Source organism: Paraburkholderia kururiensis JCM 10599 = LMG 19447 (assembly GCF_003986935.1).
Classification (GTDB): Bacteria; Pseudomonadota; Gammaproteobacteria; order Burkholderiales; family Burkholderiaceae; genus Paraburkholderia; species Paraburkholderia kururiensis.
In genome coordinates, this window is record NZ_RJZE01000011.1 from 1 (window position 1) to 57,671 (window position 57,671).

The window sequence follows — 57,671 nt, forward strand, 5'->3', positions numbered from 1 at the left end:
TCGAAGTGACGGCGCACCTGGTGAGTGCATCGCTCGTCGCCCGGTTATCTGATATACCCATCCTGCAATTCGACCCACGCAACACCTCCCCGATTAAAGGCGTTGCGACGACCGGTTGAATCCGCCCAGTATGCAAGTCGGAAATTCCGTCAGCGCCTGTGGCGCTATCGGATTCAGCAGAGCATGAGCCGTCGTGGAAATTGCTGGGACAACTGCCCGGTGGAAAGGCTGTTCCGCAGCGTCAAGACGGAATGGCCGCCTATCTTGCCAGCGATGATCCCGGCTTTGTGACGGCCGCGACATTCCTGATCGATGGCGGCATTCGCTGCGCAGTCACTGTGCCCGATACACCTGGTCGAATGTAGCCCCGTCCAAGGAGGCTGCGATGGCATGTATTGGCTGCGCCCAGGTGAAGATGCATGCGGTACGTGTTAGCGAAGCGTTGGGATATTGAAACGATTCGTAGATGCAGACCTAAACATTGAGGGAAACCTCCGGCCGCCGCTGTCCAAGGTCTGCGGCCACCATCGGGCCGCGCATGTTGTCCCCGTCAAGACATGGCATGTCGCGACGCTGTCTGACACAGCCACCGCCGGCCTATGCAAACGACGCCAGATCGGCGTTGCCGCCGCAAACCACCACGGCGATCTTCTCACCGGGCGAACGCACATAGGCGCCCGAGGTCAGTGCCGCAAAGGCAGTTGCACCTCCAGGCTCCGCAACGATCCTGAACTTCTGCCATAGCGCCAATTGCGCTTCGCGAATCTGCTCGTCCGACACCAGTACGGAATCCTGAACGTTCGGCAGAAGAACGGAAAAAGGCACGTCGCCGACACGCCTGCACCCGAGCGAGTCTGCGGCGATGCCGCCCGTGTCGACGTCGACGGGCATATGGGCCTGCAACGCGCGATTAAGTGTCGGGCATTGCTTCGGTTCGACGGCCACTACCTTCACGCGGCCAGCAAACCAGGCTGCGATGCCGCCGATGAAGCCGCCGCCGCCAACGGAAATCAGAATGGTATCGACCTCCGGCACTTGCGCGTCGAGTTCGATCGCGATGGTTCCTTGTCCTGCGACCGTCGCGGGGTCGTCGAAAGCATGCACTTTCAGGGCGCCCGTTTCAGCCGCCCGCGCCTCGCTGGCCGCGAGCGCTTCGACATAGTTGTTGCCAGCGACGACAACCTGTGCGCCAAGATTCGTCAGCATCTTGCGCTTGAGCGCGGTCGCAAGGCTCGGCACATAGATCTCCGCGCGAGCGCCGAGCTTTTGCGCCGCGTACGCGACGGCGATACCGTGGTTTCCTCCGGACGCCGCGACCACGCCAGCACGCGGAAGCGGCTCGCCGAGCAGCCGGTTGAACGCACCTCGCGGTTTGAACGAGCCCGTCACCTGGAGCGATTCGAGCTTCAGGAAGGTATCGCCGGGCACGTTGGAGAGGCCGGGCTCGACCCGCATGACCGGCGTGGTGCGAATGTAAGGAGCGATACGCTGCGCGGCCGCGCGAATGTCTTCTTTCGTGATCATTTGACGAGATCCTCGTAACCGGTTTCCTGCTGGCGCACGGAAGGGATGACCGTGACCGGCGCCTGGCGGCGTTCGTCGACGGTCAGGCGAAAGACGTCGGGACGGCTATAGTGGCCCGTCACGTCGAAATCGAACTTGCCGCGCGCAACGTTTCGCAGATCGATCTCTGCTGTGAGAATGGTTTCTTCGCCGAACGCGGGGCCCGCAAGAATCTGGCCGAACGGATCGACGATACAGCTTCCTCCGGCTTGAACCACCGCTTCAGGATCGTCGCCGAACAGACTGGCGTATGCGTGGGGAAAATCGCGTCGGCGCAAAAACTGGTTGCTTGCAAGCACGTAGCACCGACCTTCTATGGCGATGTGTTGCATCGACGCGACCCATGTCGGCCTCGAGTCGGCCGTGGGCGCGCAATAGAGTTCAATACCCTTTGAGTACATCGCGGTGCGCATCATGGGCATGTAGTTTTCCCAGCAGATCACGGCGCCGAGCTTTCCTAGTGCCGTGTCGAGCACGGGCATGGTGGAGCCGTCACCATAGCCCCAGATCAGTCGTTCCGCGCCGGTCGGCATCAGCTTGCGATGTTTGCCGAGAAAAACTCCTGTTGGGCTGAAAAACAACACACAGCAATAGAGCGTTCCTGCGTCACGTTCGATCACGCCGATCACCATGTGCACGCCGTGGCGGCCCGCTATTGCGGCGAGTTCGTCGACGCACGGCCCCGGTACATCGATCGCCGATTCCCAATACTCGCGGTACGCATCTCTCCCTTCGTCACTGCGTCCACCTACGTACGAGCCGAACGCATGTCCCTTCGGATAGCCGCCCACAAACGCTTCGGGGAAGACCACCAGCTTCGCGCTGCGAGCCACAGCCGACGCGACGAGGTCGTCGACCTTTGCCAGGGTGCGGCGCTGGTCAAAAGGAACAGGCGTGCCCTGGATGACGGAAGCGACCCACGGCCCTTCCCTGTTGATGTCGTTCATTATGTCTCCTTGTGTATCTATAGTGAACGTGTTAGCATCAGTTTCGAACATCATAGGCGCCTGTCCAATTTGTGGCAAGCGGTGGATGGTCGTCTGCGCGCACTACGTTGAGGAGAGGAAACTGATGGGAGAGATCGCGACGGTCAATAGCGTCGAACACGCCATCCGGCTCGTCGAACTGATGGCCACTTCGAACAGTCTTCTCAGCGTCAGTCAGTTGGCGCAGTCTCTCGAGTTGCCGCGTGCAACCGTGTACCGGCTCCTCAAGACGCTGGCGCAACGCGAATGGATCATTCAGGATGACAAAACGTATCGCCTCAGTTTCAGGCTCGCTGAGCTTTTTCGCGGCGCCGGTGCAAGTGCCCAGGCGGCGCTGGCCGAGCAGGTTGCACCGCTGCTGCAGCGCCTCGTAAATGAAACGGGCGAAACGGCGCACTTTGCCGCGCTCGACGGCGACCGCGTCGTCTACCTTGCGAAAGTCGATTCCCCGCATCCCATTCGTATGTTTTCCCAGGTCGGCTGGCGCGGGCCGCTACATGCAACCGGCGTGGGCAAGGTGCTGCTCGCTTCGGCAGAAGCCAAGCTTCTTCCACGAGTGTGCGAGCAGGGGCTGGAGCGGTTCACGCCGAATACGATTGTCAAAACCGATCAGCTTCAGGCCGAGTTGGCGCGAATCCGCGAGCAGGGATACGCGTTGGATGCCGAAGAGTTGATCGCCGGTTTGACATGCGTCGCGGTGCCGGTCGTGAGCGGAGGACAGGTTTGCGGTGCGCTATCCGTTGCGGGTCCAACCGCTCGCATTGGCAATCCAGCGGCCTTGGCGAAAATCCTTAAAGCGGCGGCGCAGACATTGCCGGCATCGTTGTAGAACCGCTGGAAGTTCCATCCGGGGGCGCGGCTTTCCTCGTCGACGTCGGACTGATCGCGCACAGCGTTCCAGATGGGGAAATCGAAGTGGTCCATCACCCGGTCGAATCGCGTGATGCTGGCAAGCAGGCGCATCGCAAACCGCGAGTAGGCTTCGACAGCGATATCGAGCGCCGGCTTCGTGACGGTCGGCTGGAACACGATGTCGCCACGCGCCACCACGCGCCACCGTCTCGCGCTCGGTGCGCCGACGGAAGCCCTCCGCCACCCGGAAATGATCGAATGGGCCCTCGCCTATTCCAGGCCGCCCGCAATAAATCCGCCAAGCTGGAAATAATGGGTTAATTCAGCGCATGTTATATTCTGCCGCGCACTAAAACCCTGCGCTTAGACCGTCTACAACGTACCAATAAAACGGTCTTCAAAGCGCAAACAACAAATGCTCCACAACGCTGACGCATTCCCCGGCTCATTCAGAACGCGGCCGGTTTGCGCCGGGGGAAAAGAATAATGAATCGCGTTTATCGGCTCGTCTGGAATCCCGTCCGACGGCAGGTGCAAGTGGCGTCCGAACTCACGGCCACCCCGCGCGGCAATACAAATGACAGCCGGCCCGTGCGCGGCGCCCTCGTTCACTCGGCCGCGCCGACCCTTTCCATTATCGCGGCGGCAGTGGGCCTCGCCGGCTTCTCACCGACGGCATCGGCCGTCACATGCTCCGCAACGTCCACCGCTGGATGCAGCGCCATTGGCGGCGCGGGCATACCGGCCCGCACCGGTAGCGGCGGCGCCGGCAACGGCAACGGCGGCGGCGCGAGCACCTTCAATGTGAGCACCGGGACGACCGACCTCATCTCCGGGTTCGCATCCTCGACGGGCGTCGGCGGCCAGGGGGCCGCCACTCAGGATGGATCAGGCGGACCCGGGGGCGTGGTCGGCGCATCGAGCTCCGGCACGATCGGTTTCAACGGCTCAGCAATCGGCGGCGCCGGAACGGCCGGCCCGCTCGCGACGAACTTCGGCACGGGCGGCGGCGGCGGCGGCGCGGGCTTCGTTTTTTCCGGATTTAATCTGACGTTGGACTCCGGCGCGACGGTTCTAGGCGGCGCGGGCGGCGTGGGCGGGCAAGGCGCAGCCCCTGTGGTTTCAAATGGCGGCGGCGGTGGTGGCGGCGGCACCGGTTTGCTGTCGACCGCCGCCGGCACAGGCATCGTCAATAACGCGACCGTGGCCGGCGGTGCCGGCGGCGCAGGCGGTGGTGGCGGCGCGACCGGATCCGGCGGCGGCGGCGGCGCAGGCGGAGACGGCATGCTTCTGCTCGGCGCCAACACGAATATCGTCAACACGGGCAGCGTGACCGGCGGCGCAGGCGGGGCTCCGGGTAACGGAAGTTCCGAAATCCCTAACACGACAGGCGGCGGTGGCGCCGGCGTTCGCCTCGTCGGCGCGGGCAGTTCCATCGCCAACATCGGGACGATCAGCGGGGGCAACAGCTCGGCAGGCGTTGCGGGGGCCGGTATCGTGACGTATGGCAACACGACGATCACCAACGGAGGGACGATCAGCGGCGGCCTGAGCGGCGGAGCAAACGCGTCGTCGATCGAGTTCGGTGGCACCGGCAACACGCTGAATCTCCTGTCGGGCTCGACGCTCAACGGCGCGGTCACGCTCGATGCCGGCGCAACCGCCACCATCGCCGCTCAAAATCCGGGGCTGTCGCTGGCCCCGTCGGTGGTGCTGACCGACTCGGCCTCGACCGTGACCTTCAGCGGTATGGCCACCGGCCTCACCATATCCGGCGTAGTGGCCGGCGCAGGCAACACGGTCGTGACGGGCACCGGCGGCAACATCACGATGGCGGCCGTCAACACCTACACCGGCAGCACGACTATCAGCGGGGGACAACTCGCCCTTACCGGCAGCGGCAGTATCGCGGCGTCCAGTGGTCTGCTCGACAACGGTCTATTCGACATTTCAGGAACGACGAGCGGCGCACAGATCGAGAATCTGACGGGGTCGGGCACGGTTGCACTCGGAACCCGCACGCTAACGATCACAAACGGCAACGGTACATTCAGCGGCTCCATCGGCGGCGCCGGCGGCGTGACCACCAGCGGCACCACGACGTTGGCGAGCGGCAATACCTATACCGGGGCAACGACGATCAGCAGCGGCACGCTGGCGCTATCCGGTGCGGGCGCCATCTCGGCATCGAGCGGCGTAGTCGACAACGGTACGTTCGACATTTCGGGAACCACGAGCGGTGCCCAGGTCAAGCAGTTGACCGGCACAGGCACGGTGACGCTCGGCGCGCGCACGCTCGGCGTGACCAACGCGTCCGGCACGTTCGCGGGCTCCATCAACGGCACGGGCGGGTTCTTGCTGACATCGGGCACGCAGACGCTTACCGGCGCGAACAGTTACACCGGCGGCACGATGATCACTGCGGGCACGCTCGCGCTATCGGGAGGCGGCGCGCTGTCGTCGGCGACGCCCATCACGCTCGCGTCGTCGAATGCGACGCTCGATCTTTCGGCCGCCAGCGCTCAGCAGTTCGCCAGCCTCAGCGGCACATCGGGCTCGCGCGTCGTGCTAGGCGGCAACGCGTTGACCGTAGGCGATGCAACCGATACGACATTCGGCGGTACCTTGTCGGGCCCTGGTGCGTTCGTTAAACAAGGCACGGGCACGCTGACGCTCGATGGCGTCAGCAGCGCGTTCTCCGGAACAACGACCGTCGCCGCCGGCACGCTTGAAGTTGGCGATGCCGCCAATCCGTCGGCGCTGCTAGGCGGGAATGTACAGGTCGCGTCGAATGGCACGTTGCGCGGTCACGGTACCGTTGCCGGCAGCGTCGCGAATGCGGGCGTGGTTGCGCCAGGCGGCACGATCGGAACGTTGACGCTCGGCGGCGACTATACCCAGGCGTCCAACGGCACGCTTTCGATCGAAGTCAGCCCGACCGCCGCATCGCAATTGCACGTCGGTGGCGCCGCGGCGCTAAACGGCACGCTGCACATCGTTTATGACCCGGGCACCTACAGCGCGGGCCGCTATGCATTGCTGAGCGCCGGCAACGGCGTGAGCGGCAGGTTCTCGAGCGTCACCAACAGCGCGCTCGCGGGGGCGGATCTATCGTCGCTGCAACAATCGATCACCTACGGCGCGAACGAGGTCGACCTCGCTCTCGCCGCTGCGTCTAACACGACGACAGGCGGAACCACCCCGGTCGTGATTGCGCCGCAGGACACCACCATCTTTGCAACGGAGGGCACGTCGGCCTTGAACCGGGCACAGACGATCAGCTCCGCCCTCCTCGCCCGCTCAGGACGGAACAGCGCAGCCGGCGGTTCGGCCACCTCGCCGGCCGGCAGTTGGATTTCGGCGACGGGATCGAGCACGAAGGTCTCGGGTACCGACGGCCGCCCCGGCTTTCTCGCGCGCGAATACGGGTTCATGGCCGGTATCGATCATCGCGAAGGGGCCGGCACGGTAGGCATCGCCGCCGGTTACTCGCACACCTCGATCGACGAATCTTTGACCGGCGATTCGAGCGCCGCCGACACGCTGCGCGTAGCGCTCTATGGCGCGCGTTCTTTCGGCCCGATCGATCTGGCTGCAACGGTCGGCTATGGTCTCGATTTTCTTTCGCAGAAGCGGCCGTTCGGATCGATCGGTACGGCCGAGGGCGATCACTATGGCAACGAGTTCAGTGCCGCGCTGCAAGCAGGGATGCCGATCGCTGTCGGCAGCGTCACGATGACGCCGCGGCTCGGACTGCGGTATGCGTACTTCCGGGGCAACGGGTTTGGCGAAAGCGGTGCGCAGGGGCAGAACCTGTCCGTCGACGCGGACAACGCACGCAGCCTGCAACCATTCGTCTCGCTCGCGATCGACAAGGCGTTCGGCAATACGCTCGCGCCGATCGACGTCCAGTGGCGGATTGGCTATGCCTGGGAGGCGCTAAGCCATGCTCGCGGCTTAGCCGTCACGTCGCAAGACGGTACGACGTTTTCAGCGCCGGGCACCGACCTTCCACGGGCCAATCTCACGACGGGTGCCAGCGTAAGCTTCCATCCCGCGAAGTCCATGTCGGTCGCGGTGGGGTTGGACGCGCTGCTGAACGTGGGGCATGCGTCGGCGCAGTCGGCCTATGCAAGGCTCGACTACCGGTTCTGACCTGCGATTACGGTCGCGATCGTATGGCGTTGAATCCGGTCACGCGACGATGCCAGCAGGCGTGTCATGGTCGCCGAAGTCGCGTCGGCGTCGGCTTCGGCTTCGGCTTCGGCTTCGGCTTCGCGCGCCAGGATATGCTCAGCGATGGCACCGGCGAACGACATTGCCGGCCATTCACCGAGCTTCACCTGTCGCCTGCGGCTGTCGACGGCAGACTTGTCGCGATACGTCCAGGATTTGCGGTTCGTCGAAGCTTGCAGGCGCTCGAACGTCATGTGGTCGCCGCTCGGCGGCTTGGCTGCGGCGCGTGCCTCGAAGCGCATTCTTCCTTGGGCGTAGGTTTTTTCTGAGGAAAGAATATCCGGCGCAGGTTTCCAGGCAACGCTGAAAAACCTGCGCCGACCTCTCAAGTCTTGACGCACGGGGACAAGCGTCGATGTGCTGACGGCGGATCATCCTGGCTCACAACAGGCGACTGCGGACGACTATCGAATTCTGGCTACTCGTTCTCTTCGAAGTAATGCCCGAACTTGACCTGCTTGGTCCGGATATACCGCTCGTTTTCCTCGCGCACGGGAATTGCCAGCGCGACGCGCTCGCAGACGGGAATGCCGTGCTTCGCGAGCGTGTCGAATTTCTTCGGATTGTTGCTCATCAGCCGCACTGACGAGACCTTCAGAATGCGCAGGATGGCGGCCGCCGAGTCGTACTCGCGCGCGTCGTCGGGCAGGCCCAGTTCCAGATTGGCCTCGACGGTATCGAGCCCCTGCTCCTGCAGCGCGTACGCGCGAATCTTGTTGGAGAGCCCGATGCCGCGCCCCTCGTGGCCGCGCAGGTACAGCAGCGCGCCACGCCCTTCAGCCGCGATGTAGCGCAACGCGAGATCGAGCTGCTCGCCGCAGTCGCAGCGATACGAACCCAGCACGTCGCCCGTGAGGCATTCGGAATGCAGCCGCGTCAGCACGGGTTCTCCGTTCGCGACGTCGCCCATCACGAGCGCCACGTGCTCCGCGCCGCCGTCGGCGACACGAAAGACGTAGGACATGAAGGTGCCGTAGCGGGTGGGAAGCGTAGCGGCTGCATCGAGCACGACGCATTCGTCGGTAATGGCGCCAGGTGCGCACGGCGGCTCGTGAGGCGTAGACATGATGTTCGAAGATGCCAAGGCTTGATCCGGCGTGCTGCCGGGATGTGGTATGGACGGGCAGTTTACCGCCAATCGCCCCGGCGCACCGCAATGCGGGCGGAGCGGGGCATCGTCACCCCCAATGCCCCGGCCGGTTTGCGCCGCCTATACTGGAACGGAGCCTGCCGGCAGCGCGTCGCCGAGAGAAGTCGGGGATGCGCGGCGCCACGCCGGCAGACCTTCTCTGACGAAACGGAGCCGCCTCATGACAACCGTTGCACAAGTACTCAAATCGAAGCCGGAGCAAACCGTCTACACCATCCTGGCGGATGACTCGGTCTACAACGCGATCAAGCTGATGGCGGAAAAGCAGATCGGCGCGCTCGTCGTCAAGGAAGGCGAGGCGATCGTCGGCATCATCACGGAGCGCGACTATGCACGCAAAGTCGTGTTGATGGACCGCTCGTCGAAGGTCACGCCGGTGCGGGAAATCATGAGCCCGCACGTGCGCTTCGTGCGCCTCGACCAGACCACGGACGAATGCATGGCGCTGATGACCGAGCGCCGCATGCGGCACCTGCCCGTCATCGATCAGGAGAAGCTGGTGGGAATGGTCTCGATCGGCGACCTGGTGAAGAACATCATTGCCGAACAGCAATTCACGATCGAACAGTTGGAGCACTACATCACGGGCGGCAAGGTATGAGCGCCACGCGGCGGGCGACGCAAAGGCCGGTGATGCAAAAAAAGCCCAATCGATAGCGGTTGGGCCAAGCCGCCTTCCGGCGGCGGAGGTTCCACAAAACCTGTTTTACGGTCGAGCCGCGCGCGGCGCGTCACGGCGCACGCCTGCGCGACCGCCGTCGAGCGAAACGGCATCCGGCGACGTGCCTCGTCGCGTAGCAATCAGTCCGTGCGCGGTGGGGCGCCGCGCACGACTTCCTCGCTCAGTCGCCGAATCAGTTACCGAAGTAAGTGGATTGCTGCGGCGTCACGTGCACCGGCTGACCTGCCTGCGACGAACCCGACGTCGACGGACCGTAGCCAGTGTCGGCGGTACGTTGTTGCGCCATCGCGGTGCCGTTCTGCGCGGCAACGCGCGCTTCGGCGGCCTGGATGTCGGCCGGATAGGTAGCGTCGTTCGATACCGCCGGGTTGTAGCCGGCGCGTTCGAGGTCGATCAGTTCCTGGCGCACTTGTGCGCGGGTCACGGGGCCGTTCGACTGGGCGAACGAAGCAAGCGGAGCAGCAAGCGCAACGGCAACAACAGCAGCCTTGATCAGGGACTTCGAGTTCATGATGATTACCTCCAAAAATTATTTTGTCGCTGGCTCGTCACACCATGTGTCGAGCAAGTGACTCCAGTTTAGGAAGCCGATCACCAAGGGAAAACCCCTATTTTAGATAAAGATTTTTTCGGCTGGGAGAACAATGAATGACACGCTCCGGACTTGCCGCGCCACTCGATAGCAAGATGTAAGGTTTTCCGCGCCCGGGCCGTGGCCGCTCCGTGCCAGCGCGGTGGCGGGCAAAAATTGCAGAACGTCGGCTGGTGACCCGGCCCGAGCTATTGCGCCGCCAGCAGTTTGCGAGGACCGCTGACGAACGGGCTCCCCGCTTCGTAGAAGCGCAACATGTGGTGCATCTCACGCGACAGCCCAATGCGCTTCGTCGCCGCCACGGCCTTCACCGCGGCATCGCCGTGAATGGGCATCTGCCCGATCCACAGCCCGTGCCCCGTACAGAGGTCCTGACCGTCGAATGCCTGGCCAATACCGAATGCGCGCGTGAGCCGCCCGGGCCCGCGCGCCAGATCCCGCAACGGTGCGCCGTTACGGCGCGCAGTCATCGCGGCGATGCCTTCGAGCGGCTCGATGGCGCGAATCAGCACGCCCGCCCCGATGCCGGCCAGCTCACTCGACATGTTGAGCATGTACTCCGTGCCATAGGTGAGTCGCACGTAGGCGTGGCCGCGCTCGAGGAACATCGAGCCGTTCCAGGCACGGCGCCCGATGAACGCATGGCTCGTCGAATCGCCGACCGGGTAGGCCTCCATCTCCACGATCCGTCCGCTCAAACGGCGCTCGTACAGAACAGGCTCGGCCTCCCCGTTCCTGATGCCTGGGACGCCTCGCACCGGAAACGGCTCGGCCAGGTCGTAGACGAGATACTTGCCCACCATGAAGCGCGCCAGCTCGACCGTGTCGAGCGGCAATTCGTCGCGCGTGAGCGGCACGATGGGCAGCAGAGGCGTCGAGTCGCAGCCGGCGGACCGCGTACCGCCTGGCGTCGCGGTGCGTACGCGGCCCTTGCGCTTCGTCTGTTGTTGCAATGCTTCGCCCGTGGGCGCGTTCCGAGTCACGTTTTTCCCAACTAGAGTATCGTTAGCTTGCCGCGCGTCCCGGGGCTTGCAACACGGAGCGTGCGGAGCTGGTTCTCGCGCATTATCGCCACAATTTCTGCAGTATCAGCAGTTGCTGTACGCGCAGCGCCGCATTTCCCGCAATAACGTTCACTCAGGTTTCATTCGGCAACGCCCGCAGCAACAGGCGGTTGCAATGAACGCCCTCGACATCATGACAACTGGAGAAAACACATGAAGGCAATTCACGCAATCAGGATGGCAGTCGGCGCACTCGTCGTCGCGGCTTCGGTCAACGCATGGGCGCAGGCGAGCGACACCAGCGCCGCAACCGACACCGCCAACACCGCCGCATCGGCCAAGGCGAGCAAGAAGGCTGCACGCACGGCCAATCGCGCCTTGCAGAAGAAGGTGCGCGCCGCGCTCGCCCATGCGAAAGGCATTTCAGTGGCCAACATCACGGTCCGCGCGAACAACGGCGCCGTGACGCTCGCGGGCACCGTGCCGGACGCCTCGCAGATCGATCAGGCCACGCAGGTGGCACAGGGCGTAGCCGGTGTCACGTCGGTCAAGAACGCGTTGACCGTGCGTTCCGAGGGCGGCCAGTAAGTACGGCGATTCCCGCTCGCGCTTGCGTCAGCCTTGCGCCTGTTTCCCGCCTTCCTGTCTTGCCGGCATACGGTGCTTCGCATGGCCGAGGCGGGAGGACGGGGCAGGCGCCTGCGCGGCCGCCGGCATTAGCCCTGCGCGCGGCGTTGCATTTCACGGGCAATCACGATCTGCTGGATCTGCGTGGTGCCTTCGTAGATGCGAAAGAGCCGCACGTCGCGATAAAACCGTTCGATCCCGTATTCGCTCATGTAGCCTGCGCCGCCGAAAATCTGCACGGCGCGGTCAGCCACGCGCGAGCACATTTCCGTGGCGAACATCTTCGCGCATGACGCCTCAGCGGTAACGCGCTCGCCATCGTCGCGACGGCGTGCGGCGTCCACGATCATGCAGCGCGAGGCGTAGATTTCGGCCTGGCTGTCGGCAAGCATCGCCTGAATCAGCTCGAATTCCACGATCGGCTTGCCGAACTGTTTGCGCTCCATCGCATAACGCAGCGCGTCGGCCAGCATGCGTTCGGCGGCGCCGGTCGCCACGGCGGCAATATGCAGACGGCCCTTGTCGAGCACCTTCATCGCGGTCTTGAATCCCACGCCTTCACGCCCGCCGATCAAGCTCTCAGCCGGCACGCGGCAGTTCTCGAAGATCACGTCGCACGTGTGGGCGCCCTTCTGCCCCATCTTGCGGTCGATCTTGCCCAGCGACAGTCCCGCCGTATCGCGTTCCACGACGAATGCCGAAATGCCGCCGGCGTCCTTGCTTGCCGGATCGGTGCGCGCCATCACCGTGTAGATGCCCGCTTCCGGCGCATTGGTGATGAAGCGCTTCGTGCCGTTCAGTACGTAATGGTCGCCGTCGCGAATGGCGGTGGTGCGCAGCGACGCGGCGTCGGAGCCGGCTTCCGGCTCGGTCAGACAGAATGAGCCGATGAGTTCGCCCGAGGCGAGCCGCGGCAGATACTTCTGCTTTTGCCCGGGCGTCCCGTCGAGCACGATGCCCATGGACCCGATGCCGTTGTTGCTGCCCACCGCGGAGCGGAACGCGGGCGACGTCTTGCCGAGTTCCATGGCGGCCAGCACTTCCTCTTCCATGGTGAGGCCAAGCCCGCCGTATTCCTCCGGAAGGCAGAGGCCGAACAGGCCAAGCGCCTTCATCTCGGCAAGCAGGGCATCGGGAATCTGGTCGGTTTCGGCGACGAGCGCTTCGGCGGGCACGAGGCGCTCGCGCACGAAGCGGGCAATGCTGTCGAGCAGCAGGTTCAGCGTTTCCTGGCTACGAATCACAACGTCTCCTTCGGCGGCTCTTCGGGTTTGCGGCGTGGGTCTTTGCTTCGGCCGGTCATTCGGCCGGTCATTCGGTCGCCCGATGCGGTGAAGAACGTCCACTGTCATTTGCTATATTGGATCGGGCCTGTTCATCCGGCAGACGAAGCATAACTGTTGCCGCGCCGTGGCATCGACGAACCACAAGAGGAACGACCGCATGACGACGACATCGACCGCGCTGCCCCGCTGGACCCTCCTCACGCCGATTGCCGCGTGGATCGTGCTGTGCGCAGGCCTGCTGTTGCCGGGTCACGCGCCGCTGCTGGTGCTGGTGGGCATCGCGCTCGCGGGGGCGGTGTTTGCGGGCGTGCATCACGCAGAGGTGGTCGCGCATCGGGTGGGCGAGCCGTTCGGCACGCTGGTGCTCGCCGTCGCGGTGACCGTGATCGAGGTGGCGTTGATCGTCTCGGTGATGATTGGCGGCGGTCCGGAAAAGGCGGGCCTCGCGCGCGATACCGTGTTTGCGGCGGTGATGATCGTGTGCAACGGTATCGTCGGCCTTTGCCTGCTCATGGGTGGCTTGCGCCACCGCGAGCAGGACTTCCAGATTCGCGGGGCGAGCGCGGCGCTCGCTGTGCTGGCGTCGCTTTCCGTGCTCTCGCTCGTGATGCCCAACTACACGAGCCAGAACCTCGGCCCCATGCTCTCGCCCTCGCAGCTCGCGTTCGCGGGCGTGTCGTCGCTCGTGCTCTATTGCGTGTTCGTATTCGTGCAGACCGTGCGGCACCGCGATTACTTTCTCGCAGCGGGCGACGGCGAGCACCACCATGCGGCGCCGCCCAGTGCGCGCGTCGCGATGGTGTCCGCGGTGCTGCTACTGGTCAGCCTCGTCGCCGTCGTGCTGCTGGCCAAGCTGCTGTCGCCGGCCGTAGAAGCGGCCGTGCGCGAGGCGGGTTTGCCCGAAGCGGTGGTGGGTATCGTCATCGCCGCGCTCGTGCTGCTGCCCGAAGGGCTCGCAGCGTTGCGCGCGGCGCGCGCGGACCGGCTGCAGACGAGTCTCAACCTGGCGCTGGGCTCCGCGCTCGCCAGCATCGGACTCACGATTCCGACCGTGGCGGTCGTCACGCTGGGGTTCCACATGCCGCTCGCGCTCGGCATCGGCGGACGGGATACGGTGCTGCTCGTGCTGACGCTGATCGTGGGTACGCTCACGCTCGGCACCGGCCGCACGACCATCCTGCAAGGCGCCGTGCACCTGTCGCTGTTCGCGGCGTATCTGTTTCTTTCGGTGGCGCCGTAGGTCTTGCTGCGGGCATCAGGTGTCGAGGCTGATGCCGCCTCATGCGCGGGCGCTTCGCGTGATCGCCCCGGGTTGGGGTTCTTCGCCGGTCCTTCGGGGCGGCCGCTCAGTTTGCCCTCAATGAGCCCTCGGTGAGCCCCTCAGTCGGCCCAATGGGCCGCAAGCCACTCTCGAAAGCGCTGCACCTTTTGCAGATGCGCCACGCTTTCGGGATAGACGAAAAAGTAACGCGCGCCCGTGGTGAGCACCGTATCAAACGGACGCACGAGCCGCTTCGCCGCCACGTCTTCCTCGATCAGCGCCAGGTCGCTGATCGCCACGCCGAAGCCCTGCAGCGCCGCGTTGGTCGCCAGATCGAGGGTTTCGAAGCTCGGCCCGTGGCTCGCATCGACACCGCTCGCCTCGCTCACGCCCGCGTGCGCGAGCCACATCTTCCAGTCGCGATGATCGCGCGTGGGATGCAGCAGCGTGTGCCGCGCCAGATCTTCGGCCCGCGCGAGCGGTTTATCGACGAGCAGTTCGGGCGCACACACCGGCGTCAGGCGTTCCTCGATCAAGGGCACCGCCTGGACATCCGCGCCGGGAGACGTACCGTAGACGATGGCGGCATCGAACGGCTCCACCTCGAAATCCACATCGTGCTGCCACGTCGTGGTGATCTGCACGTGCAGGTCCGGATACTCACCCTGAAAGCGCATGATCTTCGGCAGCATCCAGCGCATCACGCAGGTGGGCACCTTGAGCGCGAGATCGGTGCGCTGGCGCGTGAGACGCAGCGAAATTTCCTCGATACGGGCAAAGCTCTCCTTCACCGCCGGCAGCAGCAACTCGCCTTCGGCCGTGAGCGTGAGCCCTTTCGCGTGACGCTTGAACAGCGGAAAACCGTAGTAGTCTTCGAGCGCAAGAATCTGCCGGCTCACCGCACCTTGCGTGAGACACAGATGCTCCGCCGCGCGCGTGAAGCTGCGGTGACGCGCGACGGTCTCGAAGATCTGCAGGGCGTTCAGAGGCGGAAGTCGTCGCATGGCGGGAACGGCGGGAGGAGCAGGATGGTTGGGCGGCCAAGCATCAGTAAAACTCATCCCAACCGGTGCGGCGAAACGAGCTTTTGATGCGCTTGGGGCCACAGGATAAGCGAACAAAAACCGATGCGGTGTGGGCGGTTACCGTGGAGGTATGCGAAGCGCTCATACCGCCGGCGCGCGGGCGCAGAGCTGCGGCGGTCGATCGGTAATGGAAGCGGCTGTCGCCAACCGGCCGCCGGCGTGCAATGTTCGTGAGGTCCGTGATGACGTCACGACCCGGTTAGCCGCGCGAAGACAGCCTGGTCAGCGTGTGCTCTGGTTCTGCGCTGCGTCGTCCAGCGCCTCGATCTGCCGGTCCACCAGCGTGAGCCTGAGCGGTTTGTCGGCATCCAGCTTTTTCTTTTCGATGACGCGCTTCCAGGCGCCGTCCTTACCCGGCTCCCGGTAGAGCGCCACGATCGCGACGTACCTTGTGCCGGGCTCCATGGGCTGCGAGAGGCTCACCGATGCGCCGGGATTCAGCACCGACGCCATGCTGGCCTGCAGGTCCTGTGCGAGAACGGTGCGGTCGTTCTTCAGCAGATCGTCGTAGGACGCTGCGTCGAACAGCTTGCGGTCATTGAGCTGATACACGCGGACCGCGACCGACGTCGGGCGGCCAGCCTCGTCCGCGTTCAATCCGTCGCGGGCAGACAGATCGACGTTGAACGTCTTGATCTGCTTGAAAAACACGGCGTGATACGCGCTCGCCGTCGAGTCGGACACGGCCTGCCAGGCGCCGCAGCCCGACAGTGCCAGCGCCAGCGGGACGGTTGTTGTGATGAAACGGATCGACATCTTCAGTCCTTGTCAGGCGGATTGGGGTGAGGCTGAAACAGACGCAGCGCGCGGAAAAGCCTCATAGACCCCCAGCGAAATATTGATGAGCCGCTCTGCCTGCGCCGGCAGCACGGTGGTCCAGCCCAGGCGCGGCGACGGACCTGCGCCAGGCGGGCCGATGGAAGGCTGCGGCGCGTGGCGCGACGACATCTCCATACGCAGATGCACATCGGCCTTCACGCCCACATAAAGCTGCACGAAGGCCATCAACTCGCGGTGCAGCAACGCGCCGGGCAACAGGTCATGCGCCTGACGTCCATCGGCGGGCCGCAGCGTCACGCGCACCGCGCGGCTGCGATACGCCACGCGCCGCCCCAGCACGTAGCCGCCACCGAGCCCCTTGCCTCTGCCGCCTTCGCCCATCGCCGCGCCGAGCGGCTGTGGCCTGCCGGTCGACGTCGTGACCGGCCAGAATTCGTCCACACGCACGTCGACGCCGGGTGCCGCGAGCGCGATCACGCCCGCGAGCCCCTCCGGCGTGCGCGTGCGCTGGACCATCAGGCCAAGCAGCGCCAGCATGCGCGAGTCGGGCAGGCCCGCGCGCGCCGGCTTTTCGCCCCAGCCGAAGCCCGCAAGGCACAGCAGGCTGCGCGAATGCGCATCAGCGCCACCTGCCCGGAAGCTCTCCGCATGGCGGTACTTCTTCCACGCGCGATACAGCAGCGTGACGTAACGGTGATTGAACTGGTCGAGGAACGACTCGACCGCCTCGTGGCCCTCCTCGCGCATCACGATGTCGTCGATCATGTGCGACGGCACCGCGGCATCGACGCCGTACAGGCCCATGAACGTCGTGCGTACTGTGGGTGGTGCGTCGGGATGCTCCTCGTCGAACCCGACGGAGGCGATCTCGCCAGCGGGAAAGCCGGTGCGAGGCCGCGGGCGGAAGCGCACCGGTTCGTGCTCCGGCGTGTCGCGGGTACCAAGGCCAGGCTGGTCCGGCGCACGCGCTTCCAGCAGCCGGCACAGTTGCATGAAGCTCATCTGCGGCGCGCGTGCGAGCAGCGACGCTACAAGCGGTTCGAGATGGGACAGGCTGGCTGCCTTCATGGCTGCACTCATAACGGCGCCCGCTGTGCCTTGCTGCGCGACCATTCCGCCCGCGCCTGCGACGGCAGGCTCACGATCGCGAGCTTCGTGAACAGGTTGATGTCCGCGTAGAGCGCGAAGAAGCGATGCAGCAGTTCGCCGAACAGCATCACGTCGCCCTCGCCCGCGAACGCGTGCGAATCGAGCGTCACCTCGATCAGCACGCCGCGCTCAACCGCGCCGCCCGTCACCTCCTCGATCAGTTCCTGCGATACGCGCAAGATGCCCGCGAGCCGGCGGCGGTTGAGTTCGTCGTCGGTCCAGTCGTAGAGCGCGAGCGCGCCGCGCAGCACCTCGGCGTTCATCATCGAGAGGAAGTTCGGCGCGAGATGCGACAGCAGGCGCCACTGGAAGCGGTCCTGCGTGGGCGGATAGAGCGGCAGCGTCGGCGACACGAGATTGCGCACGCCCGTGACGTTCGGCGTACTGGCCCCCAGTTCGTCGAGGCTCGCCTCGCGCAGACCCTTGCGCGGCAGCAGGCCATTCGTGCCTGTCACGCGCAGTGAGAGGCTTTCCTCGGGCAGCGTGTCCATCGTCTCCCACGCGTGGCCGCCGAGAATCACCCACGTCTCGTGCAGACCCGACACGCCGGGCCTCACACGGCTGTGGAAATAGCGCTCGGGCGCCTCGTGGCGCAGCATGCCGCCGCGGTGCCGGAATGTCGCGAACGGCACGTATTCGTAGCGCTCGGCTGTCTCGTGGTCGAAGGTCTCGATCGCGTCGACCGAGTAGGTTTCCACGTGCGCGCCCTGGTGGCCCGCGGGCACCACGCGGTACTCGGTCTCGTGATGGTTGATCACGATGGGCTCGGCATCGAGTTCGAACAGGTTGATCACGGGGCTGCAGAAGAGGCGCACGTTCTCCGCGCCGAACCGGTGGTCGGCGGGCCAGGCGTGTTGCAGCACGATCTCCAGCTCAAACCGGTCCGATTTCTCCGGCAGCTTTGCGACGTCAAGACCGCACAGGTCCACAAAAAGAAACTTCTCGCGGAACGTGAAATATTCGAGCAGCAACTGGTAGCCGGAGAACGCGGCATCGGCCTTGGGCCACAGCCGCTCTTCTGCTGAAAAGCCGGCGGGCTCGATCGTGACGCCCGAAAGCGGCACGGCCTCGCCATCGCGGATTTCAGGCACACGCCAGTGGACGGCTTCCACCTGACGCGTGAGCGCAAGATGCATCGCGAACGCCGTGGGCAGGTCCGCGTTCAGATACAGGCGCAGCCGCGACAGGTCGATCTCCTGCCGGCGTGCCGAGTGATGCAGCTGGAAACCCAGGCGGATCACCGAGCGTCCGTCGTGGCGCACCGTCGGCCCGGCATGCGTGATCGACAGCGGCTGCACGGTGACGTCCTGCGTCGTGCGGTAGAGGCACTGGACCGTCTTCGGCGTTGTGCCTTCTGCGCCTGCGGGCGGCGGCACGGCGATGGGCGCGGAACGCACCGGCACGCCGGCGGGCACCACCTCGGTTTTCTGCAGCTTCTCGCCGAGCGGAATGAGTTCGACCACCGAGAGCGATGGGATCATCCGCAGGTAATGCGGCCACAGCAGGCTCACGAGGCCTTCGGTCAGCTCGGGCAGCTCGTCGTCGAGCTTCTGTCTGAGTCGCCCAGTCAGGAACGCGAAGCCTTCGAAGAGTCGTTCGACATACGGATCGCGGTCGCCCACGCGGTCGAGGTTGAGCAGGCGCGCGCGGTCGGGATGCGCCTTCGCGAACTCCCTGCCGGACTCGCGCAGGTAGCGCATCTCGGCTTCGTAGTAGCGCAGGATGGGATCGTCGTTTTTCATGGGTTTGTTCTTATGAGAGGGCGAGCGCGCGCGCCGGATCCAGCACGGTCAGTTCCGCCTGCAGTTCGCCGATGCGCCGCGCGAGCGCCGGCTTATCCGCATCCTTGCGGTTGCTCATGGCCTTCAGCGTGCGAAGCAACTGCTGCTTGATTTCGAAGACGAGCGCCGGCTCCCAGCTCGCGAGCGGCAGCGAACGCGCCGCGCCGTCGAGTTCGTTCAGCAGTGCCAGCGCCGTATCGGGCTTCCCGCCGTAGTCGGCGAGGCGCGCCATGACGAGCCGTTGCAGATAGCGGTGCCGCTTCGTCTTCATGCCGGGCAATGCGTCGAGCCAGCCAAACGCCGCCTCCACGCCCTCGCGCGCCGACAGGTCGCGCGCCTGCGCCTCGATTTCCGGCCAGTCGCCGGCCGCCTCGCCTTCCTTGTCGGCGGAAACCGGGAACGGCGCCACCGTCTCCCCTGCTTCCAGGTCGCGTACTACGGCGTGACGTGCGATCCATTCGAGCGTGGCGTCGTCGGCGAATGGCGTGCCGTCGTTGAAGGCGAGACGCTCGATGCCGGGCAGGCGTTCGAGGAACAGCGCGAAATCCGCGCGCAGCAGTTCACGCCAGGTGCTGTACGGCGCGCCGACGTGATCGAGCGCCACGTGCTGGAAATACTGGAGGTCGAACCACAGGTGATTCACGCCCTCCATGAACGCGCCCTCGACGCGCTCCAGCAGTTCGTGCCACTGCTTCTGCAGAACGAGCCGCTTCATCTGCTGGCGCAGTTCGCCGCGCGGCGGCAGCAGACGCGTCTGAGCCGTGGCATCGGCAGGCGGGACTTCGTGCAGCGTGTCCCAGCGCACGCTGCGCACGAGCCGCACCGAGGGCAGGTAGCCGTTTTCCTGATCGCGCAGCCACACCGCCATCGTGCGGGCCTGGTCGAGCAGGTCGCGCGTGGAACCGATGGGGCTCGACGTGTCTGTCCTCGCCGACGGAACCGCTGCCGCTGCCACGCCCGCGTCTGCCTCCGCCGCGCGTGCAGGCTCGGCCTTCTGGTCGAAACGGGACACGAGCGGCTGCAGGTTCGGCCGCGCGGCTTCGGGCCACGTCGCGGTGCGTTCGAGCAGCACGTCGAGCGCGGCGAGCGCACGTTCGAGGTCCTGCGGTGCGAAGGCACCCCGGCGCTCCAGCAGCTCGATCATGCGCGTGGTCGCCAGCATTTCGAGCGCGCCCTTCTTCGCTTCGGCTCGTGCGGGGAGCAGCGCTTCGCCGAAGCGGTCGACGAGTGCAGCCGCCAGTTCAAGGCCGTCCGCAAAACCGGCGGCACCGTCCTGCCTGAGCCGCGCGAACGCGTAATAGCCCGCGAGCCGCAGGTCTTTGCCGGTCTCCTTCAGTAGCTGCTCGCAGGAACGGATGATGAGGCCATCGTCGATGCCCGAGAGCTTCTGCGTTTCCTCGCGCAGCTCGAAGAACACGTCTTCGTAGCCGGGGTCGCGGCCCGCGCCGCCCTCGCCAGGCAGCGGCTGGACCCAGGCAGACCAGGCATCGAGGCGGGCGCGTGCGAGTTGTTCGCCGTCGTCGCGGGCCGGAAAAAGGCGCTTGAAAAGTCCGCCCAATATCATTGAACCTCCGGTACGTAGCCGCCGGGCAGCGGCATGGCGGCGTGCTTTGCCGCGGCGATGGCAGAAGCCGGCAACGGCGGTGGACTGATGCCCGAAAGCTTCGGTCCACCGGCAGCCGGGCCCGTCACGAAGACCCGCGCCGGCAGCGTGAAGTGGCGCAGCTGCAGCACGTCGAGGGGGCCCGCACCGGCCTCGCTGCGCAGCTGGACCTTGAGCGGAATGCCCTGGCTCGTGTCGGGCGTCCAGGTGAGCAGGTAGCGTGCGCTGTCCTGCTGCGAAACCTTCGCGCGCTCGAGCAGCCGGATCAGGCCGAAGCGGCCCTGCGCGTCGAGCGCGCTGCGCAGTCCGCCCTGCGCCGTCTGCCATTCGATGTGCGAGAGGTTTTCGAGCGACTGGCCAGGCCATTCGAACGGCGTCCACTCCTGCTTCTGGTTGAAGTAGTGCAGCTCGCGGCCGGCCAGCACGAACCTCATGTCGGTCACGCCCGGCGTGGGCACCGCGCTCAGCTCGTAGCGCACGTGCGCGTCGCCGGACGGGAACACGACCGACGAAATGCGCGTGAGCTGGTTGAGGCTCCTGAGGAACGCCGGATCGATGGTCAGCGCGCCATGGTCCGCGCCTTGGGCCGCCACCCACCGGTCGCCCTGCCGCTCGACCACGCCGGCAAGCTGCGTCGTCACGAACTGCGCGATGACGCCGTTGTCGGGCCGCATGAAGCGCGCCATCTCGGGCAGCGACGCGTCGTTGTCCGAATCCGCGAACGGATAACGGCCGCCAAACGAGCGGTTCCAGTCAGCGACGATCGCGCTGCGCCAGATGTCGTTGAGGCTCGACGCGGCCGGCTGCACGACCACCTGCCAGGTCTGGTCGAGCGGAGCACGGAACAGCTCGCCGAAACCGGCCCACTGCTCGCCGAGGCTGGCGGCCACGCGGCTTGCGTAGTCGCGGCTTTCGGCAATGTCGGACGTCTTGCCCTGCAGCACCGACTGCGCGGCCATGCGGGCCATCGCGTCCGGGTCGCTGCTCGATACGATTTGCGTGGCTTTGAGGCGCATCGCCGTGACGCGTTCGAGGTAGCGCGCGAGGCTCAGGTCACCCGTCGCCGCCTGCTGGGCCGCGGCTTTGCTGCCGGCGGGCGCGGCCTGAGCGATGTCGCTGCCCGTGAGCCGCAGGATCGGTCCGAATGCGACCGCGAGCGGCGCGAGCTGCGGCTGCGCCTGCTTCGACGGATTTTTTTCGTCGGCACCGACGAGCTGCTGCGCCTTGCTGATCAGCGTATCGGACAGCGACTGAGCATTCGCGCCTGCCCCGGCCTGCCAGACGATCGCGTTCATCAGCGCGACGAGCGGCGAGCGCTGCGGGTCGCCCAGCAGCGTGAGCTGGTCGGCGGTGGCCGGGAGCGTGGGGGCCGGCTGCCAGCGCAGGCTGTTGAGAAACAGCGCCCATGCGCGCGTGTAGTCGTCGAAGTAACGCTGGCGCAGTTCGGCCTTCAGCGTCGACGGCGCAGGGTTCGTCGCTTTCGTGTCCGAGAGCACCCAGTCGCCGGCGACGTCGCGCTGCCCGCTCGCCTCGTCGATGGCCTTCGAGATGCGCTCCTCCCACGCGGTGCGCGTGAACACGCCGGGAATGGTCGCCGTCGTGTTGAAGAGACCGCGGCCCGTGGTGTCGCCGAGCAACGTCGCGAGGGACACCGGCGGGTACTTCGGCGACGCGTCCGCGATGATCTGCTGGTACAGCGCGTCCTTCGAGTTCTGGATGCCGCGCACGCCGATGACAGTCTGGCGCGTGGCCGCGATCAGGCCGCCGTCGGGCACGATGGCCAGCGACGAACCGTCTGCCGAAGCACCGCGTCCGACGTGGTTCGCAAAGAACGCGATAGTGTGCTGGCGCAGGTCCTCCCAGGTGCCCGCCGACACGGGCGAATGCTCCGGTCGCGCGGGCGCTGAAGTGGCGACGAGCTGCGGCGCGAGGAATGCCGCCATCGCACGCTCGGGCCTCGCGAGCATCAGGTAGGCCTTGAGCGTGTCGTAGGCGGCCTGCACCTGCGCGTTGCCGCCGCTCGCGATCTCCGCGTCCGACAGCGAAGCGAGCTGGCGCAATCGCGACTCGAGCTTCTCGCGGATGGGACCGACGAGGATGCGACCCGCGGCGTTCTCGTAACCGGGCCACAGGGCGGCCAGCAGCGCGGTGTCGTGGTTCAGGCCGAAGCGCGTGGTCCAGGGGGCGCCGTCGCGCTGCCGGGTTTCGAGGGTGTCGATCTGGCGGTCGAGGCTGTCGAGCGTCTGCAGGGTCTGCGTGCGGTCCTGGGCGGTGGAAAGCTTCGTCAGCGTGCCGCTGGCTGTCTGGATGGTTGCGCGGTTCGTAAGGCCGGAGATCATCGTGCCGGTGAGCCACAGGAGAAGCATGGCGGTGGTGAGCCATGCTGCGGTGGTCGATAGCGAGAAACCGACGCGGCGGCCGTGGACCGTGCGGCTGTGGGTGGCGACGGTCTGCCAGATGCTGCGGTGTTGCGCGCTGCCCGCCGGCTCATCGTCGTTCGCGTCGGCAGACGCGGGTGGCGCCAGTTCCCGTTCCTTGAAGAGCGGTGCGAAAAGGACGCCGTGGACAGCGTGGCGCCACAGGCGGGACTGCGACGTCTGCAGGACGAGGCCGGTCAACCCGTCGCGCAGCCGGTCGATATGTCGCGAGAGTTCGACGGGATAGCGATCGGAGACATTCCGCGTGAGTCGTACGACGCCGGCATCGGCGAGGTTGTATGAGAGCCCCTGCAAGGACCGGTTGATCTCGTCCGGGCTCACGCGCGGGCGTGACCATGTGAAGCCGATGGCGTCGTCGGGACCCGATGTTTCGCTGCCGAAATCGGTGACGTTGAGCAGGTAGGCAGGCGCCGCCCAGCGCAGGGCGCGGGCATGACGGGCGAGCCGCTGGGCGAGGCCATCGGTATCGAACGGGGCGTTCGGGGAGCTACGGCCACTCACGATGCCTACGATGGCATCGACCGGGCGACGGCGACGCAGGCAGCGGATCTGGTCGAGCCAGTCCGTGTCGAGCGTGGTGGTGGTCTGCTTTGCGTAGAGCAAGACCGTGTCGCCGGTAATCAGATACCCCTTGTCAACAAGTCCCGGCGCCAGGCGCTTTACAAGCGGTTCGTCGCCAGCGAGGAGAACCCAGCGTTCGCGGTAGCGCCAACGGAAACCGTGACGGTCGCTCAGGGCATTGCGAAGCAATGTAGCCCGGTCGGCTTGTCCCGACGATTGGCCCTGATCGTCGTGATCAACGGACGCTGCGCGCTTGCCGGCGTCGTAACGGGCAAACCAGCGGGAAGCTCTCAGCGATGCGATCCACAGCAGCACCACCTCGAAGTACTTGACCAGCAGGATTACCACCAGCAAGGCGCACAGCAGCGAAAGCTCGATGATGATGCGGGTATCGCGAGACCACCCGTGACGGAGTCCCTCGACCCATATCGCGATACCAAGCGCAAGGAAGACGATGACAGCCGCACTGCCAATGAAGAGGCCGGCCGGTCGAGTCTTGTTTTCATTCCTGTTGTCGTTCATGTCTGCTTTCTGCACATGAGGGCGATCAGTTCCTCACCTTCGCCACATAGCACCAATTGCGGATCGCCCGTTGTCCGGGCACTTTCTGCGGCAAGGGCGACGGCCAACCACGGCCCTACGCCCGAACAGTCGCCCACCGACGTCTCGAGCGCGATCCATCGCGTCTTATCCGGGAATAACGCGGCTTGCCGAACCGCACTCATAGCGTCACTGATCAGACCATGCGCCCACACCGTGTGCAGGCGATCGCGCGAAGATTGTCCCCAACGGGTTGCAAGCACAAGCGTCGAAGCGGCGGCATCAAGCGTGCCTTTGGCTGGCCGGTGCAGACGTAGTCCGACGGGATTGGCCGGTGACGTAAGGCGCGGGTGCCCAACGAGCAGGGCAACGCCCGCCTCTGCAACGCCATCAGACAGCACGGCACTGATTGCATCGCGAAGTTCAATAGCTACCAACAGGTGGGCTGTGTTGATGTATTGCTTGTCAAGCCACGCGTCCGTGCGGAAGAGCGGAATCGCGTGTTCACCCGGCATGACGTCCACCTTCAACGCAGGGACTCGTTCAGCGAGCACTTCCCGTAGCCGGGTTTCGACAGCCCCGGATTTGAGCCTCGACCGATGATGCAGCTCGACCTGCAGATTCGTTCGCGGTGGAAGAGCGCTGAACTGCGGCAGGAGACGGTCGATCAGGCGTTCGAGCAGCCACGTACAAACCGCGTGATGGCGGGCATGTTCGAGGAGTTCGTTACCCGGCTGAAAACGCATCTCGGGGATGTCGAGCCAACGTGCATTGACTTCGCTATCCGCGACTGCGCCGCTTGCCCGAAGCTTCGCCAGTTCAGTTCCGTTTAGGATTCCTTCGAGCGAATTTTCCGAATCGTTCGCGGCGAAGCACCAGGCATGGCCCAGTATCGTCAGCGGTCGGCCCGCCACGGCATGACACGCCCGCTCTGCCTCATCGCTGACGCGGTTGGTCGCAATCGCCTGATTGCGACGGACATAGCCGTATCCGAGCCAGGAGCACAGCAGAAATGCCCAAACCAGAAAGGGATAACCAGCGACACAGAACCAGAACCACAGCGAGTTCGTCGGCGCGCCCGCAGGCCAGAGCGCGATCGCCAGCGCCGCCCCCGCGCCCATCACGAGAATCAGCAGGATCGTCCAGACGACCAGCGACGGCTGCGGCGCGGGCGGCACCTCTACCTGTGGCGGCACGCGATTGAAATCAACAGGCATTGCTTATCGAACCCGCGCCCCGGCGGAAGAGGCAATGAGGACGGCCCCACATCGCGTGTGATCGCCATCGCTCGACAGCGGCGTGGTGCCATCCTTGATCCTGCCACCGCCTTCGACGATTTCATTGTCGCCGTGGATCGGGCACGACACCTTGTCACCGACACGGGCGGCCCGACGACCCTTTACCTTGATGCGGTCCGAGCCGGTCAGGATCTTGCCGCCGTGGCTCGTTGCATCGCCTTCGTATGCGAGATTTTTCATTTAGTGTTTTCCCTCGTGAATTGATGAGGTGCCAAGATGGCATCTTTGGGAGCGTAGAATTCCCCTTCATTTGGGTTTCTGACAATATGCCAAATGAGATGTCCATCATTTATCTTCAGAACTGCCTTTCCATTCTTTGCGCCAAAGAAAGAAGAGAAGTTGACGACTGCCGTTTTCCCAGTGTCATCGACAACCCCATTAATATTTGGATTTTTTTCATCGTCACAATCCGTCTTGTTGCCGCTTTGCGTCACTGCACAATACTACCCTTGAAGCTTTTTACCCTGTTGCTTTAGTTCAATTGAAAATATCATTGTGCTCGGAGAATTATTCCAGTCCCACTCGCCGACAAAGGGGATAGCTGGAGACGCACATCCACCGGCCGAAATCACAGCGAACGCGCACCCCAAAATTAGGTTCTTCATTTTATTCATGATGTTAATTCTTTATAGCTCAAGCATCGATCGACTCTTTTTGTCCATCCATCCAAAAACTTGTAGTTCGAGAATTATTTGCCAATGCAAATGCATCGAACACGTTGTTGTTTCCATTTGTCACTGAGCAATTTTCGGCAAGCTCAGTGCCATGCCCACAGGACGAAAACGCAACAAAGATGCAACACAGCAGGAAAAATTTCTCATTTTTCATGATCGAGCCTAGCTCTTAACGAGAACCGATTGATCTATAAGTTTCCTTCGTAATTGATTGATATGCGCCTGCGCGTATTGATGCGTCGTTATTGCATGTGAGATTGGAAATCTTCCTTTTTCCTCTGTATATTACAATGCCTGTGGAAAACGTTGGGCCCTCATCCGCTTTAACGGTCCTGTCGTACAAATAGTATGTGTAACCAAGCTGGGAAAACCGAATATGAGCCTCCCCACCTCCCGCGTACGGAGTGTTGGAAAAATAAAAAACATCCTTCTTGATTTCTTTGTTATCCGAAACCTGCAAATTTATCTTTCCATCGATTCCGTTTCGATAGGTCAGAGTTCCATTTTCCGTCGATTGACAAAGCGATGACACAGTCTTTTCAAGTTCGCAGTTGAAGATTGCCGTTTCTTTTGTGGCGCACAAACCTTCAGCGTGTGCGGCCACCGCCGAAACAAAGGTAATGACCGAAACTGAGATTGCTCGGCAAGCGTTCGTAACTACTCCGTCGGATCGAAGAATGTCTTGCTGATGCCATACTTCCACATGCGTCACCGCCGGGAACGCCATAATTGGCATCAAAAAGACCGTTTTCTTACTTGCCATGTTGGTCAAGCTCATCAACTGAGTTTGACGCACCATACTCTAGACCACGCCGCGCGGTACTACCGAAAGGCTTATATATGTTACCTTCACAAATCTTATTGAAGATCAGCTTTCCGTTCTTTGCAACGTAAATCTCTCCTGGCACGAGTGCATTTGAGACTACGTAGCTATAAGATCCATTCGAAAATTTTAGATGACTTCCCAGACCATCGGGCAATCTTGAGACATCTACGATGGAAATTTTTCCCCGAGGAGGCGTAAGCTTACCTGGATATTTGTACTCAATATTGTTCTGCGTTCCGAAACGGTACTGTACGTATCCATGATCAGGCGAGGAATTATCAGCGGCACATACCGACGCGATTTTGTTGGAGTCTCGTAGTTTACAGCCAAAATATTCTATCTCACCGCGATGACAAAGGCTCGTTGAGTTGAGATAATCGGTAGCTCCAACGGGAACTGTAGCGATGGCAATTGTGATCGCCATCAAGATAAACACCTTTGAAACGATTTTCACTCAAGACCTCCCCATTTGTGGATTTCCGAGAAATTCCCCCTTCTACCATCAATGCTTTCTACTTTCATTTTATTGGGTTTTCCCTTAAATAGCCCGGGGTTGATCACCTTACTTATTGAGTCAACGACATCTTGAGTATTACCTTGATCGGCAAGGCCATAGAGATTATCGACAACCCAAAAGAAGCATGCTGACCGAACGGCATATTTAACCTGTCCAACGCTTTCCGGGTCAGCCTCAAAATCTACTATCGCATCTTGGGGCCATGCACCAGCATTTGCTTTGTGCCACATCGTAAAGCGCTGATATGGGACCGTACGCTGCCTGCGCGCATACGCGTCCAGATCGTCGCCGAACACGATGACGGTGTGGTCCTTCTTCTGCTCCCAGCGGAACCAGATGCCCTCCTGCGCGCAGATCCGCTGGATGAAGGCGAACGTCGTCTCGTGGTATTGCGTGACGTACTCGTGCCGCTTGTATTTGCCCCGCAGATTGAACACGAAATCCACGCCCGAGCGGTAGCCGTAGTGCCGCAGCGTATCGGTGACGATCTCCTCCACCGACTGCTTCTGGAACAGGCGGCTCGTCACGCCGCGGTTCAGGTCCGCCATCTTCGGTTCGAGCACGACCCGGTAGTGCGTCTCGTCGGCCGGCGGCCCATGCGGTCACCAGAAGCGTTGAATCAGCTCTTCGCCTTCGGCAGCCGATCAGCGCGATGGTCAGTGACTTCGAGTTCACGAGTTCGCCGATGGACGTGGCGCTCCTGCGCAACATCTCGAAGGTCGCGGCGGCAGCGCACATGCCGTTCGTCGGCTCGGTGGGTGCGGCATTCTTCGGCAAGCAGTCGATGGAAGAGGTTGCTGCCATTCAGGACATCGGCAACTACTTCGACCGCGCCGAGTACATCAAGTGGAAGAGCTTCCGCGATACCGACGACGCCCGTTACGTCGGTCTCGTCATGCCGCGTGTGCTAGGTCGCCTGACGGAAATGAAGGATCCCGGCGACGAGCTTCAGGCATCGCACCCGCTGCGCGAGGCGAAGGTGACGGTGGAGGACATCGAGGACAACCCGGGCTTCTTCCGCATCAAGCTCTTCATCATTCCGCACTTCCAGGTGGAAGGGATGGACATCGGCCTGTCGCTGGTTTCGCAGATGGCCACCCGGCGTGTCGTATTCCTCACCATCGATCACGAAAATAGAATCCACAAGATCAGGATTGACAATTATTCATAATTCAATCAACCACGCCATTAAAATGGCAATCCAAGTTCATCGGGTATTCATTAGTCTTCCAGCCCGTATATCAGGCTTGCGCACCCGTAAGCTATAACCAGATAAACAGCAGACCATGCGGATCGACAAACCGCTCTGGCATGAGGGCCTCATCCTCTCCCAGCAGCACTTCCAGCAACAGGACAGATGGACCGGCTTCGCGATGCAGCAGGTCGCATCCGTCGCGCTTGCCGATCCTTGGGGCACGCTCGGCATCGAGGTCGACGAAGAAGCGCTCGCCACGGGACGCGTGAAGCTCACGCGGCTGAAACTGCGCTTTCCCGATGGCACCCCAGTGGACACGACAGTGGCCGACCCGCTTCCTCCGGCACGAGACCTTACAAGTGGCGTGCCCGCCGATCTCCAGTCCGTCACCGTGCTCGCGGCATTGGCCCTTCCCGACGCCAACGGCAGCAACTGCCGCTTTGACGAGACGTCGCTTGCGCGTCCACGCCGTACGTACCGTGAGTTCGCCAAGGTCACAGACATGAATGGCACCGGCGACGCGGAGATTGCCGCAGAGCGTCACGCGGTGCGCCTGCTGTTCGACTTCGAGCCGCATGCCGACGACACAGTCTGTGCAGTCGCCCGGCTCACTCGCGGAGCAGGCGGTCAGTTCCAGGTCGACCACCGGTTCGTGCCGCCGTGCCTGACGCTTGCCAGCCATCCGCTGCACCTCGAACGCATCGACCGGCTCGCCGATATCCTGCTTGCAAAAAGCGCAGCGCTGGGCGCGCGCCGCAGCGAGCGCATCGAACAGGTTGCCGAGTACGGCGTAGCCGACGTACAGCTCTTCTGGCTGCTTCACTGTATCCATGCGGCATGGCCGCAGTTGCACCTCTTCGCCACCCATCCGGCCCGCTCGCCGGAGCAGTTGTACGGCACCCTCGCGCAGCTGGCCAGTGCGCTCACGACGTTCTCGACCGCAACGTCGCTCACCAACATTCCGCCCTACGACCATGCCCGCGCTGACGAGGTTTTCTCAAAGCTCGAGAACATGATTCGCGACCTGCTGGACGCGATCATTCCGTCGCGCGTCGTATCGATCGGCCTGACCCGCAAGAGTCCGACTACCTGGGCCGGACAGTTTCTCGATAGCCGGATCGTGGAAGACTCGGCCGACTGGTATCTGTCCGTCAACGCGCCCGTGTCCGCGTTCCAGCTGGTCGAACAGTTTCCTCGGCTGTGCAAGATCGGCGCGCCCGACGACGTCGAACACATCGTCAATTCCGCGCTGCCCGGCATCGGGCTGAAGGCGGTACAGCGCGTTCCCGCCGCGATACCGGTGCGTCTGGACAATCAGTATTTCGCGCTCGATTCCAGCGATCCCGCGCACGCACGGATGCTGGCCGCCCGCGCATGCCAGGTCTATCTGCCGGCATCGGTGCCTGATGCGTCGCTCGAACTTTACGCGGTGCTGCGCTCATGAACGTCCTGCCCTCTCATCGCCACGAGCCAGCCCTGATGGATGCCGGTGAAGCACGCACATCGGCCCGCGGCATACGCGACCTTCTGCGCGACACAGCACTCCTCGTGACGACGCTCGCTGGCAGCCGGAAGGTCGACGATCCTGTGGGGTTCCGTAGCCGCTGCGAGCAGATCATCGACCAGTTTTCGGGCGCGCTGGGACGACGCGGCTATCCGGACGACGTGCGTCACGACGCCGTCATGGCACAGTGCGCCTTGCTCGACGAAACGGCGCTCCGGTATCTACCGCCGGACGTCCGCGCCGACTGGGAACTCGCGCCACTGCAGGTGGGAAGGTTCAGTCTGCACGATGCAGGCGAGCGGGTGTTCGAGCGGCTCGAAGCGCGCATGCGCGAGGCCGCACCACATATCGATCTGCTGGAGTGTTATGCGGCCATCCTCGGCATCGGTTTTACCGGACGCTATGCACGCGAAGGCGGGGCGAAGCGCGCCGGACTGATCTCATCGCTGAACGCCCAGTTGGAAAAACTTCGGCCATCGGCGGATCGTCCTTTCGTTGTCGACCGCGCGGGACGCAGGTTTTCCGATCTCTTCTACCGGCTTTCGCCGTGGGCCGTTGCCGGGCTGGCGTGCCTCGTTGCTGCGATCGTCTGGGGCGCCTGGTCCACAGCGCTCGATCGGCACGTCGCGCAGCTCGCACCGGCGAAGGCGCTGCGACCGTGAAGTCCGAACTGCCTATGCTTGCTCCGTCCGGTGTGCGGCCACCCGACGATGGCCACGAGGGGCTCGGTTACCCGTTCCGGCTGATGGCCGTACTTGGGGCCGTGCTCGCGCTCGCCGTGATCTGGCTCGTGTTGCCCGCTGGACGCGGCGTGACCTGGGCATTGACCGCGACCATTGCACTGCTCACGCTGGCACTGGTTTGGTGGCGCACGCACCAGCTTTCCCGCGCACGGGAGCAGGCCGCGCACATGCTTGCCGCACTGGGAGCGGCGACCGCCGACATCCCCGTCAGGTTGCGCACACGCATGCCGCTCGTTCTGGTGACCGGCGACGGCCTGCCCGCGCTGTTCGACCGGAACGCCGGGGCGCGCTTCGCGCATGTCGGCGACGGAGCGATCTGGCTGCGGGTCGATCGTCCCCAGGAATTGCCGAGACTCGCCGTTGCCGTCAGGCAGTGGCGCGACGGCCGGGCGCCGGACGGTGTGGTGCTCTCTGTCGCGCCCGCCCTGCACGCCGGCGCCGACATGATGACGCAGCAGTTGCGTGTCGTGCGCCAGTCCGTTGCGGATGCGGCACGGGTACTCGGCACCAGACTGCCCGGGTATGTGGCGGTCTATCAACGGCTCACCACGACGGGAACGTCGGGTGCGGCGGACAGCGAAGCGGCCGGCACTGCCGATGTCGGCCTGGCCCTGCCGCCACGCTGGTATGGCGTCTCTTCTGCGGCGCCGCTCGTGGACGCCGTACGGCTCGACGGCGTGATCCAGGCGGCAGAGGACGAAGCCCGCCTGACGGCTGGCGACCGGAAGACCACGGAACGAGCAGCCGCGCTCGCGTCGATTGTCGGATGGACCCAGCGCGTCGTACTCGGCACACTGGCCGACCGGCAGCAGCCGGCCACGCCGTGGGCGCTGTTCGGTGCCGGCTGGATCGACTGCGGGCCTGCCACCAGACCGGACCGCCCCTGGGAGTGCGACGTCGCAACGCAGACACACGTCCTGCGTGCGGACGCGGCTGCTTCACCGCTACCCTGGCCGTTGCCGCAGCCGCTTGTGGAGGCGATGCCACGGCGTCACTGGATGTCGCCGCGTCTTGCGGCCCTGGCCCATGCGATCGCGCTGCTCGCGTGTGCGGCCATCGCCGCGTTCTGGGCCTCCGCAAGAAACAACGATGCGCTGCTCACGCGTATCGGCGCCGATCTCGGGCGCTATTCGATGATCCCCGTATCGCACGACACGGCAAGACGCGACGCCCTGCATGCGCTCGTCGCAGACCGGGACGAGCTCGACCGGTACACGCGCATCGGTGTCCCGCTGCGTCTGTCGTTCGGCATGTTCCGCGGCGCCCGGCTGATGCCTGCGCTCAACGACGCGATCGCCTCATACGTCCCGCCTCCCCCGCCGCCGGCCGTCGTCACGCTCGACAGCATGTCGCTGTTCGACAGTGGCAAGGCACAGCTCAGGCCCGGTTCGACGCGTGCGATGGTCGGTGCACTGGAGATGATCAAGGCGCATCCGGACAAGCGGATTCTCGTGGCTGGCTACACCGACAACGTCGGCACGCCGGAGAGCAATCTGAAGCTGTCCGCCGCGCGCGCCGAAGCCGTACGCGACTGGCTGGTCGAGGCATCCGCCCTCCCCGCCACGCAGTTTGCCATTCAGGGCTACGGCGACACGCGTCCGCTCGCCACCAACGATACGCCCGAAGGGCGCGCAAGAAATCGGCGCGTGGAGATCACGCTGGTGCCCGACACGGCAAAAGACGCGCCATCGTCCGAAGCATCGAAGAGTTAAGGCTTTCTAGTCCCCGAAGCTTCCCGCTTCGGGATTCCAGTGCCCGGCCACAGGCTCCGGGCAATCGTCGTAGTAAGCAGTACATAACAGGGAGTTAAGCAATGGCAATTCCGGCCTACATGTGGCTCAAGGACGATGGCGGCGCCGACATCAAAGGTTCCGTGACGGTGCAGGGCCGTGAGGGCAGCGTCGAGCTCGTCGCCTTCAATCACGGCGTGCACATCCCGACCGACGGCAACACCGGCAAGCTGACCGGCACGCGCGTTCACAAGCCCATCACCCTGACGAAGGAAACGGACGCCTCCACGCCGTACCTGTACAAGGCGGTAACGAGCGGCCAGACGCTCAAGTCGGTTGAGATCAAGTGGTACAAGATCGACGATGCGGGCAAGGAGAAGGAGTACTTCAACACCAAGCTCGACAACGTCAAGATCGTCGCGGTCAATCCGGTGATGTACGACATCAAGAACCCGGACTACGAGAAGCACAACCACCTCGAGAACGTCGAGCTGCGCTACGAGACGATCACGTGGTCGTACAAGGACGGCAACATCATCCACAAGGACACGTGGAACGAGCGTTCCTGATATCCGCAGTGTGTGCCGGGACCGCGTGATCCTCCGCCGGTCCCGTTTTTTCCGGTCCGCCAGTCCGGCTTGCGGACTGGTCCTTTTTCTCCGGAGTCTCGCTGCTAAACAGTGCGGATTCCTTTCAATCCGGTCCGTCCCCTCATGACCCTCCGCGATACGACTCACCTCCTCCGCAGGCTCAATCCCCACTGCGCGAAAACACTTGAGGCGGCTGCCAGCCTCTGTCAGGGACGCCTCGCGGGCGAGATCTTCGTCGAGCACTGGCTGCTGAAGTTTCTCGAGGAGGGCGACGGCGACATTCCCGCCATCCTCGACCACTACGCGGTGGACGTCGATTTCGTGTGGGAGGCCCTGCTCGACACCATCGAACACGTGCCGCGCAACCTCAGGGGCAGACCGGCGCTTTCTGTCCAGCTTGCCACCGTGCTGCAAGCTGCATGGGTACGCGCATCCGACGAAGGCGAGGACGCGCTGATCCGCTCGGGACACCTGCTGCAGGCGATCGTTGATACGCCGCATGCGCTGCGCGCTCAGAAGGCATGGCCGCTGCTGTCGATAAGCAGCGCGCAGATCGGGCGCCTATTGCCGCGTCTTGGTCACCTGTCGTGCGAGAACGGGCCCGAAGACGAGGAACCGGAAGCAGAAGAACCTGCGGTTGAACCCGCCACCGATATCCCACCGGGCACAGGCGCTGGCAATGCCACGCAGGCGCCGCCCTCCCGGCGCAGCACCGAAGGCGAAGCCCTCGCCCGCTTTGCCATCGACCTGACGGAAAAAGCCCGGCGCGGCGAAATCGATCCCGTCTTCGGACGCGACCGTGAGATCCAGCAGATGGTCGACGTGCTCGCGCGCCGCCGCAAGAACAATCCGATCCTCGTCGGCGAGCCGGGGGTCGGCAAGACTGCGCTCGTGGAAGGCCTCGCGCTGCGCGTGGCCGAAGGCAGCGTGCCGAACGTGATCCGCGACGTGCGCATTCTCGCGCTCGATCTCGGCCTGCTGCAGGCCGGCGCCGGCGTGAAGGGCGAGTTCGAGCAGCGCCTGAAGAACGTGATCGACGAGGTGCAGGCATCGGCCGTGCCCGTCCTGCTCTTCATTGACGAAGCCCATACGCTGATCGGCGCAGGCAATGCTGCCGGCGGCGCCGACGCGGCGAACCTGCTCAAGCCCGCGCTCGCGCGCGGCGAGCTTCGCACCATCGCAGCCACCACGTGGTCCGAATACAAGGAATTCTTCGAACGCGACGCCGCGCTCGAACGGCGCTTTCAGGTCATCAAGGTCGACGAGCCCGACGACGATGCCGCCTGCCTGATGCTGCGCGGTCTCAGGAGCCGTTACGCGACATACCACGCCGTGCACATCCGCGACGACGCACTCGTCGCCGCTGTGAAGCTCTCGCGCCGCTATATTCCGGCGCGGCAGTTGCCCGACAAGGCGGTCGACCTCATCGACACCGCCGCGGCGCGCGTACGTATGGGGCTGGAATCGCCGCCCGCGGAACTGCAGCAGGCACGCGCCGCCGTGTCGGCGCTGGAACTGGAACGCGCCACGCTCGATGACGACGCACGCGCCGGTATCGGCGACATCACGGCGCGCCGCACCGCACTCGATAGCGCACTGGAACAGGCAAGGACCGATCTGGAGCAGTTCCAGGCCCGCTACGACGGCGAACTGAAGCTGGTCCAGACGCTGCTGGAACAGCGTGGCATCGACCCGGCCGCGCGCGATGAAGCGTTGCTCGCTCAATCCCGCGAGGCGCTCTCCCAGGCGCAAGGCAAGACGCCGCTCGTCTTCGCGGACGTCGACGCACAGGCCGTTGCGCGCGTGGTGGCCGAATGGACCGGCGTGCCGGTGGGCGACCTTGTGGAAGACGAGCTGCAGAGCCTGCTCACGCTCGAAGCGCAACTCGCCCGACGCGTGGTGGCGCAAGATGACGCCCTGTCTGCGCTCGCCGAAAGCCTGCGCACCGCAAAAGCGGGGCTGCGCAGCGAGCACGCGCCGCTCGGCGTGTTCCTGCTGGCCGGACCCTCGGGTGTCGGTAAGACCGAAACGGCGCTGGCGCTCGCGGACCTGCTGTTCGGCGGCGAGGCAGCGCTCACGACCGTCAACATGTCCGAGTACCAGGAAGCCCACACCGTCTCGCAGCTCAAGGGCTCGCCGCCCGGCTACGTCGGTTATGGGCGCGGCGGCGTCCTCACCGAAGCGGTGCGTCAGCGGCCCTACAGCGTCGTGCTGCTCGACGAGGTCGAGAAAGCGCACCGCGACGTGCTCGACATGTTCTATCAGGTGTTCGACCGCGGCACGATGCGCGACGGCGAAGGCCGCGAGATCGACTTCCGCAACTGCGTGATCCTGATGACCTCCAACCTGGGCAGCGCCCAGATCGACGAGGCGACGGCTGGCAACCCGGAGATTGCGCACGCCGCCCTGCTCGACGCGATTCACCCCGAACTGGTCGCGCACTTCCAGCCCGCGCTGCTCGCGCGTTTCCAGACGCTCGTCTACCGACCGCTCGATGTCGCGGCGCTTGCCTCTATCGTGCGCCTGAAGCTGGCGAAGGTCGCGGACCGTCTGCGCCGCCAGCACGGCGTCGAACTGACATGCGACGAATCGCTCATCGGCGCGATGGCAGAGCGATGCCTCGCACGCGAGTCCGGCGCGCGCAACGTCGATGCGTTCCTCAACCAGCGCATCCTGCCGACGGTATCGCGTGAGCTGCTGGCGCGCATGGCGAGCGGCACAGCGCCGGCGAAGATTGCGCTCTCCAGCTCTGCTGAAGGCAACCTCGCGATCGACTTCGTCGACCCGACCGACGTGGCCGATGGCGACGCCGTACCCGCGTCGGTAGCCGCCTGACGGAGCGCACACGATGCCGGTCGGCCCTTCCCTCTACGACATGCTGCTCGGACAGATCGGCGGCGAGCCGCTGGCCGCATACGACGACCGCACGCTCGAATGCATGAGCGTGCAGCAGAACGTGCAGCGCATTCTCAACACGCGCGCCGGTGCGCTCAAGCATCTGCCGGACTACGGCCTGCCGGATCTCACCAACATCTACAAGGCGTTGCCCGCCTCCTCGCACATGCTCAAGCAGCAGATGGAGGCCACGCTGCTGAAGTACGAACCCCGCATCCGTTCCATCGACGTTGGGATCATCGAAAACAACGACCCCGGCGTACTCGTGAGCTTCGAGCTGACGTGCCACCTGAAGAAGGCTGGGCTCGTGCGCTTCGGCACGTATTTCGAGCCGCCGGGACGCATGCGTCTGAAGCGGCGCGTACAGGAGCACAGTTGATTCACCCGGAAAGTAGTAGCAACAAGCGATTTCTTATGTCGAACAGTTCAAGGCAGTACCAGGCGAATGTAGTCCAAGCGAGCCCAGGGCATACCGGAAGTGCAGGACGTATCGGGCACGGCCGATGCCACGCGCGGCGCGTCTGCGCGTCGTTCGTGCTTCTTTTTGTTGCCGGATTCGTCCGTGCCGAATACCGGGAGCAGTGGTTGAGTCCGGCGGAACTCAGAAAGGAAGCGCAAAAGCATTCGGCGACCGCGCCTGGCTCCCGCCGCCCTCCGCATCGGCCCGAGGCTCGCGACAAGCGCGCAATGCAGCGTGCTCGGCATAGCGACCCCTCGGCCTCGCGGACGGACGTGACACAGACAAATCCCACGCAGACCGACCCTATAGCGGCATTCGCGCGCGGCAAGCGATGAACCCGTGACGCCCGTGAGGGGGAGCGCGGCCAGCGCGCCGGCCTGGTCCTCGCGACCCTGCCATTTCTCCAGTCGATAACCGGAATCCCCGTCGGCGGAGTCTCCCGCCAGCCCGCTCCAGGTGGGAGACATCGCTTCGGACGCGATGCACGACCCCAAGCGCAAGCCCCGAAGCTGCCGGTCGACGCTCACCCAGCGCTAACCGCGATCCTCGTCATTCTGCAGCCAGGTCCGCTAACAACACCACGGACCAACGCGCCCGTGCTCACCCGTCTCCCACCCATGAGCCCCGCTCATGCCGCCCATGCAGAGATTTCGATTGTTGGGGGATTTTGGCACACCTAGAGTGCGTTCGAACCCCATCCTTCGGGGCTGCTTCCGGTCCGCCAGTGCCCCTGCGGCCCCCTGCGACCCCATTCGACAGAGGAAAACGATGAACCGCTCTCCATCCGTGCGCGGCCAGCACGCCGAACGCCGCTTTGCCTCAGCCCCAGCGCGCCTGTACGCCCATGCGTCGCGCGTCGCTCGCACAGCCTGCATCGGTGTGGCTGCGCTCATGGCCCTTGCCCCGGCAGCCCATGCCGACGCCATCGACACCATCGCGAAAGCCGGTGTCGTCAAGATCGGCGTGTTCGAAGACTATCCGCCGTTCGGCTCCATCGGTCCGGACATGCAGCCGCAAGGCTACGACATCGACGTCGCGAACCTGATCGGCAAGGCGCTCCACGCCAAGGTCGAACTCGTGGCCGTGACGGGCGACAACCGCATGGCCTACCTTGCGGACCACAAGGCCGACATGCTGCTCTCGGTGGGCGAGACGCCCGAGCGGGCCAAGGTCATCGACTTCTCGCAACCGTACGCGCCGTACTACCTGGCCGTCTTCGGACCGAAGGCGCTCGCCGTGAAAAACGCGGGCGACCTGGCCGGCAAGACCATCGCCGTGGCGCGCGGCACGCTGGAAGATTTGTCGGTGAGCAAGATCGCGCCGGCGAGCGCATCGATCAAGCGCTTCGACGACCCCAACGGCGCCATTTCTGCATTTATTTCTGGTCAGGTACAGTTGCTCGTGGTCGGCAACGACGTGGGCGCCACGATTCTGGCGCGCCACCCCGCCAACGACCCGGAACAGAAATTTTCGCTGTTCAGCTCGCCCGACCACGTCGGCCTGAACAAGAACGAACCGCGCCTGATGCAGCAGGTCAACAGCACGATTGCCCGCGCACGCAAGGACGGCACGATGAACGCAATTTCGCAGAAGTGGCTGCACGCGCCGCTGCCCGCCGATCTCTGAGGCATCTGGGGCGGCACGGCGCGCGCCGCCGTGCGCTGCGCGCTTTTGGAAACGGTGATTCCCCTCGATGACTTACGCGTTCGATTTCAGCGGCTTCGGCCTCTATGCGGGCATGCTCGCGCGGGGCGCGGCCGTTACCGTGGGACTCACCGCCGTTTCCACCGTGCTGGGCGGGCTGGTGGGCGTGGCGGGCGCGAGCATCGCCGTGTCGGGGCCGCGCACGGCCCGCGCGGTGGTGGCGGCCTATGTCGAGCTGATCCGCAACACGCCGTTTCTCGTGCAGCTCTTCTTCGTGTTCTTCGGGCTGCCCAGCCTCGGCATCCACATCGACGAGGTGCAGGCCGCCGTGCTGGCCATGACGGTCAATCTGGGTGCCTACGCCACGGAAATCGTGCGCGCCGGCATCGATTCGATTCCGCGCGGCCAGGTGCAGGCCGCCATGGCGCTCGGGCTGCATCCGCGCCAGACGTTTCGTCACGTCGTGCTGCCGCAGGCTCTTGCCAACGTTTTTCCGGCGTTGCTAGGCCAGGTATTGATCGTGATGCTCGGCTCCGCGGTCGTCTCGCAGATTTCGGTCCCCGACCTCACCTACGCGGCCAACTTCATCCAGTCGCGCAACTTCCGCTCGTTCGAGAGCTACGTGATCATTACCGCGGCCTATCTCGTGCTCTCCATTGTGCTGCGCCAGTTGCTCAACCGGCTCGGCAAGCGGCTCTTCGCGGGTCGTGCGGCACGGGCCACGTCGGCCGTGAGTCAAGCCGGAACGCGGCGCCGCGGCAAGCTGTTCGCGCGCGCATCCATTGCCGACACTACCGCGAACTCGCCGGCCGTTTCGCCCGCCGTTTCGCCGGCCGGTCGCACGGAGCGCTCGTCATGATCGAATTCACGCTCTGGGACATCGCGCGCAACCTGATTTTTGCCGCGCGCTGGACGGTTCTGCTCTCGCTCATCGCGTTCGTGGGCGGCGGCGCGGCGGGCCTCGTGCTGCTCGCCATGCGCGTGTCGCCCGTGGCCTGGCGGCGCCGCGTCGTGGTGCTCTACGTCGAGCTGTTTCAGGGCACGCCGCTCCTGATGCAACTCTTCCTCACGTTCTTCGGGCTGCCGCTCGTCGGCATCGACGTCTCGCCGTGGTTTGCGGCGACGATCACGCTCACGCTCTATACGAGCGCCTATCTCGTGGACATCTGGCGCGGCTGCGTGGAAGCGGTGCCGCGCGGTCAGTGGGCGGCCGGCGCGAGTCTCGGCATGACCCATGGGCAACAGCTGCGCTACATCGTGTGGCCGCAGGCGCTGAAAATCGCGGTCGCGCCCACTGTCGGGTTTCTCGTGCAGGTGGTGAAGAGCACGGCGCTCACCTCGATCATCGGCTTCGTGGAACTCACAAAGACCGGCACGATGATCACCAACGCGGCGTTCCGCCCGTTTCCGATCTACGGCATGGTGGCGCTCATCTATTTCGCGATGTGTTTTCCGCTCACGTGGTTTGCGCGTTCGCTCGAACGGCGTCAGCGGGTCGCGCAGCGTTGAACGCCTATCCGGCCGAGCCTATCCGGCCGAGCCTGTCTGGCCAAGCCTATCTGGCCGCAGATCGCGCCATAAGCGAGGGCAGGCAGCGATGCCGAACGCACCGCCTGCCCGCCGCTCTGTCCTTCATCGCTTCGTTCAATGCATCGCGGTCTGCGTGCCGCGGCGTATCTTCGCCACGTCGTCCGCGCTGACTGCCGGCGCGTGATTGTTCCAGCCCGCTCGAATGAACGTGAGCGCGTCCGCGATCTGCCGGTCCGTCAGCACAGAGGCGAACTGCGGCATCGGATACGGCGCCGGAATGCCCTGAATCACGAGGTCGGGCGTGCCGTTCAGCGTGACGTTGATGAGCGACGACGCATCCTTCTCCAGCACGTTAGGGTTGCCCGCGAGCGGCGCGAGCATCGGCGCGAACGCGCGGCCGTCGGTGCCATGGCAGTGCATGCAGTAGGTGGCGTAGACCTTCGCCCCTGCATCGCCGGCCGGCCGCGTGAGCGACACCTTCGTGGCCTGCGCGTCGTAGGCGTACTGCGGTTGCCCGTTGCCGCCCGCGGGCGCCAGCGACTTCAGGTAATGCGCGATCGCCCCGACGTCGCTGTCCGTCATGGCCTGCGTGCTGTTGTTGATCACGTCGCTCATCGAACCGAACGCCGACGCATGCGCGTTCGCCCCCGTCTTCAGGAATTGCGCGAGTTCGGCCTCGGACCAGCGCCCGAGCCCGACGTTGTGCTCGCCCGTCAGATTCGACGCATACCAGTTGTCGAGCAGCGCGCCGGAGAGATAGAGACCGCCACGTTCATCGAGCGCCTTCTCCTGGAACAGCGCGCCGCGCGGCGTGTGGCACGAGCCGCAGTGCCCGAGGCTCTGCACCAGATACGCGCCACGGTTCCACGCCACGTCCTGACCGCTCTTCGCCTGATAAACGCCCTTCTCGAGGAACACCGCGTTCCACAGCTTGAGCGGCCAGCGCATGCCGAGCGGCCAGGGAATCTGCGGCACGCGGTTGGCCTGCCTGACCGGCGCCACGCCGTGCATGAAGTACGCGTAGAGCGCCTTCGTGTCGTCGTCGCTGATCTTCGCGTACGAGGCGTACGGCATCGCCGGGTACAGGTTGTGGCCGTCCTTCGCCACGCCCTCGCGCAGCGCGTGCGCGAAGTCCCCTTCCGTGTAGCCGCCGATGCCGGTTTCCGGGTCCGGCGTGATGTTCGTCGTGTAGAGCGTGCCCATGGGCAGGGACATCGGCAAGCCGCCCGCGAACGGCTTGCCGCCCTTCGCGGTGTGGCATGCCACGCAGTCGCCCACTTTCGCGAGGTAGGCGCCGCGTGCGACCAGCGCGTCGCTGGCTGCGTTGGTGGCAGGATTGTCCGCAGCATGGGCGTGCGGGGCAAACAGGACGGCGGCAGTGAATGTGGCCACTGCGGTGGTCAATGCAGTGGCCACAGCGGTCGCCACTGCGGAGGCCGCCGAGGTGGCCGTACCAGCGGCCACCGTCATTGCGTTGAATCGCTTCATCGTACGGTGCCTCCCGTCAGGCGGTTTGAGCGTTCTGGAGCTGGCGGCCCACCGGCAATTGCCGCAGCCGCTTGCCCGTAGCCGCGTAGATCGCGTTGGTGATGGCGGGCGCGAGCGCCGCCGTGCCCGGCTCGCCGATTCCGCCCGGCGCCTCCGCGCTCTTCACGATGTGGACCTCGATGGGCGGCGTCTGGTCGATGCGCATCATCCGGTAGTCCGTGAAGTTGGTCTGTTCCACGCGACCGTTGCGGATGGTGATCTCGCCATACAGCGCAGCCGTAATGCCGAAGATCACGCCGCCCTGGATCTGCGCCTCGATGGTCGATGGATTCACGGCCATGCCGCAATCCACGGCGCACACCACGCGGTTCACGGCCACCTCGCCTTGCTGGTCCACGGTGACGTCGGCCACCATGCAGAGGTAGCTGCCGAACGCGTGCATGACGGACACGCCGCGGCCCTGGCCCTTTGGCAGCGCGCTGCCCCAACCTGCGGCCTGCGTGGCGACGTCGAGCACGTGCGCCGCGCGCGGCGACTTGCCGAGCAGGTCACGGCGATATTTCACGGGATCGGTCTTCGCCTGCGCGGCGAGTTCGTCGATGAAGCTCTCCACGACGAACGTGCCGCGCGTGGGACCCACGCCGCGCCAGAACGCCGTGGGTACCGTGTGCGGCTCGACCCGCACGTAATCGATCAGCTGGTTCGGCAGGTCGTAAGGCAGATCGACGGCCACCTCTACCGCGTCGGGGTCCACGCCGTTCTTCACGGCGGGCGGCGCGAAGCGCGCAAGAATCGACGACCCCGCAATGCGATGCTGCCAGGCCACCGGCTTGCCGTTCGCATCGAGCCCGGCCGAAAGCGTGTCGTAGTAGTACGGGCGATACATGTCGTGCTGGATGTCTTCCTCGCGCGTCCAGACCACCTTCACGGGCGCGTTCACCTGCTTGCCGATCTTGAGCGCCTGCGTGATCGCGTCCACTTCGAGGCGTCGCCCGAAACCGCCACCCAATAGAAAGTTATGCACGACGATCTTTTCGGCAGGCAGCCCCGTGATCTTCACGCCCGCATCCACGGCGCGCGTAGGCACCTGCGTGCCCACCCAGATATCGCAGCCGTCGGGACGCACATGCACCGTGCAGTTGATCGGCTCCATCGTGGCGTGCGCGAGGAACGGCTGCTGGTAGACCGCATCAATGCGCGTCTTCGCTTCGCCGAACGCCTTGCCCACGTCGCCGTCTTTGCGGGCCACCGCGCCGTCGTGTTTCGAGGCATCGGCGAGATCGGCCACGATCTGCTGCATCGAAAGCGTTGCGGCCGGCCCCTCGTTCCATGTAACGACCAGCGCGGAGGCGCCGCGTTTCGCGGCCCACGTGTGGTCACCGATCACGGCCACGGCGTTGTCGATCTTCACGACCTGGCGCACGCCCGGAATCTTCTTCGCGTTCGTGTCGTCGACGGAAGCGACGGTACCGCCGAACACGGGGCTGTTCACGATCGCGGCATAAACCATGTCCGGCAGCCGCACGTCGAAACCGAAGCGCGCCGTGCCGTCCACTTTCTCCGGCGAATCGAGGCGCTTCGTCGGCTTGCCGATCAGCGTGAACTGCTCGGGCTTCTTGAGCGGCACGTCTTGCGGCACGGGCAGCTTCGCCGCGGCATCCACGAGCTGGCCGTAAGCGATGCGCCGGTTCGTTTCCGCGTGCACGACCTCGCCCTTCTCGGCGTGGCACGACGCCGGGTCCACCTGCCACTGCTGCGCGGCGGCCGTCACGAGCAGCACGCGCGCGGTCGCGCCCGCGCGGCGCGCCGGCTCCCACGCATAGCGGATCGAAGTGGAGCCGCCCGTAAGCTGGCCGCCCAGCAGCGGGTCCATGAACAGCTTCTCGTTGGGCGGCGCGTGATCGAGCGTCACGCTTTCGAGCGGTACTTCAAGCTCTTCGGCCATCAGCATCGGAATCGACGTGTAGACGCCCTGGCCCATTTCGACCTTTGGCATGACGAGCGTGACCTGGCCGTTGCGGTCGATCTGGATGAACGCGTTGGGCGCGAATACGCCCGCGGGCGCGGGTTCGCTCGCATCGCCGCCCACCACGGATTTGCGCGCCGCGCCGCCTGTATTGGTGGCTGCAGCGTTGTTCGCCGCTGCTTCGTCGCCGCTCGCCGCCCGCACGCTGAAGCCGAGCAGCAGACCGCCGCCGGCGAGCGCACCAAGCGTCATGCCGGCCTTGAGGAAGGTGCGGCGCGAGAGACCGCGTTCGTGCGGCGCGAGCGGCGCGTCTGCCGCTTCGAATGCTTCGCGCGCGTCGCCTTGTGCGTGCTTGCCTGCTTCGAGGAGTCCGCGCGACATGTCACGCCCCCTTCGCGGCGTGCTTGATCGCCGCGCGAATGCGGTTGTAGGTGCCGCAGCGGCAGATGTTGCCGGCCATCGCGGCGTCGATGTCGGCGTCGCTGGGTGCAGCGTTTTGCGCGAGCAGCGCAGTGGCGGTCATGACCTGACCCGACTGGCAATAGCCGCACTGCACCACATCGACCTCGCGCCATGCCTGCTGGATCTTCTGGCCGGCAGGCGTTGCGCCTACGGCTTCGATGGTCGTGATCTTCTTGTCACGCACCGCGGCGACGGGCAAGACACAGGAGCGCACGGCCGCGCCATCCAGATGCACCGTGCAGGCACCGCACTGTGCAATACCACAGCCGAACTTGGTTCCCGTCAGTCCGACGAGATCGCGCAGCACCCAGAGCAGCGGCATATCGGGCGGAGCGTCCACCGTATGGATCTCGCCGTTGATGTTTAGCGTCGTCATGAACAACTCCGATTGTGGGCTATTGTTTGTGAACACGGGCCAATGAAGCGCCATGCGGATGAACTGTTCTGCATTGCGCACGGATGGCCGATTGAAGACTGAAAGAACGCGATTGCATTGCACGAAAATGCAGTGAATCCGGAGCGAATCGAGAGCGGCAAAAAATTGTAGCCGCTGCCGGCAAGACGCGTCGCCAGACTGCACAATGCCGCATGAGGCATCATGCATTGCATGCCACCCCATCCTCGATACGCAGCAACTGCATTGCAGTGCATCGCATTGCGTCTTCCGACCACCGACAGGAGCCCGACCATGAACGAACAGCGCGCCATCCAGTTCCTCACTGAAGTGCGCAAGCCCCTGCTCGCGCTCCACAAGGCGATACTCGACCACGAACGCGCGTCCTATGAAGCGGAGTACGGCCCCACCACAGCCGCGAGCTTCCTGCAGGTTCTCATCAATGGCGAGGCGTTTCGCTGGATCACGCCGCTCTCTACGGTGATCGCCAATATCGACGAAACGCTGGACGGCAAAGACGCCACCGCCGACGACCGCATCGGCTCCGCACAGGCGGTCAGAGCGCTGTTCGGCAACGAAGGCATGCAGCAGGCGTTTCTGGAGCGGTATCGCGCGTTGCTGCAACAGAGTCCCGGCGTGCTTCACGAGCATGCGCGCGTGGCGCAAGTGCTGCGAACCGTGGAAGCCGCGTAGCGCGCGGACGATTGACGCTCGACCGATTCGTTGCCCTCATCCCATTGCCCTCATCTTTCGCGAGGCATCGTTCATGAAGCCATGGCTGCTCGATCAGCGTTATCTCTTCCAGGGTCAATCCGTACCGTTTCGCGTAAGCGGGAGCGGCAGGTCACTCGTGCTCATCCACGGCACGCCGTTTTCGTCGTGGGTATGGCACCGCGTCGCGCCGTGGCTCGAATCGATCCGCACGGTCTACGTCTATGACCTGCTGGGTTACGGTCAGTCGGAGCAACGCGCGGGGCAGGACGTCTCGCTCGGCGTACAGAACGAACTGCTCGCGCAACTCCTTGCGCACTGGGAACTGGATCGTCCCGATGTGATCGCGCATGACTTCGGCGGCGCCACGGCGCTACGCGCGCATCTCATCAACGGATGCGAGTACCGCAGCCTGACGTTGATCGATCCGGTCGCGGTGGCGCCATGGGGCTCGCCGTTCGTGCGGCACGTGCGCCAGCACGTCGATGCGTTTGCGGGCATGCCGCCGTATATCCACGAAGCCGCCGTCAAGGCCTACGTGCGCGGCGCCGTGGCGCGTGCCATTCCGGACGGCGAGTTGCAGCCCTATGTGACTCCGTGGCTCGGCGAAACGGGCCAGGCCGCCTTCTATCGCCAGATTGCGCAGATGGATCAGCGCTACACGGACGAAGTGGAACCGCGCTACGGCACCATTCGCTGCCCCGTGCAGATTCTTTGGGGCGAAGACGATCAATGGATTCCGCTTGAACGCGGGCGGCATCTCGCGAGCGTGATTCCGTCGGCGCGGTTCCAGGCGGTACCGAACGCAGGACATTTGATGCAGGAAGATGCCCCGGAGGCTATCGTCGCGGCGGCACTCGAATTCCTTCGTTAGAGGCTCAGCAGGGGCTCGGTGGTATGCACGCCAGCCGTTGCCGGCCATGCACGATCGTGCCGTGCAACTTACTGCATACCTACTGCCCTACCTACGCACTACCTACTGCCCTTTGCGCCCGCTTCCGCCCGCCTGCAGGCCAGCCGCAGACGTCAAAGGCTTCGCGCCCGCGTTGAGCTTTCTCCACAGCGTCGTCTTGCTGATGCCCAGCATCGCGCACACCTGTTCGCGATCTCCGTTGCAGGCGTCCAGTGCGGCGCGAATCTCGTCGGCTTCAACGCGCCGGCTGCGTTCGCGCAACGAGAGCGCAGCCGACTCCGGTGCGCTGCCCTCCGTATCGGCGACTGCAGCCTCCGCCGGCTCGTTGTCAAACAGCTCGGGGGCAATCGAGTGCAACACCTCATACGTCAGCGTTGCGCCCGGGTCCGTTGAATCGGCCAGTTCCACCGCTGCACGCTCGATCACGTTCTGCAACTCGCGCACATTGCCGGGCCACCTGTGGCGGCACAGCGGTTCAGCTGCCGGCGCGAGCATCGCCGCGGCATCCGTCAGGCTGGTCACGCGCGGCGCGAGCCGTGCTTCGCGGCGCGCCGCGGCCAGTAGCAGTTCTGCCGCGAGCGGCATGATGTCCGCCGTGCGTTCGCGCAGCGGCGGCAGCGCGATGTTCAGGATGTTGAGACGGTAGTAGAGATCGGCGCGGAACTCGCCGGTCTCGATGGCATCCGTGAGCGCGCGGTGCGTCGCAGCCACGATGCGCACGTCCACGCGTGTCGGCTCCGTTGCGCCGAGGCGAATCACCTCGCGCTCCTGCAGCACGCGCAGCAGCCGGCTCTGCAGGGGCAACGGCATCTCGCCGATCTCGTCGAGAAACAGCGTGCCGCGATGCGCCGCTTCGATCAGGCCAGCTTTGCCGCCGCGCCGCGCGCCGGTAAACGCGCCCTCCTCGTAGCCGAACAGTTCGCTTTCGAGCAGCGCCTCGGGGAATGCTCCGCAGTTGATTGCGACGAACGGAAAGTCGCGGCGGCCGCTCGCGCGGTGCAGCCCCTGGGCCACCATTTCCTTGCCTGTGCCGCTCTCGCCGCGAATCAGGACGGTGGCGTCCGAGGCCGCGTAGCGCAGCGCAAGCTGTCGCGCGCGTTGCATCGCGGGCGATTCGCCGACCAGATCGTCCAGCCGGTAGCGCGCCACGAACTGCGGCGCGCGCTGACGCGAGCGCAGCGTGCGATCGAGCCGCTCCACGGCACGTGACTCCTGGAAGGTCAGCACGGTGCCGGTCGTCACGCCCTTGTCGACAATCGGTCCGCGATGCAGGACGTAGCTCGAGCCGCGCACCGTTTCCAGAGACTCGCCCTGCCCGTCGGGTCCGAACACGGTCATGTCGCGCACGGTCGCGGCCACGTCGGGCGCGAGGTCGGCGAACCGGCGCCCCGCACAGACATTCGGGTCGATGCCGAGCACATTAGCGAGGCGCTGGTTGATGGCCTCCACGCGGCCGGCGGCATCGAGTGCCACCACGCCGTCGCGCAGATGCTGGAGCACGTTGTCGAGCCGCTGCCGCCGCACGCCTTCGCGCCACGTGGCCTGGGCGACGTCGAGCGCGTTGTCGAATGCGGCCTGCACCGAGGCGCGCGAGTAGAGGAACACGGCAGCCAGCCCCGCGCGCGCCGCCAGATCCGTCACGAGCCCGGGGCCCACGATCGTGCCCACGCCGCGGTCGCGCAGGTCCAGCACGCAGGTCTCCGCGTCCTGGGCGGACTGGTACGACGCGAACACGACGTCGATGCCGTACGCGGCCACGAAACGGCGCACTTCGGGCGGCGTTTCGCCATATGTCACCAGCGCGACGGACGACGACGCATCGCGCCGCGCCCTTGCCAGCGCGTGCATCACATCGAAGCCGGTGGGCATGACGAGCACCACCGGTACATCGATGCGCGCCTTCAGATAGGTGCCGTTCGAACCGGCTGCCACCACCACGTCGGGCCGGTTCGCGCCGGCCGCGGCAATTTCGTTGGCAGCGTCTTCGTAACCGCGCGAGACGATGCGCAGGTCGGCGCGCTCGATGTATTCCGACGCGATGTCGCGGAACAGGTCACGCAGGCGGCTGATGCCGATGGCCCACACGCGCGGTCGCGGGCCGGGTTCGGGAAGGCGATTCATGAGGATAGGAACGTTGACGGCAAGGTGCTGCCGGGATGGCAGAGGATCCAGCCTCATTATGGACTACGTGTTGCGTTTTTGAAATTCTATATTCCACATATGAAACCACGGCCTGTGCCGGCTCGCATGCCTCTTCGAGCAGTTTCCCACCGAATCAACAGGTTATCGCCCGGGATAGGGCTCGGCCCGCTATTGGCCCGGTCCTTGCAGTACTTGGGCAGCCGGAACCGGCTCGTACGGCTTGCTCTTCTGCGCCGAGGCCGGTTCCCTCCGCTCATTCCTCATTGCGCGCCGACGCGCCGCCCCCAAGGAGACGAACCATGAACAACGCATCCCTCGCCAGCGCGGGCGCCCGCTTCCGCGCGGTCGTCGCGACCGAGCAGCCGCTGCAGGTGGTCGGCGCGATCACCGCCTACGCCGCAAAAATGGCCGAAGCGGTAGGCTTCAAAGCCCTCTATCTCTCGGGCGGCGGCGTTGCGGCCAACTCGCTCGGCGTACCCGATCTGGGCATCAGCACGATGGACGACGTGCTCATCGACGCTCGCCGCATCACGGACGCCACACCGCTGCCGCTCCTCGTCGACATCGACACGGGCTGGGGCGGCGCCTTCAACATCGCGCGCACCGTCCGCTCGTTCATCAAGGCCGGCGTAGCCGCCGTTCACCTCGAAGATCAGGTCGGGCAGAAGCGCTGCGGCCACCGCCCGGGCAAGGAATGCGTGCCCAAGGAAGAGATGGTGGACCGCGTGAAAGCCGCCGTGGACGCCCGCACCGACGACCAGTTCGTCATCATGGCCCGCACCGATGCAGCCGCCGCCGAAGGGCTGGATGCGGCCATTGAGCGCGCCGTTGCATACGTGGAAGCCGGCGCGGATATGATCTTTCCGGAAGCGATGAAAACGCTCGAGGACTACCGCCGCTTCAAGGCCGCCGTGAAGGTACCGATTCTCGCCAACCTCACGGAATTCGGCAGCACGCCCTTCTTCACCGTGGACGAACTGCGCGACGCGAACGTCGATATCGCGCTCTATTGTTGCGGCGCGTATCGCGCCATGAATGCAGCGGCGCTGAACTTCTACGAAACCGTGAAGCGCGACGGCACGCAAAAAGCCGCGGTGCCGACGATGCAGACGCGCGAGGATCTCTACCGCTATCTCGGCTATCACGCGTACGAGCAGAAGCTCGACGCGCTGTTTGCCGGCAAAAAGTAACCCCCATACAAAGACTGAGGACGACACCATGAGCGAAGCAGACAACACCACCGCAACCGCCAGCGGCTTCAAGCCCAAGAAATCCGTCGCACTTTCGGGCGTGACCGCCGGCAATACCGCCCTGTGCACCGTGGGCCGCACCGGCAACGACCTGCACTACCGCGGCTACGACATCCTCGACATCGCCGGCGCCTGCGAATTCGAGGAAGTCGCCCACCTGCTCGTGCACGGCAAGCTGCCCAACGCCGCCGAGCTCGCCGCCTACAAGACCAAACTCAAGGCCCTGCGCGGCCTGCCCGCCAACCTGAAGGCCGCGCTCGAGTGGATTCCCGCCTCCGCGCATCCGATGGACGTCATGCGCACCGGCGTCTCCGTGCTCGGCACCGTGCTGCCCGAGAAGGACGACCACAACGTGCCTGGCGCGCGCGACATCGCCGACCGCCTGATGGCCTCGCTCGGCTCCATGCTGCTGTACTGGTACCACTATTCGCACAACGGCCGGCGCATCGAGGTGGAAACCGACGACGACTCCATCGGCGGCCACTTCCTGCACCTGCTGCACGGCACCGCGCCGCGCAAGTCGTGGGTCGACGCGATGCACGTGTCGCTCAACCTCTACGCCGAGCACGAGTTCAACGCCTCCACGTTCACGGGCCGCGTGATCGCGGGCACGGGCTCGGACCTGTACTCGGCCATCACGGGCGCCATCGGTGCGCTGCGCGGGCCGAAGCACGGCGGCGCCAACGAGGTCGCCTACGAGATCCAGTCGCGCTACCAGACGCCCGACGAGGCCGAGGCGGACATCCGCCAGCGCGTAGCGAACCGCGAAGTGGTGATCGGCTTCGGTCACCCGGTCTACACGATCTCGGACCCGCGCAACAAGGTCATCAAGGACGTCGCGAAAAAGCTCTCGAAGGAAGCCGGCGACATGAAGCTCTTTAACATCGCCGAGCGGCTCGAAAGCGTGATGTGGGACGCCAAGAAGATGTTCCCCAACCTCGACTGGTTCAGCGCGGTCTCGTATCACATGATGGGCGTGCCCACGGCCATGTTCACGCCGCTCTTCGTGATCTCGCGCACCTCGGGCTGGAGCGCGCACATCATCGAACAGCGCATCGACAACAAGATCATCCGCCCCAGCGCGAATTACACGGGGCCGGAGAACCTCAAGTTCGTGCCCATCGAGAAACGCTGAGACGCCTTGCGAGCGGCGGTGTAACGTACTCCGTTACCACGCCGCTCGCCTGTGCATTGATTGTGCGACGAGGTGGGTTCCGCCGCACCTCGTCCGATCAGCCGATTGACCCGCCGCGCCCCTGCCCCCGATCATGACGACCATTTCCGCCCCCGCAATGCCATGAATACCGCTTATCGCAAACCCCTGCCCGGCACCCGGCTGGACTACTTCGATGCGCGCGCCGCCGTCGAGGCGATCCAGCCCGGCGCGTGGGACACGCTGCCCTATACCTCGCGTGTGCTCGCCGAAAACCTCGTGCGCCGCTGCGACCCCGCCACGCTCACTGAATCGCTGAAACAGTTGATCGAGCGCCGCCGCGATCGCGACTTTCCGTGGTTCCCGGCGCGCGTGGTCTGTCACGACATTCTGGGTCAGACCGCACTCGTCGATCTGGCGGGCCTGCGCGATGCCATCGCCTCGCAGGGTGGCGACCCGGCTCAGGTGAACCCGGTCGTACCGGTGCAGCTGATCGTCGATCACTCGCTGGCCGTGGAATGCGCGGGCTTCGACCCTGACGCGTTCGCGAAAAACCGCGCGATTGAAGATCGCCGCAACGAAGACCGCTTCGACTTCATCAACTGGACGAAACGGGCCTTCCGCAACGTCGACGTGATTCCGCCGGGCAACGGGATCATGCATCAGATCAATCTGGAGAAGATGTCGCCGGTGGTCCAGGTGAGCGACGGCGTGGCCTACCCCGACACCTGCGTCGGCACCGACAGCCACACGCCGCACGTCGATGCGCTGGGCGTGATCGCCATCGGCGTGGGCGGGCTGGAGGCCGAGAACGTGATGCTGGGCCGCGCGTCGTGGATGCGGCTGCCCGACATCGTCGGCGTCGAGCTGACAGGCCGTCGGCAACCCGGCATCACGGCCACCGACATCGTGCTCGCGCTCACCGAATTCCTGCGCAAGGAAAAGGTGGTTGGCGCGTATCTGGAGTTCCGCGGCGAAGGCGCCTCGACGCTCACGCTCGGCGACCGCGCGACCATCTCCAACATGGCGCCCGAATACGGCGCCACGGCGGCGATGTTCTTCATCGACAGCCAGACCCTCGACTATCTGCGCCTGACGGGCCGCGACGACGCCCAGGTGCAGCTCGTCGAGACCTACGCGAAAGCCGCGGGCCTGTGGGCCGATTCGCTTGCCCACGCGCAGTACGAGCGCGTGCTGAAGTTCGATCTTTCGAGCGTGGTGCGCAACATGGCGGGGCCGTCGAACCCGCACCGGCGCCTGCCCACGTCGGCGCTCGCCGAGCGCGGCATCGCGGGCAAATGGGAAAACGTGCCGGGCCAGATGCCCGATGGCGCCGTGATCATCGCCGCGATCACCAGCTGCACGAACACCAGCAATCCGCGCAACGTGATTGCCGCTGCGCTGCTCGCGCGTAACGCGAACGCTCGCGGGCTCACGCGCAAGCCGTGGGTCAAGAGTTCGCTCGCGCCGGGATCGAAGGCGGTCGAGCTTTATCTGGAAGACGCCGGGCTCCTGCCGGACCTCGAAAAGCTCGGCTTCGGCATCGTGGCGTTCGCATGCACGACGTGCAACGGCATGTCGGGCGCGCTCGATCCCGTCATCCAGAAAGAGATCGTGGAGCGCGACCTGTACGCCACCGCGGTACTCTCCGGCAACCGCAACTTCGACGGCCGCATTCATCCGTACGCGAAGCAGGCGTTCCTCGCCTCGCCTCCGCTCGTGGTGGCCTACGCGATTGCGGGCACGATCCGCTTCGACATCGAGCGCGACGTGCTCGGCACCGGTCCGCAGGGCGAGCCGGTCTATCTCAAGGACATCTGGCCGTCCGACGAAGAGATCGATGCGATCGTCGCGCAGAGCGTGAAGCCCGAGCAGTTCCGCCGCGTCTACGAACCCATGTTCGCCGCCACCGCCGCAAGCGCCGAGCCGATCAGCCCGCTCTACGACTGGCGTCCGCAAAGCACGTACATCCGCCGGCCGCCTTACTGGGAAGGCGCGCTTGCCGGCGTGCGCACGCTGCAAGGGCTGCGGCCGCTCGCCGTGCTCGGCGACAACATCACGACAGACCACCTGTCGCCCTCGAACGCGATTCTCGCCAACAGCGCCGCGGGCGAATACCTCACGAAAATGGGCCTGCCCGAAGAGGACTTCAATTCGTACGCGACGCACCGCGGCGACCACCTCACAGCGCAGCGCGCGACGTTTGCGAACCCCACGCTCGTCAACGAAATGGCCGTGGTGGACGGCAGCGTGAAAAAGGGATCGCTCGCGCGCATCGAGCCGGAAGGCAAGGTCGTGCGGATGTGGGAAGCCATCGAGACCTACATGGAGCGCCGGCAGCCGCTCATCATCGTGGCGGGCGCGGACTACGGCCAGGGCTCGTCGCGCGACTGGGCTGCGAAAGGCGTGCGGCTGGCGGGCGTGGAAGCGATCGTGGCCGAGGGCTTCGAGCGTATTCACCGCACCAACCTGATCGGCATGGGCGTGCTGCCGCTCGAGTTCAAGGCCGGCGTGAACCGGCAAACGCTCGGCATCGACGGCACTGAAACGTTCGACGTGATCGGCGAGCGCAAGCCGCGCGCGGATCTCACGCTCGTCATTCATCGCCGCAATGGCGAGCGCGTCGAAGTGCCCGTCACCTGCCGGCTCGATACGGCCGAGGAAGTGTCGATCTACGATGCGGGCGGCGTGCTGCAACGCTTTGCGCAGGACTTCCTCGCGCAGTCGAAAGCGGCGGTCTGAACGAGACGGAAAAAAGGGAAACGACATCACCATGGCTCATCTGCCCCAGATCCGCATTCCCGCCACGTACATGCGCGGCGGCACCAGCAAAGGCGTGTTCTTTCGCCTCGAAGACCTGCCCGAAGCCGCCCGCGTGCCGGGCGCGGCACGCGACGCGCTGCTGTTGCGCGTGATCGGCAGCCCCGACCCGTACGGCAAGCAGATCGACGGCATGGGCGGTGCGACGTCGAGCACCAGCAAAACCGTGATCGTGGCGAAGAGCAGTCGGCCCGATCACGACGTGGATTACCTGTTCGGCCAGGTTGCCATCGACCGCGCGTTCGTCGACTGGAGCGGCAACTGCGGCAATCTTTCGGCCGCCGTGGGTCCGTTCGCGATTGCGAACGGACTCATCGATTCGAGCCGCATTCCGCATGACGGCGTGGCGGTCGTGCGCATCTGGCAAGCCAACATCGGCAAGACCATCGTCGCGCACGTGCCCATGACGGCAGGCGCCGTGCAGGAGACCGGCGACTTCGAACTGGACGGCGTGACGTTCCCCGCGGCCGAGGTCCAGCTCGAATTCATGGACCCGGCTGCCGAGGAAGAAGGCGCCGGCGGCGCGATGTTCCCCACCGGCCACCTCGTGGACGACCTCGAGGTGCCGGGCGTCGGCACGCTCAAGGCGACCATGATCAATGCCGGCATTCCGACCATCTTCGTCAATGCCGAGGCGATCGGCTACACGGGCACCGAGTTGCAGGACGCCATCAACGGCGACCCGAAGGCCCTCGCAATGTTCGAGACGATCCGCGCGCACGGCGCGCTGCGCATGGGTCTCATCAAGCAACTGGACGAGATCGCCACGCGTCAGCACACGCCGAAAGTGGCGTTCGTGGCGAAGCCGGCGGACTACGTGGCGTCGAGCGGCAAACGCGTCGCGGCAGGCGACGTCGATCTGCTGGTGCGGGCGCTCTCAATGGGCAAACTGCACCACGCGATGATGGGTACGGCTGCCGTGGCTATCGGCACGGCAGCTGCGATTCCTGGCACGCTCGTGAATCTGGCGGCGGGCGGCGGCCCGCGCGAGGCGGTGCGCTTCGGTCACCCGTCCGGCACCTTGCGCGTTGGAGCGGAAGCGACGCAGATCGACGGCGAGTGGAAAGTCACCAAGGCGGTGATGAGCCGCAGCGCCCGCGTGCTGATGGAGGGTTGGGTGCGGGTGCCGGGGCCAGACGCTACGGTGTAGGGCGCAGTTTTCACGCAGCGCACGGCGAGCTTTCGGGCTCGCCCTGGTTCGGATTGCCGGGCATCGCGTGCGCGCTGCACTGGGCGCTTTTCGCGTTCGACGTGCGACAAAATTTCCACTGCGAGTGGGACGCTAATACGGCCGGCGGAATCGATACGAAACCAACGCGCGAATGCTCTATTTTCCGCGTAACCGCTGAACGCTCACTCCATTTGGAGCTGCAAGCGGTCGCTTGGGCGACGCACTTCGTTGCACAACTCCAGAGGCAACTATGTCAGGGGACCATTCACCCGTTCTGACTACGCAAATACGCCATCGGGTCCACCGGCTTGCCATCTCGACGCACTTCGAACAGCACGGCGGCGCGTGAGCGGTTGTCGGCCCCCATCTCGGCGATCTGCTGGCCCTGGCGCACGATGTCGCCCGTCTTCACGAGCAGCCGGCGGCTATGGGAGTAAGCCGTCAGAAAGTCCTTGTTGTGCTGGACGATGATGAGACTGCCGTATTCGTTGAGACCGGTGCCCGCGAACATCACCTTGCCGTCGGCGGCAGCACGCACGGGATCGCCTTCCTTGCCGCCGATCTCGATGCCCCGGTTCTCGCCGGGCTGGAACGACTCCACCACCTGCCCCTGTGCAGGCCACGCGAGCGACACGGCCGAGGCGTGACGCGAAATCGCTGAAGCAACACCGTGCGTATCCACGCCGCCCTTCGCCTGAACCGGTACGGTCCGGCGCGACACGATACGCAGCGTCTGGCCAGGCTTGATGCGGCTGGACGGCTTCAGCCGGTTCCACGCTGCGAGGTCTTTCACGGGACATCCATGGCTCTGCGCAACACGCTGCAAGGTGTCACCGCGACGCACCTTGTAGAAAACCGTCTTCGTCACAACGGTTGTCGCGCCTGCACCGGCCGCCCCCTGGCCTGCGTCCGCGGCAGCATCCGACGTCGTCGCACCGGGTGTTGCACCCGTGCCCGACGCCACCGGATCCGGCACCACGGTGGGCTGCTCGGGATTCGCCGCGCACCCGGCCAGCACGACCGCTACCCATACGCCGGCCAGGCCCGCTCTCGTCCGGTAGAAACTGTTGAAACGACTTCTCGCCATCTCTCGCTTGACTCCTGCTCGAAATGTCCGCAGTTGCCACGCCTTCTGGACGCGGCGCCCGCACCCGCTGTCTCGCTATGCAAGAAATGCGGCGCTTCTGCTGTCAAAATTGCACAAAATGGCCTGATATGACCCCAAAGTTACGCAACATTGTAAAATGCACATGACAGTCGACGGGGCGTTTCAAACACTCTGATACAAATGTTTATCGACCCTGATCAAGCTGAATGCGCTTTCTGAGCGGCTCGGCATCGTCGGAAAAGGCGCGCCCTATAACGCGATATAACGCGACATAACGGCAAAGGGTGGCGCAACTTGAGGCTGGAGCGTCGTTCGGGAGAGGCGTTTCAAACGACATATGCCGACGGCGGAATTGCTTCCCGCGCGGGAAACGAAAAACCCGCTGCCGCACGGCCTGCAAGGCAAGCCGGCAAACAACGGGCCAGGTACGAACAGGGGCGCGGCGCGCCTACCGCGCGCCGGAACAGCACCCTTTGGATTTAGAACTTGTGGCGGATCGCCGCGCGGAACGCGAACTGATGCTGCGACGACGACACGCCGGCCGAACCCGGAATATAGGCGTCGTCGAGGATCGTGCCGGTCCGGTCGCCAGCCACCTTCTGGTAGGCGCCCTGCAGATAGACGTCGGTGCGCTTCGACAGGTTGTAGTCCGCCATCAGGCCGAACGTGTGGTACTTGGGCTCGGGGTTGCCCGTCGAGGCATCGAACTTCGACAGCGTGTAGACGTACTGCGCGCCCACGAAGAACGACGGCGTCAGCTGGTACTTGCCGTTCACTTCGAAGTTCTGGTACTTGAGCGACGACGGGTTCTCGCCCGACGGCAACGCAATCGAGCCGACGTAGGCCGAACTGACCGGTTGCGTCACGTTGGTGTTCGTGTACGCGAAGCCGACCGTCGCGGGCCCGAACGTGTAGTTGACGCCACCGCCGAAGATGCGCAGGCGCCTCGAGTCGAAGTTCTCGTCGTCGCCGGGGCCGGCAATCGCGCCGCCCGACGTCGTGCCCGGATTGTTGGCCTGCAGGTAGGCGGCCGCAACGAGCAGGCCGCCGTTCGCGTACTGAGCCCCCAGGCTGTACTGGCGATTGTTCGCGAAGTTCGTCGAGTTGCTGAAGCTGTACGTGCCGCCGAACTGGAAGCCGGAGATGTCCGGGCTCGCGTACTTGACGGTGTTGTTGACGCGGAACGAGTTGTCCGTGTTGTCGTTGTCGTACGGGTGCGAGAGCAGGTAGCCGCCCCAGTTGCCGTTTGCCGTGGTCTGCGCAAGGTAATCGACCAGCGAGTCGTACTGGCGGCCCAGCGTGACCGTACCGTACTGGCTGGAGGTCAGGCCGACGAAGGCCTGGCGCCCGAACATCCGGCCGCCCTGGCCGAGACGGCCCGAGTTCACGTCAAACCCGTTTTCCAGCGTGAAGATCGCCTTGAGGCCGCCGCCCAGATCTTCCGCGCCCTTCAGGCCCCATCGGCTGCCCTGGGCATAGCCGCTCTCGAGCTGATACGCCGAGTGGCCGCCCGAGTTGCTCGTGTAATTGAAGCCTTCGTCGATCACCCCGTACAGCGTCACGCTGCTCTGGGCAAATGCGGGCGCCGCGAAAGCGGCGAAGGCAGTGGATACGGCAAGCGCGATGACCTGTTTTTTCATGGATATCTCCGTTCCCTTTTGCTATTGGTTCTGACGTACTGCTTTCAGAAACTTGTTGTCTTTATGTCGCCCGCCGGGCCGTCTTGAAGCGGCCATCAAACCGGGCGAGATAGCGGAAATGATCGTTGCACGCCGAATTGGGCTCGTCTATTAGCGGGCGCTGCCCGTGACGAAATCGTTGCTAAATGCCCACGCCCGGTGCATCAATCCGGCAGATTGACTGTCTGCCCTGTTTCGGCCGCGGTTCGGCCGCATGTCGGGCGCATGTCGGGCGCAGTTCGGCGGGATGCTGGGCAACCTCAACCATTCGTAACATCAAGACGGCCATTCCTCTCACCTTTTACGGAACTCTGCACGCACCCCAGGGTCATCCCTAATCTTCGGGGTCGTCCCATGCGGATGGCGCCGTCCGTCGCCGTGCCGTCGAACCGCGTTCTTGCATCCCCTTTCGCCGGCATCGCTTCCGCTTTCTCTCGCGTGACGTCCGGCTGTCTGCGTCGCGCACGTTGCTGTTGCCCTGAATGCCCATGCAAGCTTCCGCGTCTTCGCGCCTTGTCGAACTGGATTTTTTCCGCGGGCTCGTACTGCTCGTGATCGTCGTCGACCATATCGGCGGCAGCATCCTCTCGCGGTTCACGCTGCACGCCTATGCCCTGTGCGATGCCGCCGAA

At 64.7% G+C, this 57,671-nt stretch carries 45 protein-coding genes and 4 pseudogenes (1 of these 49 running past the window's edge); 23 read left to right on the top strand and 26 right to left on the bottom strand.

The window, feature by feature from the left end; all coding sequences use genetic code 11:
- Window positions 1–117 precede the first annotated feature (117 nt).
- A pseudogene (locus PKKP23_RS14605) lies at window positions 118–264 on the top strand (IS3 family transposase); the annotation flags it as partial.
- 333 nt (window positions 265–597) lie between these two features.
- Here the strand turns inward: PKKP23_RS14605 and PKKP23_RS14610 are convergent.
- Window positions 598–1,524: a threonine/serine dehydratase gene (locus PKKP23_RS14610; RefSeq protein ID WP_126877424.1), complete on the bottom strand. Its 927-nt coding sequence runs from the start codon at window positions 1,522–1,524 to the stop codon at window positions 598–600.
- Window positions 1,521–2,510, bottom strand: a complete 990-nt coding sequence (locus tag PKKP23_RS14615; RefSeq protein WP_126877425.1) for a nitrilase-related carbon-nitrogen hydrolase — start codon at window positions 2,508–2,510, stop codon at window positions 1,521–1,523. Before PKKP23_RS14615 ends, PKKP23_RS14610 begins: the two co-directional genes overlap by 4 nt.
- A gap of 124 nt (window positions 2,511–2,634) precedes the next feature.
- On the opposite strand from PKKP23_RS14615, the gene PKKP23_RS14620 reads away from it, so the two are divergent.
- Window positions 2,635–3,378 carry an IclR family transcriptional regulator gene (locus PKKP23_RS14620; RefSeq protein ID WP_126877426.1) on the top strand — a complete coding sequence of 248 codons (744 nt, stop codon included), beginning with the start codon at window positions 2,635–2,637 and terminating at the stop codon, window positions 3,376–3,378.
- A gap of 29 nt (window positions 3,379–3,407) precedes the next feature.
- Here the strand turns inward: PKKP23_RS14620 and PKKP23_RS34525 are convergent.
- Window positions 3,408–3,645: pseudogene (locus PKKP23_RS34525) on the bottom strand (ATPase); the annotation flags it as partial.
- Window positions 3,646–3,887: 242 nt separating this feature from the next.
- On the opposite strand from PKKP23_RS34525, the gene PKKP23_RS34830 reads away from it, so the two are divergent.
- Window positions 3,888–7,556, top strand: a complete 3,669-nt coding sequence (locus PKKP23_RS34830; protein WP_126877427.1) for an autotransporter domain-containing protein — start codon at window positions 3,888–3,890, stop codon at window positions 7,554–7,556.
- Here the strand turns inward: PKKP23_RS34830 and PKKP23_RS34540 are convergent.
- Together PKKP23_RS34540 and ribA are read right to left on the bottom strand one after the other, a co-directional pair.
- Window positions 7,544–7,879: a hypothetical protein gene (locus PKKP23_RS34540; RefSeq protein ID WP_240659017.1), complete on the bottom strand. Its 336-nt coding sequence runs from the start codon at window positions 7,877–7,879 to the stop codon at window positions 7,544–7,546. The two genes, PKKP23_RS34830 and PKKP23_RS34540, sit on opposite strands and share 13 nt — an antisense overlap.
- Before the next feature lie 176 nt (window positions 7,880–8,055).
- On the bottom strand, window positions 8,056–8,703 hold the full coding sequence (ribA, locus tag PKKP23_RS14640) for a GTP cyclohydrolase II (RefSeq protein WP_026121705.1): 648 nt from the start codon (window positions 8,701–8,703) through the stop codon (window positions 8,056–8,058).
- 244 nt (window positions 8,704–8,947) lie between these two features.
- Between ribA and PKKP23_RS14645 the strand changes: the two genes are divergently transcribed.
- Window positions 8,948–9,388, top strand: a complete 441-nt coding sequence (locus PKKP23_RS14645) for a CBS domain-containing protein (RefSeq protein ID WP_017776046.1) — start codon at window positions 8,948–8,950, stop codon at window positions 9,386–9,388.
- Between the two features lie 253 nt (window positions 9,389–9,641).
- Here the strand turns inward: PKKP23_RS14645 and PKKP23_RS14650 are convergent, their stop codons facing one another.
- Both PKKP23_RS14650 and PKKP23_RS14655 read right to left on the bottom strand, forming a co-directional pair.
- Window positions 9,642–9,980 (bottom strand): DUF4148 domain-containing protein, encoded by a 339-nt coding sequence (locus PKKP23_RS14650; protein WP_042303940.1) that lies wholly within the window; start codon window positions 9,978–9,980, stop codon window positions 9,642–9,644.
- A gap of 269 nt (window positions 9,981–10,249) precedes the next feature.
- The gene (locus PKKP23_RS14655; protein WP_126877566.1) at window positions 10,250–10,930 is read right to left on the bottom strand and encodes a DNA-3-methyladenine glycosylase; all 681 of its coding nucleotides are present in this window, start codon (window positions 10,928–10,930) and stop codon (window positions 10,250–10,252) included.
- Window positions 10,931–11,278: 348 nt separating this feature from the next.
- On the opposite strand from PKKP23_RS14655, the gene PKKP23_RS14660 reads away from it, so the two are divergent.
- Complete coding sequence (locus tag PKKP23_RS14660) at window positions 11,279–11,653, top strand: BON domain-containing protein (RefSeq protein WP_026121703.1); 375 nt, start codon at window positions 11,279–11,281, stop codon at window positions 11,651–11,653.
- Between the two features lie 128 nt (window positions 11,654–11,781).
- Here PKKP23_RS14660 and PKKP23_RS14665 read toward each other — a convergent pair whose 3' ends face one another.
- Window positions 11,782–12,936: an acyl-CoA dehydrogenase family protein gene (locus tag PKKP23_RS14665; RefSeq protein ID WP_126877428.1), complete on the bottom strand. Its 1,155-nt coding sequence runs from the start codon at window positions 12,934–12,936 to the stop codon at window positions 11,782–11,784.
- A gap of 199 nt (window positions 12,937–13,135) precedes the next feature.
- On the opposite strand from PKKP23_RS14665, the gene PKKP23_RS14670 reads away from it, so the two are divergent.
- On the top strand, window positions 13,136–14,218 hold the full coding sequence (locus tag PKKP23_RS14670) for a calcium:cation antiporter (protein ID WP_126877429.1): 1,083 nt from the start codon (window positions 13,136–13,138) through the stop codon (window positions 14,216–14,218).
- 140 nt (window positions 14,219–14,358) lie between these two features.
- On the opposite strand, the gene PKKP23_RS14675 is transcribed toward PKKP23_RS14670, so the two are convergent.
- From PKKP23_RS14675 to PKKP23_RS14730, 12 genes and pseudogenes are all read right to left on the bottom strand, one after another.
- Window positions 14,359–15,243: a LysR substrate-binding domain-containing protein gene (locus tag PKKP23_RS14675; RefSeq protein WP_017776040.1), complete on the bottom strand. Its 885-nt coding sequence runs from the start codon at window positions 15,241–15,243 to the stop codon at window positions 14,359–14,361.
- Between the two features lie 303 nt (window positions 15,244–15,546).
- Complete coding sequence (gene tssJ, locus PKKP23_RS14680) at window positions 15,547–16,080, bottom strand: type VI secretion system lipoprotein TssJ (RefSeq protein WP_126877430.1); 534 nt, start codon at window positions 16,078–16,080, stop codon at window positions 15,547–15,549.
- Window positions 16,081–16,092: 12 nt separating this feature from the next.
- Window positions 16,093–17,172 carry a type VI secretion system baseplate subunit TssG gene (gene tssG / locus PKKP23_RS14685; protein WP_176048989.1) on the bottom strand — a complete coding sequence of 360 codons (1,080 nt, stop codon included), beginning with the start codon at window positions 17,170–17,172 and terminating at the stop codon, window positions 16,093–16,095.
- Between the two features lie 8 nt (window positions 17,173–17,180).
- Window positions 17,181–18,995, bottom strand: coding sequence for a type VI secretion system baseplate subunit TssF (gene tssF / locus PKKP23_RS14690; RefSeq protein ID WP_126877432.1), 1,815 nt, complete (start codon window positions 18,993–18,995; stop codon window positions 17,181–17,183).
- Window positions 18,996–19,005: 10 nt separating this feature from the next.
- The gene (gene tssA / locus PKKP23_RS14695) at window positions 19,006–20,598 is read right to left on the bottom strand and encodes a type VI secretion system protein TssA (RefSeq protein ID WP_126877433.1); all 1,593 of its coding nucleotides are present in this window, start codon (window positions 20,596–20,598) and stop codon (window positions 19,006–19,008) included.
- Window positions 20,595–24,158 carry an ImcF-related family protein gene (locus PKKP23_RS14700; protein WP_126877434.1) on the bottom strand — a complete coding sequence of 1,188 codons (3,564 nt, stop codon included), beginning with the start codon at window positions 24,156–24,158 and terminating at the stop codon, window positions 20,595–20,597. Before PKKP23_RS14700 ends, tssA begins: the two co-directional genes overlap by 4 nt.
- The gene (locus tag PKKP23_RS14705; protein ID WP_126877435.1) at window positions 24,155–25,393 is read right to left on the bottom strand and encodes a hypothetical protein; all 1,239 of its coding nucleotides are present in this window, start codon (window positions 25,391–25,393) and stop codon (window positions 24,155–24,157) included. The genes PKKP23_RS14700 and PKKP23_RS14705 overlap by 4 nt, the downstream gene beginning before the upstream one ends.
- Before the next feature lie 3 nt (window positions 25,394–25,396).
- Window positions 25,397–25,654 carry a PAAR domain-containing protein gene (locus PKKP23_RS14710; protein WP_126877436.1) on the bottom strand — a complete coding sequence of 86 codons (258 nt, stop codon included), beginning with the start codon at window positions 25,652–25,654 and terminating at the stop codon, window positions 25,397–25,399.
- The gene (locus PKKP23_RS14715) at window positions 25,651–25,908 is read right to left on the bottom strand and encodes a hypothetical protein (RefSeq protein WP_126877437.1); all 258 of its coding nucleotides are present in this window, start codon (window positions 25,906–25,908) and stop codon (window positions 25,651–25,653) included. Before PKKP23_RS14715 ends, PKKP23_RS14710 begins: the two co-directional genes overlap by 4 nt.
- A gap of 409 nt (window positions 25,909–26,317) precedes the next feature.
- A complete protein-coding gene (locus PKKP23_RS14720) occupies window positions 26,318–26,911 on the bottom strand; it encodes a hypothetical protein (RefSeq protein WP_126877438.1) in 594 nt (197 codons plus the stop codon).
- Complete coding sequence (locus PKKP23_RS14725) at window positions 26,901–27,428, bottom strand: hypothetical protein (protein ID WP_126877439.1); 528 nt, start codon at window positions 27,426–27,428, stop codon at window positions 26,901–26,903. Before PKKP23_RS14725 ends, PKKP23_RS14720 begins: the two co-directional genes overlap by 11 nt.
- A gap of 299 nt (window positions 27,429–27,727) precedes the next feature.
- Window positions 27,728–28,078: pseudogene (locus tag PKKP23_RS14730) on the bottom strand (contractile injection system protein, VgrG/Pvc8 family); the annotation flags it as partial.
- A gap of 50 nt (window positions 28,079–28,128) precedes the next feature.
- Between PKKP23_RS14730 and PKKP23_RS14735 the strand changes: the two are divergent.
- The 10 genes and pseudogenes from PKKP23_RS14735 to PKKP23_RS14780 all read left to right on the top strand — a co-directional run.
- A pseudogene (locus PKKP23_RS14735) lies at window positions 28,129–28,662 on the top strand (type VI secretion system contractile sheath domain-containing protein); the annotation flags it as partial.
- 115 nt (window positions 28,663–28,777) lie between these two features.
- Complete coding sequence (gene tssK / locus PKKP23_RS14740) at window positions 28,778–30,130, top strand: type VI secretion system baseplate subunit TssK (protein ID WP_126877440.1); 1,353 nt, start codon at window positions 28,778–28,780, stop codon at window positions 30,128–30,130.
- Window positions 30,127–30,852 (top strand): DotU family type IV/VI secretion system protein, encoded by a 726-nt coding sequence (locus tag PKKP23_RS14745; RefSeq protein WP_126877441.1) that lies wholly within the window; start codon window positions 30,127–30,129, stop codon window positions 30,850–30,852. The genes tssK and PKKP23_RS14745 overlap by 4 nt, the downstream gene beginning before the upstream one ends.
- A complete protein-coding gene (locus PKKP23_RS14750; RefSeq protein ID WP_126877442.1) occupies window positions 30,849–32,645 on the top strand; it encodes an OmpA family protein in 1,797 nt (598 codons plus the stop codon). The genes PKKP23_RS14745 and PKKP23_RS14750 overlap by 4 nt, the downstream gene beginning before the upstream one ends.
- Window positions 32,646–32,746: 101 nt before the next feature.
- Entirely contained in the window at window positions 32,747–33,232 is a 486-nt protein-coding gene (locus PKKP23_RS14755) for an Hcp family type VI secretion system effector (protein WP_012733890.1), read from the top strand.
- A 144-nt stretch (window positions 33,233–33,376) separates the two neighbouring features.
- The gene (gene tssH, locus PKKP23_RS14760) at window positions 33,377–36,088 is read left to right on the top strand and encodes a type VI secretion system ATPase TssH (protein ID WP_126877443.1); all 2,712 of its coding nucleotides are present in this window, start codon (window positions 33,377–33,379) and stop codon (window positions 36,086–36,088) included.
- Between the two features lie 13 nt (window positions 36,089–36,101).
- Window positions 36,102–36,527 carry a type VI secretion system baseplate subunit TssE gene (tssE, locus tag PKKP23_RS14765; RefSeq protein ID WP_017776025.1) on the top strand — a complete coding sequence of 142 codons (426 nt, stop codon included), beginning with the start codon at window positions 36,102–36,104 and terminating at the stop codon, window positions 36,525–36,527.
- Between the two features lie 849 nt (window positions 36,528–37,376).
- On the top strand, window positions 37,377–38,234 hold the full coding sequence (locus PKKP23_RS14770; protein WP_126877444.1) for a transporter substrate-binding domain-containing protein: 858 nt from the start codon (window positions 37,377–37,379) through the stop codon (window positions 38,232–38,234).
- A 67-nt stretch (window positions 38,235–38,301) separates the two neighbouring features.
- A complete protein-coding gene (locus PKKP23_RS14775) occupies window positions 38,302–39,111 on the top strand; it encodes an amino acid ABC transporter permease (RefSeq protein ID WP_126877445.1) in 810 nt (269 codons plus the stop codon).
- A complete protein-coding gene (locus PKKP23_RS14780; RefSeq protein ID WP_126877446.1) occupies window positions 39,108–39,761 on the top strand; it encodes an amino acid ABC transporter permease in 654 nt (217 codons plus the stop codon). Before PKKP23_RS14775 ends, PKKP23_RS14780 begins: the two co-directional genes overlap by 4 nt.
- A 135-nt stretch (window positions 39,762–39,896) precedes the next feature.
- On the opposite strand, the gene PKKP23_RS14785 is transcribed toward PKKP23_RS14780, so the two are convergent.
- The 3 genes from PKKP23_RS14785 to PKKP23_RS14795 are packed head-to-tail and all read right to left on the bottom strand — an operon-like array spanning window position 39,897 to window position 44,074.
- Complete coding sequence (locus PKKP23_RS14785) at window positions 39,897–41,270, bottom strand: cytochrome c (protein ID WP_126877447.1); 1,374 nt, start codon at window positions 41,268–41,270, stop codon at window positions 39,897–39,899.
- Window positions 41,271–41,286: 16 nt separating this feature from the next.
- Window positions 41,287–43,617, bottom strand: coding sequence for a xanthine dehydrogenase family protein molybdopterin-binding subunit (locus PKKP23_RS14790; RefSeq protein WP_126877448.1), 2,331 nt, complete (start codon window positions 43,615–43,617; stop codon window positions 41,287–41,289).
- Between the two features lies 1 nt (window position 43,618).
- Window positions 43,619–44,074, bottom strand: a complete 456-nt coding sequence (locus tag PKKP23_RS14795) for a (2Fe-2S)-binding protein (RefSeq protein ID WP_126877449.1) — start codon at window positions 44,072–44,074, stop codon at window positions 43,619–43,621.
- Window positions 44,075–44,386: 312 nt separating this feature from the next.
- Here PKKP23_RS14795 and PKKP23_RS14800 point away from each other — a divergent pair, with 312 nt between their 5' ends.
- Window positions 44,387–44,785, top strand: coding sequence for a hypothetical protein (locus PKKP23_RS14800; RefSeq protein WP_126877450.1), 399 nt, complete (start codon window positions 44,387–44,389; stop codon window positions 44,783–44,785).
- A gap of 73 nt (window positions 44,786–44,858) precedes the next feature.
- Window positions 44,859–45,677 (top strand): alpha/beta fold hydrolase, encoded by an 819-nt coding sequence (locus PKKP23_RS14805; protein ID WP_126877451.1) that lies wholly within the window; start codon window positions 44,859–44,861, stop codon window positions 45,675–45,677.
- A gap of 102 nt (window positions 45,678–45,779) precedes the next feature.
- On the opposite strand, the gene prpR is transcribed toward PKKP23_RS14805, so the two are convergent.
- Window positions 45,780–47,837, bottom strand: coding sequence for a propionate catabolism operon regulatory protein PrpR (gene prpR / locus PKKP23_RS14810; RefSeq protein WP_126877452.1), 2,058 nt, complete (start codon window positions 47,835–47,837; stop codon window positions 45,780–45,782).
- Between the two features lie 320 nt (window positions 47,838–48,157).
- On the opposite strand from prpR, the gene prpB reads away from it, so the two are divergent.
- The 4 genes from prpB (at window position 48,158) to prpF (ending at window position 54,231) form a co-directional block, all read left to right on the top strand.
- Window positions 48,158–49,048 carry a methylisocitrate lyase gene (prpB, locus tag PKKP23_RS14815; RefSeq protein ID WP_017776015.1) on the top strand — a complete coding sequence of 297 codons (891 nt, stop codon included), beginning with the start codon at window positions 48,158–48,160 and terminating at the stop codon, window positions 49,046–49,048.
- Window positions 49,049–49,076: 28 nt separating this feature from the next.
- Window positions 49,077–50,243 carry a bifunctional 2-methylcitrate synthase/citrate synthase gene (gene prpC, locus PKKP23_RS14820; protein ID WP_126877453.1) on the top strand — a complete coding sequence of 389 codons (1,167 nt, stop codon included), beginning with the start codon at window positions 49,077–49,079 and terminating at the stop codon, window positions 50,241–50,243.
- A 162-nt stretch (window positions 50,244–50,405) separates the two neighbouring features.
- Window positions 50,406–53,003, top strand: a complete 2,598-nt coding sequence (gene acnD, locus PKKP23_RS14825; RefSeq protein WP_126877454.1) for a Fe/S-dependent 2-methylisocitrate dehydratase AcnD — start codon at window positions 50,406–50,408, stop codon at window positions 53,001–53,003.
- Between the two features lie 31 nt (window positions 53,004–53,034).
- On the top strand, window positions 53,035–54,231 hold the full coding sequence (gene prpF, locus PKKP23_RS14830; protein WP_126877455.1) for a 2-methylaconitate cis-trans isomerase PrpF: 1,197 nt from the start codon (window positions 53,035–53,037) through the stop codon (window positions 54,229–54,231).
- Between the two features lie 286 nt (window positions 54,232–54,517).
- Here prpF and PKKP23_RS14835 read toward each other — a convergent pair whose 3' ends face one another.
- Window positions 54,518–55,339, bottom strand: coding sequence for a peptidoglycan DD-metalloendopeptidase family protein (locus PKKP23_RS14835; protein WP_126877456.1), 822 nt, complete (start codon window positions 55,337–55,339; stop codon window positions 54,518–54,520).
- Window positions 55,340–55,839: 500 nt separating this feature from the next.
- Window positions 55,840–57,000 carry a porin gene (locus tag PKKP23_RS14840; RefSeq protein WP_126877457.1) on the bottom strand — a complete coding sequence of 387 codons (1,161 nt, stop codon included), beginning with the start codon at window positions 56,998–57,000 and terminating at the stop codon, window positions 55,840–55,842.
- Between the two features lie 527 nt (window positions 57,001–57,527).
- Here PKKP23_RS14840 and PKKP23_RS14845 point away from each other — a divergent pair.
- Window positions 57,528–57,671, top strand: partial view of an OpgC domain-containing protein gene (locus PKKP23_RS14845; RefSeq protein WP_017776008.1) — the start only. It continues 957 nt past the right edge of the window; the window shows 144 of its 1,101 coding nt (coding positions 1–144); the start codon lies at window positions 57,528–57,530; its stop codon lies beyond the right edge, outside the window.

Excerpts from the sequence above, each read along its gene's own strand:
- PKKP23_RS14610 (WP_126877424.1), bottom strand. The coding sequence starts at position 1,524 with ATGATCACGAAAGAAGACATTCGCGCGGCCGCGCAGCGTATCGCTCCT.
- tssK (WP_126877440.1), top strand. The coding sequence starts at position 28,778 with ATGCGGATCGACAAACCGCTCTGGCATGAGGGCCTCATCCTCTCCCAG.
- PKKP23_RS14805 (WP_126877451.1), top strand. The coding sequence starts at position 44,859 with ATGAAGCCATGGCTGCTCGATCAGCGTTATCTCTTCCAGGGTCAATCC.
- PKKP23_RS14615 (WP_126877425.1), bottom strand. The coding sequence starts at position 2,510 with ATGAACGACATCAACAGGGAAGGGCCGTGGGTCGCTTCCGTCATCCAG.
- prpC (WP_126877453.1), top strand. The coding sequence starts at position 49,077 with ATGAGCGAAGCAGACAACACCACCGCAACCGCCAGCGGCTTCAAGCCC.
- PKKP23_RS14785 (WP_126877447.1), bottom strand. The coding sequence starts at position 41,270 with ATGAAGCGATTCAACGCAATGACGGTGGCCGCTGGTACGGCCACCTCG.
- tssF (WP_126877432.1), bottom strand. The coding sequence starts at position 18,995 with ATGAAAAACGACGATCCCATCCTGCGCTACTACGAAGCCGAGATGCGC.
- PKKP23_RS14710 (WP_126877436.1), bottom strand. The coding sequence starts at position 25,654 with ATGAAAAATCTCGCATACGAAGGCGATGCAACGAGCCACGGCGGCAAG.
- PKKP23_RS14775 (WP_126877445.1), top strand. The coding sequence starts at position 38,302 with ATGACTTACGCGTTCGATTTCAGCGGCTTCGGCCTCTATGCGGGCATG.
- PKKP23_RS14620 (WP_126877426.1), top strand. The coding sequence starts at position 2,635 with ATGGGAGAGATCGCGACGGTCAATAGCGTCGAACACGCCATCCGGCTC.
- prpR (WP_126877452.1), bottom strand. The coding sequence starts at position 47,837 with ATGAATCGCCTTCCCGAACCCGGCCCGCGACCGCGCGTGTGGGCCATC.
- tssH (WP_126877443.1), top strand. The coding sequence starts at position 33,377 with ATGACCCTCCGCGATACGACTCACCTCCTCCGCAGGCTCAATCCCCAC.
- PKKP23_RS14645 (WP_017776046.1), top strand. The coding sequence starts at position 8,948 with ATGACAACCGTTGCACAAGTACTCAAATCGAAGCCGGAGCAAACCGTC.
- tssA (WP_126877433.1), bottom strand. The coding sequence starts at position 20,598 with ATGATATTGGGCGGACTTTTCAAGCGCCTTTTTCCGGCCCGCGACGAC.
- PKKP23_RS14835 (WP_126877456.1), bottom strand. The coding sequence starts at position 55,339 with ATGGCGAGAAGTCGTTTCAACAGTTTCTACCGGACGAGAGCGGGCCTG.
- prpF (WP_126877455.1), top strand. The coding sequence starts at position 53,035 with ATGGCTCATCTGCCCCAGATCCGCATTCCCGCCACGTACATGCGCGGC.
- PKKP23_RS34830 (WP_126877427.1), top strand. The coding sequence starts at position 3,888 with ATGAATCGCGTTTATCGGCTCGTCTGGAATCCCGTCCGACGGCAGGTG.
- PKKP23_RS14745 (WP_126877441.1), top strand. The coding sequence starts at position 30,127 with ATGAACGTCCTGCCCTCTCATCGCCACGAGCCAGCCCTGATGGATGCC.
- PKKP23_RS14780 (WP_126877446.1), top strand. The coding sequence starts at position 39,108 with ATGATCGAATTCACGCTCTGGGACATCGCGCGCAACCTGATTTTTGCC.
- tssG (WP_176048989.1), bottom strand. The coding sequence starts at position 17,172 with ATGAAGGCAGCCAGCCTGTCCCATCTCGAACCGCTTGTAGCGTCGCTG.
- PKKP23_RS14790 (WP_126877448.1), bottom strand. The coding sequence starts at position 43,617 with ATGTCGCGCGGACTCCTCGAAGCAGGCAAGCACGCACAAGGCGACGCG.
- PKKP23_RS14840 (WP_126877457.1), bottom strand. The coding sequence starts at position 57,000 with ATGAAAAAACAGGTCATCGCGCTTGCCGTATCCACTGCCTTCGCCGCT.
- PKKP23_RS14700 (WP_126877434.1), bottom strand. The coding sequence starts at position 24,158 with ATGAACGACAACAGGAATGAAAACAAGACTCGACCGGCCGGCCTCTTC.
- PKKP23_RS14660 (WP_026121703.1), top strand. The coding sequence starts at position 11,279 with ATGAAGGCAATTCACGCAATCAGGATGGCAGTCGGCGCACTCGTCGTC.
- PKKP23_RS14705 (WP_126877435.1), bottom strand. The coding sequence starts at position 25,393 with ATGCCTGTTGATTTCAATCGCGTGCCGCCACAGGTAGAGGTGCCGCCC.
- PKKP23_RS14670 (WP_126877429.1), top strand. The coding sequence starts at position 13,136 with ATGACGACGACATCGACCGCGCTGCCCCGCTGGACCCTCCTCACGCCG.
- ribA (WP_026121705.1), bottom strand. The coding sequence starts at position 8,703 with ATGTCTACGCCTCACGAGCCGCCGTGCGCACCTGGCGCCATTACCGAC.
- PKKP23_RS14650 (WP_042303940.1), bottom strand. The coding sequence starts at position 9,980 with ATGAACTCGAAGTCCCTGATCAAGGCTGCTGTTGTTGCCGTTGCGCTT.
- tssE (WP_017776025.1), top strand. The coding sequence starts at position 36,102 with ATGCCGGTCGGCCCTTCCCTCTACGACATGCTGCTCGGACAGATCGGC.
- prpB (WP_017776015.1), top strand. The coding sequence starts at position 48,158 with ATGAACAACGCATCCCTCGCCAGCGCGGGCGCCCGCTTCCGCGCGGTC.
- tssJ (WP_126877430.1), bottom strand. The coding sequence starts at position 16,080 with ATGTCGATCCGTTTCATCACAACAACCGTCCCGCTGGCGCTGGCACTG.
- PKKP23_RS34540 (WP_240659017.1), bottom strand. The coding sequence starts at position 7,879 with ATGCGCTTCGAGGCACGCGCCGCAGCCAAGCCGCCGAGCGGCGACCAC.
- PKKP23_RS14720 (WP_126877438.1), bottom strand. The coding sequence starts at position 26,911 with ATGGCAAGTAAGAAAACGGTCTTTTTGATGCCAATTATGGCGTTCCCG.
- PKKP23_RS14800 (WP_126877450.1), top strand. The coding sequence starts at position 44,387 with ATGAACGAACAGCGCGCCATCCAGTTCCTCACTGAAGTGCGCAAGCCC.
- PKKP23_RS14755 (WP_012733890.1), top strand. The coding sequence starts at position 32,747 with ATGGCAATTCCGGCCTACATGTGGCTCAAGGACGATGGCGGCGCCGAC.
- PKKP23_RS14770 (WP_126877444.1), top strand. The coding sequence starts at position 37,377 with ATGAACCGCTCTCCATCCGTGCGCGGCCAGCACGCCGAACGCCGCTTT.
- PKKP23_RS14795 (WP_126877449.1), bottom strand. The coding sequence starts at position 44,074 with ATGACGACGCTAAACATCAACGGCGAGATCCATACGGTGGACGCTCCG.
- PKKP23_RS14675 (WP_017776040.1), bottom strand. The coding sequence starts at position 15,243 with ATGCGACGACTTCCGCCTCTGAACGCCCTGCAGATCTTCGAGACCGTC.
- acnD (WP_126877454.1), top strand. The coding sequence starts at position 50,406 with ATGAATACCGCTTATCGCAAACCCCTGCCCGGCACCCGGCTGGACTAC.